The sequence below is a fragment of the Streptomyces sp. SM11 genome (genome assembly GCF_002910905.1).
In the GTDB taxonomy this organism is placed as follows: domain Bacteria; phylum Actinomycetota; class Actinomycetes; order Streptomycetales; family Streptomycetaceae; genus Streptomyces.
In genome coordinates this window covers 1-46,073 of record NZ_NEUE01000212.1, presented here as the reverse complement: position 1 = coordinate 46,073, position 46,073 = coordinate 1, and the positions used below count along the sequence as shown (strand labels likewise).

Sequence of the window (46,073 nt, the reverse complement as noted above, 5' to 3'; positions counted from 1 at the left end):
CCCGCCTCTTTCAGGTCACTTTTCGCGTCACTTCTCGGCGGTCTTCGCGGCCTCCGCGGCCTCCGCCCCGCCGAAGCGGCGGTCGCGCTGGGCATACTCCAGGCAGGCCCGCCACAGGTCCCGGCGGTCGAAGTCCGGCCAGAGAACGTCCTGGAAGACCATCTCGGCGTACGCGCTCTGCCAGATCAGGTAGTTCGAGGTGCGCTGCTCGCCGCTGGGGCGCACGAAGAGGTCCACGTCCGGCATGTCCGGGTAGTACGTGTACTTCGCGAAGGTCTTCTCGTTGACCTTGGACGGGTCGAGCTTCCCGGCCGCCACGTCCTGGGCGATGCGCTGCGCGGCGTCCGCGATCTCGGCGCGGCCGCCGTAGTTGACGCAGAAGTACAGCGTCATCCTGTCGTTGTCCTTGGTCTGCTCCTGGGCGACCTGGAGCTCCTGGACGACGGACTTCCACAGCTTGGGCATGCGGCCCACCCAGCGGATGCGGATGCCGAGCTCGTCCATCTCGTCGCGGCGGCGGCGGATCACGTCGCGGTTGAAGTTCATCAGGAACTTCACCTCGTCCGGCGAGCGCTTCCAGTTCTCCGTGGAGAAGGCGTACAGCGAGAGGTTCTTCACGCCCATCTCGATACAGCCCTTGAGAACGTCCATGACGACGCCCTCACCGACCTTGTGGCCCTCGGTGCGGGGCAGACCCCGCTCCTTGGCCCAGCGGCCGTTGCCGTCCATCACGACGGCGACGTGCTGGGGCACCAGCTCGCCGGGGATCTTCGGAGGCGTCGCGCCCGTGGGGTGCGGCTCGGGGGTCTTGTACGTGCGCCGGTTACGGCCGCCGAGGATCCCGCGTACTGCCATGAGCTTCTCAGTCTCCCTGTGTCACTTGGACCCACCCCCCAATTGCCGGTGGGTCCCATCCACGCACCGCGTCGTCTGCCCGACGCACGGCGTCACTTCTCCACGTACCGCAGCGAGCGCAGTCCGCGCTCCAGATGCCAGTGCAGATAGGCGGACACCAGCCCGCTCCCCTCCCTGACATGACGCGCCTCGCACGCGTCCGCCGTCGCCCAGTCGCCGCTGAGCAGCGCGCTCAGCAGGGCCAGGGCCTGTGCCGAGGGTACGACGCTGCCGGGGACCCGGCAGTCACCGCATATGACGCCCCCCGCCGCGACGGAGAAGAACCGGTTCGGACCGGGCATTCCACACTTGGCGCAGTCCTCGAAGCTGGGCGCGTACCCGTTGACCGCGAGCGAGCGCAGCAGGAACGCGTCCAGGATCAGGTGGGGGGCGTGCTCGCCCCGGGCGAGGGTGCGCAGACCGCCGACGAGCAGCAGATACTGCTGGACGGCCGGTTCGCCCTCGTGGTCGGTGAACCGCTCGGCGGTCTCCAGCATCGCGGTGCCCGCGGTGTAGCGGGCGTAGTCGGCGACGATCCCGCCGCCGTAGGGGGCGATCGTCTCGCTCTGGGTGCAGAGCGGCAGCCCGCGGCCGACCAGCTCGCTGCCGCGCGCGAAGAACTGCACGTCGACGTGGGAGAAGGGCTCCAGCCGGGCGCCGAACTTGGACTTGGTGCGGCGCACCCCGCGGGCGACGGCCCGCACCCGGCCGTGGCCGCGGGTCAGGATCGTGATGATCCGGTCGGCCTCGCCCAGTTTCTGCGTACGCAGCACGATGCCGTCGTCCCGGAACAAGCTCATGGGCCCATTGTCGCCCACCTGGGGCCCGTGGCGGGGGCCCGTCGACCGTTACGGCGTCACGAGGGCGTACGGGCGGCCGCCGCCAGCAGGCGGGCGGTGTCGTCGGCGGGGAGCTGGAGGGCGCTGCCGACCGTGGTCAGCACCTGGCGCTCCGCGGCGCAGTAGGGCCCGTCGGCCAGCGCGATCCTGGCGCCCTGGAGGAGGACGGACTCGCGGCCGGCGACGGCCAGGTGCGGGGCGAGCGGGGCCAGCACCTCGTGCAGCTCGATGGCGAGGGTCGGGCCGCAGGCCCCGGCGGCCGGGTCGGAGCCGGAGCCCCGTCCGGTGTCGGCGGCCAGCACCTCGACGACGGTGAACAGCTGCTCCTGGGTGCAGTCGTCGAGCCCGGCGTCGCGCACGGTGGCGACGGCGGCCTCCAGGACCGTGCGGGAGGTGGTGCCCCCGGCGGCGAGGACGGCCAGGGTGACGGTGTGGACGGCCTCGCGGAGCATCGCGGAGAACCGGGTGGTGGTGGGGTGGTCCAGGGCCTCAGGGGCGTAGCGGACGAGGCAGGCGGCGCACTCGACGACGGGCTCGGTCTCGCCCCGGCGGACCAGGGGAACGCCGAGGACGGTGAGGCGGCGCCGGCCGGTGAGCCGGCGGTAGTTGCGGTCTCCCCCGCAGCCGGGGCAGAAGAAGGCGCCGTCACCGACGGCGTCCCAGATGGTGCGAACGCCGCAGAGGACCGGCCTCAGAGCGCGTTGTCCTTTGGCTGACCGCACGTCGCACACCTCCGTAACGCTCCGGCAACATTGCCGTGTGTTGGACGTGATGTTAGCCACATGCGTGATGCGACGTCAGCCTCTGGGACGTCACAACCCTCGGAATGTGGCCGAACCCCGACCACCCGGAGCGGGTGGTCGGGGTCCGTAAATGCTGCCGTACGGGGTCGAACCGGACGTCCGTACGGAGAGGGAGCGCGATGGCCCGGAAGACCGAGGAGGTCCCGGACGGGTCAGCGGGCCGCGCGGTTGACCGCGGAGACGACCGCCTTGAGCGAGGCGCGGGTGGTGTTGGCGTCGATGCCGATGCCCCACAGGACCTTGCCGTCGATCGCGCACTCGATGTACGAGGCGGCCTGGGCGCTGGCACCCTCGCTCATCGTGTGCTCGGTGTAGTCCAGCAGCCGGGCGTCGATGCCGATGGCCTGCAGCGCTTCGAAGAACGCGGAGATCGGGCCGTTGCCGGTGCCGCTCAGCACGGTGTCCGCGCCGTCGACGGTGGCCTCGACGGTCAGGGTGTCCTTGCCGTCGGTGTCGGTGGTGGTCTGGCCGGAGCGGAGCTGGACGCGCCCCCAGGCGTTCCCGGAGTTCGGCAGGTACTCGTCCTGGAAGGTGGTCCAGATCTGGGCCGGGGTGACCTCGCCGCCCTCGGCGTCGGTCTTGGCCTGAATGATCCGGGAGAACTCGACCTGCATCCGGCGGGGCAGGTCCAGCTTGTGGTCGTTCTTCAGGACATACGCGATACCGCCCTTGCCGGACTGCGAGTTGACGCGGATGACGGCCTCGTAGGAGCGGCCGACGTCCTTCGGGTCGATCGGCAGGTACGGCACGGCCCACTCGATGTCGTCGACCGTCTTCCCCTGGGCGGCGGCGTCGCGCTCCAGGGCGTCGAAGCCCTTCTTGATGGCGTCCTGGTGGGAGCCGGAGAAGGCGGTGTAGACCAGATCGCCCGCGTACGGGTGGCGCGGGTGGATCTCCATCTGGTTGCAGTACTCGCTGGTGCGGCGGATCTCGTCGATCTGCGAGAAGTCGATCTGCGGGTCGACGCCCTGGGAGAACAGGTTCATGCCCAGGGTGACCAGGTCGACGTTGCCGGTGCGCTCGCCCTGGCCAAACAGGCAGCCCTCGATACGGTCGGCGCCGGCCATGATGGCCAGCTCGGCGGCGGCGACGGCGGTGCCCCGGTCGTTGTGCGGGTGGACCGACAGGCAGACGAACTCGCGGCGGGTCAGGTTGCGGGACATCCACTCGAAGCGGTCCGCGTGGGTGGAGGGCGTCGAACGCTCCACGGTGGCGGGCAGGTTGAGGATGATCTCGCGGCCCTCCTCCGGCTGCCAGACGTCGCAGACGGCCTCACAGACCTCCAGGGCGAAGTCCAGCTCGGTGTCGGTGAAGATCTCCGGGCTGTACTGGTAGCCGAAGGTCGTCTCCGGGCCCAGGATCTTCTCGGCGTACTCCATGACCAGTCGGGTGCCGTCCACCGCGATCTGCTTGACCTCGTCGCGCGAGCCGCGGAAGACGACGCGGCGGAAGGTGGGGGCGGTGGCGTTGTACAGGTGGACGGTGGCCCGGTGCGCGCCGGCCAGCGACTCCACGGTGCGCTCGATCAGCTCCTCGCGGGCCTGCGTCAGGACGGAGATCGTCACGTCCTCGGGGATCGCGCCCTCTTCGATGATGGAGCGGACGAAGTTGAAGTCGGTCTCGCCGGAGGAGGGGAAGCCGACCTCGATCTCCTTGTACCCCATCTTGACCAGCAGGTCGAACATCTCGCGCTTGCGGGCCGGGGACATCGGGTCGATCAGGGCCTGGTTGCCGTCGCGCAGATCGGTGGACAGCCAGCGGGGCGCCACGGCGATCCGGTTGTCGGGCCAGGTGCGGTCGGCGATGTCGACGGCCTCGTAGCCGGCGTACTTGTGGACCGGCATCCCGGACGGCTTCTGCAGCTGCGTCGCGTTGGTGATCGGGGTGGGGCGGCCGACAGAATTAACGGCAGGGTTCACGGTGGTCATGGCGTTGGGCTCCTCGGTCCAGCGGGGGTCGGCCGACTGTGCCGCTGCAGCACCAAACTCCGCGGGGAGGGGGTCGGCCTACGACTACAGGCCCTCGCCGCGGCAGCTAAGGAGAAGCAGCCCGAAACGCATGATGCGACGAGCGTAACCGAGTGTGGCCCGTGGCGTCGGTCCGTATCAGTATGCGGGACCGGGCATCGGCGAGGGGTAAACAGTGACTCATCACTCCATTTCGTCAATCATCGTCGCAACCAGTGACAGCACGGTGACGGAATGCCACAGTCGTTTCATGCACCTTCGAACCGACGGCGAGCTCCACCCCGTCTTCTGCACCATCGTTCCGCCCCATGTCCTCGATCACCTGTCCCGGTCGGCCGACGCCCGGCTCGCGGGCCCGGCCCGCCGCACCCTGGTGGCCGACGGGCTGCGCCGCGACCGCCGCCGGCTGACGGCGCTCGCCGCCGCCCCGGCCGCCCCCGGAGCGGGCGCGGTCCCCACCAAGCCCCACCGCGCCCTCTACGACTGCGAGAACGGGACCACACTGCCCGGCCGCCAGGTCCGCGACGAGGGCGACAAACCCACCTCCGACGCCAGCGTCAACCGCGCGTACGCCGGCCTCGGCGCCACGTTCGAGCTACTGCTCTCGGCGTACGGGCGCAGCTCGATCGACGGCAAGGGCCTGCCGCTGACCGGCTCCGTGCACTACGGCGAGGAGTACAACAACGCGTTCTTCGACGGCGAGCAGATGGTCTTCGGGGACGGCGACGGCGAGATCTTCCTCGACTTCACCGTCGCGGTCGACGTGATCGCCCACGAGCTGGCCCACGGCCTGACGCAGCACACCGCCAACCTCCGGTACGAGGGCCAGTCCGGTGCGCTCAACGAGTCCGTGTCCGACGTCATCGGCTCGCTGGTCAAGCAGTACTCGCTGGGCCAGAGCGCGGAGCAGGCCGACTGGCTGATCGGGGCCGGGCTGCTGGCACCCCGGGTCAGCGGGGACGCGCTGCGCTCGATGAAGGCCCCGGGCACGGCGTACGACGACGACGTCCTCGGCAAGGACCCGCAGCCGGGTTCCATGGACGACTACATCGAGACGGACCAGGACAACGGCGGGGTCCACCTCAACTCAGGCATCCCCAACCGCGCGTTCTACCTCCTAGCCACCGCGCTGGGCGGCAACTCCTGGGAGCGCGCCGGGCAGATCTGGTTCGACGTGCTGACCGGCGGCGAGCTGACGGCCGACGCGGACTTCGCGGAGTTCGCCCGGCTGACGGTCGCGGCGGCGGGGAGTCGCTTCGGCGAGCGCGACGAGCGGGAGGCGGTTCTCAAGGCCTGGTCGGAGGTGGGCGTTCCGACCCGGACGTGACCCGGCCATGACCCGGCCGTTCGCGGAGGCGGGGATGAGCGGGCGGCATCGGACCGGTGGGGTCGAGCCGGTGGGGTTGAGTGCCCGTACGGCCCCCGATAGACAGGACCCCATGCGTATTCAGGTCAGCCGGACCGGCGGCTTCGCCGGCATCGCCCGCCGCCGTGAGATCGACACCGAGGGCCGGGCCGACGCCGCGGCGTGGCACGCGCTCGCCGAGGAGGCGCTCCGCTCCGCCGGGGACGCCCCGCCGACGGGAGTGCCGGACGGCTTCCGGTACGCGATCACCGTCGGGAACCGCACCGTGTACTGCGCTGACCCCGATCTGACCGGGGCGCAGCGCACGCTGATCTCACGCGTCCTCAAGGAGGGCGCGTGAGATCGGCACCCGTGCCGTACGAACGTCAGAAGCCCAGCTTCCGCAGCTGCTTCGGGTCGCGCTGCCAGTCCTTGGCGACCTTCACGTGCAGGTCCAGGAAGACCGGCGTGCCGAGCAGGGCCTCGATGTGCTTGCGGGACTTGGTGCCGACGTCCTTCAGCCGCTGGCCCTTCGGGCCGATGATGATGCCCTTCTGGCTGGGGCGCTCGATGTAGACGTTGGCGTGGATGTCCAGCAGCGGCTTGTCCGCCGGGCGGTCCGTGCGCGGCAGCATCTCCTCGACGACGACCGCGATGGAGTGCGGCAGCTCGTCGCGTACGCCCTCCAGTGCGGCCTCCCGGATCAGCTCCGCGACCATGACCATCTCCGGCTCGTCGGTGAGGTCGCCCTCCGGGTAGAGCGGCGGGCTCACGGGGAGCAGCGGGGCGATGAGGTCGGCGAGCAGGGCCACCTGGCCTGCCCCTCGCCCGTCATCACTCCTGCCCCTGCCCTTGCCCTTGCCCGAGGGGCCGCTGCCGGCCCCCTGCTCCTCCTTGACCGCCGAGACCGGGATGATCTCGGCCCACTCGAAGCCGAGCTCGTCGGCGAGCGCGGAGACGGCGAGGAGCTGTTCGGCCAGCGCCTTGGACTCCACCAGGTCGGTCTTGGTGATGATGGCGATCTTGGGGGTCTTCTTGATCCCCGCGAGCTCCTTGACGATGTACTTGTCGCCGGGGCCGAGCTTCTGGTCGGCGGGCAGGCAGAAGCCGATGACGTCGACCTCGGCCCAGGTCGTCCGCACGACGTCGTTGAGCCGCTCGCCCAGCAGCGTGCGCGGCTTGTGGAGGCCGGGGGTGTCGACCAGGATCAGCTGCGCGTCGTCACGGTGCACGATGCCGCGCACCGTGTGCCGGGTGGTCTGGGGGCGGTTGGAGGTGATCGCCACCTTCTGACCGACGAGAGCGTTCGTGAGGGTGGACTTGCCTGCGTTGGGGCGGCCCACGAAGCAGGCGAAGCCGGCCCGGTGGGGGGAGGTGGTCTCCGCTTGCGGGGCAGCGGATTCTTGGTTCGGTCGAGCGCTCATGGCGACCATTCTCCCCGATCCCGGCGGCGGCGCCGCACAGTGGGCCGGACGGGGCAGCACTCGGGCCCGTCACGGATACCTCAGGCCGTACGCGAACGGCGTCGGCGGGCCCGTGCCCACAGGGCCCCTCCGGCCGCGACGAGCACGGCGAGCAGCCCGGCCATGAGCCACGGCACCGCCAGGAACGTGACGGCCGCCGACTCCCGGGTGCCCTTCGCGGTGGCGGTGAGCTCGACCTCGGCCCGGTCCAGCTGCGGTGCGCCGTCCCAGGTCTCGGTGAGCCGGACCTGCTGGCGGGGCAGCAGCTCGGCGGGGAGCTTCGTCAGGCCGCGCTCCAGCAGGGTCCGGCCGAAGAGGCCCTCGGCGCGCAGGGTGACGGCGGGGGCGAGGGTGACGTTGCCCCGGTTGTGCAGGGTGTACGAGATGACGGCGCGGCTCCTGCCGGTGCCCGGGACCAGCGGACGGCCCTGCTCGATCCGGATGTCCTCGACGGAGAGCGCGGGCACAGTGGGCCCGTTCACCCGCAGGTGGATCCGGGTGCCGACGGCCCTGCGAACCCCGACGGCCAGGGCGCCGCGCCGGGTGGCCTCGACGCGTTCGTCCAGGGCGATCAGGGCGCCGGGGTGGTCGCCCGGCTCGGCGTTCTCCGGGACGGTGATGGTCAGGGGCACGGTGACCGAGGCCCTGGGTCCCACGGTGACGGTGTCCCGGTCGGTGCGGGCCCAGGCGCCGACGGAGCGCTGCTTCTCGTTCCGGTCGCGGACCGCGAAGCCGCCGTCGCGCGGGGTGTTGTAGGCGTCGGCCGCGTACAGCCGCAGGGTCAGCGGTTCGGCGGTCTTGTTGGTGACGGTGACCCGGTCGGTGAGCGTGGTGCCGGGGGCGGCGGAGAGGTAGAGGGAGGGGCGTTCGCCGGACGGGCCGGAGGCGGGCCGGACGGACCAGCTGCCGTTGTCGGCCGGGTGGGCGGCGGGCGCGCCGGGGAACAGCAGGAGGGCCCCCGTCAGGAGGAGTACGGAGAGCTTGCGCACGGTGCGGGACCCCCAGGACGTGTCCGGGTGGAGTGGGCCGGCCGGGTGCGCGCCCGGCCCACGGTGGATCAGGAGCGGGACCTCACGACAGGGTGGGGGCCCGTGCTCCCGGGCAGGAGCGGGACCTCACGTGAGGGTGAGGGTCAGCACTCCCGCGTAGGAACCGGCCCCGGTGAAGGCCGGCACATCCAGGGAGAGGCCCGCGTCCACGCTGAACTCCCCTCCGGTGGCCGTCCCGTCGGGCGTGGACGCCAGGGTGGCCCCGGCGCTGCCGACCGTTCCGGCGCTGCCCGCCGCGCAGGTGCTCGGGCTGCCGGGCTTCGTGGCGCAGGACGGGGTCCAGCCGAGGGCGTCGGCGCTGATCCGCGCCCCGCCCGGACCCTTGAAGTCGGTGACCTTGCCGGTCAGGGACCAGCCCGCGGGGCCGCCCCGGAAGTCCTCGACGGTCACGGTGCGCAGGTCGCCGGTGGAGGCGCCGCCCCGGCCGAAGTCGACCCCCGACAGCTGGACGCTGTCGCCGGCCTGGGTCATGGACAGGGTGCCCGCCCGGACGGTCGTGGTGAGCTGCTGACCGCCGTCGGGGATCTCACCGCCTCCGGTGACGGTGTACGCCTGGGGGCCCGCGCCCTTCCCGGCGTCCCAGGCGCCGCCCTCGTAGGCGACGATGCCGGTGCTGTCCGGGTCGCTGACGGTGAGCCGGGCGGTGAAGGCCCCGGATCCGTCGGCGGTGGCCGAGGCGGTGTCGCCGGTCTGCGCGTCGCCGTCGCGGCCCGCCACGGTGATGCCCGCGCCCGGAGTGAACTTCGTGCCGGTGACGGTGACCTCGTCGCCCGGCTGCCCGGAGGCCGCGGAGAGCTGGATGGCGCGCTCGTTGACCTGGCCGCCGCCATCGGTGGCGACGACGGTCTCCGACACGGGGGCGGGCGGGTCCGTCACCGTGCAGGGGGTGTCCAGCTCCATGATGTAGCTGGTGTGGATGTTGTAGTCGCCGGGCGACAGGGTGATCTCACCGGGCTCGGTGACGGTGAACGTGCCCGTCATGGAGAACGACGGGAAGGCGCCCTTCCCGGGGACCGGGTCGTTTTTCTTCGGCCCCGCGACGGTGATGTCTCCGCTCTGCGCGCCGCCCAGGGTGACCTTCCCGGTGGGCGTCATGATGTCGGCGGGCAGCGCCAGGTCGACGGGGTTGCTGGCGGCGGGCTCGACCACGGTGTAGGTCACGGCGACGGTGTCGCCGACCTGCGGGGTCGCGTTGTCGACGGTGATCTCCGCGGTCGTGGTGCCGTCGATGGGCGGGATGCCCGCGATGGGCGGCGGGATGCAGTGGGTGGGGAAGTCCACCGCGACGGAGGCCGTCGCGGCGGCCTGCGCCGGTCCCCCGAGCAGTCCTCCCCCGGTGACGACGAGTGCGGTGATGCCCAGGGCGGCGGCCCAGCGGCGCCGCGGTTCGGTGGATCTTCGCGTGGTCGGTCGCATGAATTCGATGCCCTCCTGCGGAAAGCGGCACGGCGGCTCTTCCGTACCGGCAGGGGGCCATTGATGACCCGGGCGAAAAAGAAGTCAATGCAGACGAAACGCGACGACTGATGGCCCATCAGATGATGTCAAGATCGACGTCCCGTGCGACTCGACGGCCCGGTGCGGCGCGACGCGCCGCACCGGGCGGGGTGCGGGGCGTCGCTCCGGGCCCTGGCTCCGGTGGCCGGGCGCAACCGGGAGGGGTTCCGTTTCGGCAGGCCGTCACGCGGCCCCGCTCAGCCCGCCGTGACGCGGACCCGCAGCGTGCCGTCCGGGCCCGCGAGCAGCACCGGGGTGTCCGGTCCGCCCAGGTCCCGCACGGCGGCCCGGTCGTCGTCGGAGGGGGCCCCGGCGGCGGAGACGACCGCCGCCGCCTCCAGCGAGGTGGCGCCGCTGGCCACCGCCATGGCGACGGCGGTCTGCAGGGCGCTGAGCTTCAGCGACTCCAGCGCCACCGTGCCCGCGACATACGTACGTCCTGTCTCGTCGCGTACGGCCGCGCCCTCGGGCACCCCGTTGCGGGCACGGGCGCTGCGCGCCAGGGTGACGATCTTGCGGTCCTCGGCGTCGAGCTCCGTGGTGTCGGTCATGGCACGAGCATACGAAGCGGGCGGGGGCCGGTGCAGGTCACCCCGGCACCGGGAGCGTCCGGCCGTCCCGGGCCGCTCACGCCGGCACCGGGTACATCGAGCCACGCCGCCCCTCGGGCGAGGCGAGCCACTGGAGTCTGGCCTCGCAGCCGGTGTCGGGCAGCGGGGTGTGCAGCACGATCGCCAGATCCGGCCGGGCCGGCACCCGCAGCTGGGTGGCCTCCAGGACCAGGCGGCCGACGAGCGGGTGCTCCACCTCCTTGCGGTTCTGGCCGGCGGGGGCGATGTCGCGCCGCTCCCACAGCTCGGAGAACACGGAGCTGGCCGCTTTCGTCTCCTCGACCACGGCCCGGAATCCGTCGTCCTCCGGAGAGTCCGAGCAGGCCGCCCGGAACTGTGCCACCACCTGCGGGGCGAGCGCCGCCCAGCTCTGCCCGGTCCGCGCGCGGTAGACCGGGTCGGTGAAGAAGGCGACCAGGCAGTTCTGCCGGATGTCCGGGCGCATGCCGAGCACCGCGGCGGCCGCGTCGTTGTACAGGACGGTGTTCCAGTAACGGTCCATGATGTGGGCCGGGTAGGGCATCCAGGCGTCGATGAGCCGGATCAGCCCCTCGCACATGTCGGCGTCGGCCGGATCGACCTCGGCCGGTGGCGGGTTCAGCCCGGCCAGCACGTACAGATGGCGGCGCTCGGCGCTCCTGAGCCGCAGTACACGGGCGACGGAGTCCAGCACCTGCGGCGAGACGGTGATGTCGCGGCCCTGCTCCAGCCACTGGTACCAGGAGACGCCCACCCCGGCGAGGACGGCGACCTCCTCGCGGCGCAGGCCCGGGGTGCGGCGGCGGGCTCCCCCCGGCAGGCCCGCCTCGTCCGGGGTGACGCGAGCCCGGCGGCTCCTGAGGAACTCCCGCAGTTCGGCGAGGCGGTGGGCTTTCGTGCCGTCCGTCGCCTGCTGGGCCGGTGTGGCCACGTACTCCCCCTGCTGTCCGTGCGTGCGCCTGCCTGGTGGTGCGGACAACAGGATAAGTTCCCGCTCCCCACGGATATTCCGGCCGCCGCAGGGTGGGACCCATGGCGATCGAAACCCCTTCCACCTCCGCTGCTTCCCCTGCTTCCCCTGCTCCCCCGCCGACCCCCGCGCTCCCCGGGGCCGCCCCGCCCAGGCTCTCGGGCCGGGCCCGGCTGGTCCTCTTCGTGCTGTGCGCCGCCCAGTTCATGGTGGCCCTGGACTTCTCCGTACTGAACGTGGCACTGCCGGTGCTCGGCCGGGACCTGGGGCTGAGCACCACGGGGCTCCAGTGGGCGATCACCGCGTTCGCGCTGCCGTCGGGGGGCTTCCTGCTGCTCTTCGGGAGGATCGCCGATCTGTACGGGCGGCGCAGGCTGTTCCTCATCGGGCTCACCGTCTTCGGCGCCTCGTCCCTGCTGGCGACGCTGGCCTGGGACCCGGCCTCCTTCCTCGCCGGACGGGCCCTCCAGGGCCTGGGGGCCGCGGTCATCGTGCCTACCGGGATGTCCCTGCTGACGACCACGTTCCCGGAGGGTCCGCTGCGCGACCGGGCGCTCGGGATCAGCGGGACCCTGCTGTCACTCGGCTTCACGGTGGGCATGGTCGCGGGCGGGGTGCTGACCGAGACGCTGGGCTGGCGCTCCACGATGGGCCTGCTGGCGCTGGCCTCGGTCGTGGTGCTGGTACCGGCCCCGAAGGTCCTGGAGGAGTCGCGTACGAAGGACCGGCCCCGGCTGGACGTACCGGGCGCGGTGAGCGTCACCGGCGGTCTGCTGGCACTGATCTACTCGCTGTCGACGGCGGCGGAACGCGGCTTCGGCGGCGCGGACGTCCTGGTCACGCTGGTCCTCGGCGTCGTTCTGCTGTCGGCGTTCGTCGTGGTGGAGTCCCGCTCGGCGGCCCCGCTGGTGTCGCTGCCGATGCTGCGGCGGCGGACGGTGGCGTTCGGCAACCTCGGCGGTCTGGTGACCTTCTCGATGATGAGCACGGTCGTCTTCGTCCTGACGCTGTACCTCCAGGAGGTCCTGGACCTCTCACCGTTCTCCACCGGTCTGGTCTTCGGGGTGCAGGGCGTGCTGTCGGTGGTGGCCGGGATGTTCGCGCCGAAGCTGATCGGCCGGGTCGGCGCCCGCCGGACCCTGGAGCTGTCGCTGCTCGGCCAGGGCCTGTTCATCGGCGCGCTGCTGGGTCTGGGCACGGGGTCGGGCGTGTGGCTGGCCACGGCGGCGGTGTCGCTGGCGAGCATGTGCCACCTGGGCGCGATCATCGCGTACGGGCTGACCGTGACGTCCGGCATCCCGAACGAGCAGCAGGGCCTGGCGACCGGGCTGGTCACCACGACCCAGCAGGTGGGCCTCACGGTCGGCATCCCGCTGCTGGGGGTGCTGGCCACGACGCAGGACACCCTGTTCGACGGCGTACGGACGGTGGTGGCGGTCGCCGCGGCGATCCTGCTGGCGGCGGGCGCGGCGGTGGCGGCCGGTCTGCGGCGGAGCTGAGCGCCCGGACGGTACGCGGCCGGGCCCGCTCCCCACGGGGAAGGAGCGGGCCCGGTCCCGTACGCGTACGTCCTACGGGCGGTCCAGGCGCAGCCGCTCCGCCTTCGGGAGTCCGGCGACCACCAGGTCGTAGGAGTCCTCGACCAGCTCGCGCAGCAGCCGGTCCGGGACGCCGGAGACGGTCACCGTGTTCCAGTGCCGCTTGTTCATGTGCCAGCCGGGCACGATCGCGGGGTGCGTCCCGCGCAGCCGGATCGCCTCGTCGGGATCGCACTTGAGATTGACCGTGAGCGGCCGCCCGTCCAGCGCGGTGAGCGCGAACATCTTGCCGAGCACCTTGAAGACGGAGGTCTCGGGGCCGAACGGGAACTCCTCCACGCTCGCGTTGAACTCCAGGCAGAAGGCCCGCAGCCGCTCCGGCGTCATTCCGCTTCCTTCTCCTCGGTGTGCTTGTGCTCCGGCTCCACCAGCACCGTGACGATCTTGTTCCGGCGGCCGGCCGGGGACTCGGCGGTCAGCCGGAGCCCGCGGCCGTCGGGCAGCTCGACCGTCGCCGAAGCGCCGGCGATCGGGACTCGGCCGAGCGCCTTGGCGAGCAGGCCGCCGACGGTCTCCACGTCCTCGTCGTCGTACTCGTCGAGGCCGAAGAGGCCGCCGAGGTCCCCGATGTCGAGCCGGGCGGTGACCCGGTAGCAGCCGTTCTCCAGCTCCTGGACGGGCGGCAGCTCCCGGTCGTACTCGTCGGTGATCTCGCCGACGATCTCCTCCAGGATGTCCTCGATGGTGACGATGCCCGCGGTGCCGCCGTACTCGTCGATGACGACCGCGACATGGCTGCGGTCCTGCTGCATCTCGCGCAGCAGGTCCCCGGCGTTCTTGGTGTCGGGGACGAAGGCGGCGGGACGCATCGCGGTGGAGACGGGGTCGGCCTCGGACTCGCGGTTGATGTGCGTCTTGCGGACCAGGTCCTTGAGGTAGACGATCCCGACGACGTCGTCCTCGTTCTCGCCGGTGACCGGGATCCGGGAGAAGCCGGAGCGCAGGGCGAGGGTGAGGGCCTGCCGGATCGTCTTGTAGCGCTCGATGGAGACGAGGTCGGTGCGCGGCACCATGACCTCGCGGACCAGGGTGTCGCCCAGCTCGAAGACGGAGTGCACCATGCGGCGCTCGTCGTCCTCGATGAGCGACTCCGCCTCGGCGAGGTCGACCATGGCGCGCAGCTCGGCCTCGCTGGCGAACGGCCCCTTGCGGAACCCCTTGCCCGGGGTCAGCGCGTTGCCGACGAGGATCAGCAGCTGCGGGATCGGCCCCATGATCCTGGCCAGCGGCAGCAGGACGTACGCCGAGGCCGTGGCCGTGTTCAGCGGGTGCTGGCGGCCGATGGTGCGCGGGGAGACGCCGATGGCGACGTAGGAGACGAGCACCATCACGCCCATCGCGACCGCCAGCGCCTCCCAGGTCTCGGGAAGCTCCTGGAGGCAGACGTAGGTGACGAGGACCCCTGCCGACATCTCGCAGGCGACCCGCACCAGCAGGGCGACGTTGAGATAGCGGGTGGGGTCGGCCGCGATCTGCGCCAGCTTCGCGCTGCCGCGCCGCCCGGAGCGGACCGCTTCGTCCGCCCGGAAGCTGGAGGTGCGGGCGATGCCGGCCTCCGCGCAGGCGGCGAGCCAGCCGACGACGACCAGCAGGACGGCGCCGACGATCAGGGGCGCGCTCACGAGACGGTGGGGGCGGGGGACGCGCCGGTGAGCCCGTGCTCCCCGCGCCAGCCGTCCACGATGGCGGCCTGGAGGCCGAACATCTCGGCCTTCTCGTCCGGCTCCTCGTGGTCGTACCCCAGCAGGTGCAGCACTCCGTGGACGGTCAGGAGTTGGAGCTCCTCGTCCATGGAGTGCTGCGTCGGGGCCTCTTCGCCCTGCTTCTTCGCGACCTCCGGGCAGAGCACGATGTCACCGAGGAGCCCCTGTGGGGGCTCCTCGTCGTCCTTGGCCGGCGGACGCAGCTCGTCCATCGGGAAGGACATGACATCGGTCGGGCCGGGGAGGTCCATCCACTGGATGTGCAGCTGCTCCATGGCGTCGGTGTCCACGACGATCACCGAGAGCTCGGACAGCGGGTGGATCCGCATCCGGGCCAGTGCGTAGCGGGCGATGTCGAGGATCGCCTGCTCGTCGACCTCGGTTCCGGACTCGTTGTTGACGTCGATCGACATGGTGCGCTGCGACTACTTCCTTTGACGACGGTCGGGTCGGCCGTCTGCGCGGCCTTCCGCCTGACCGTCCTGCTGACCGTTTCGGCTGTCGTACTTCTCGTACGCGTCGACGATACGGCCGACGAGCTTGTGCCGGACGACATCCTGGGAGGTGAGCCGGGAGAAGTACACGTCGTCCAGCCCTTCCAGGATGTCCTGGACCTGCCGCAGCCCGCTCTTGGTGCCGCTCGGCAGGTCGACCTGGGTGACGTCACCGGTGACGACGATCTTGGAGTCGAAGCCGAGGCGGGTGAGGAACATCTTCATCTGCTCGGCGCTGGTGTTCTGCGCCTCGTCGAGGATGATGAACGCGTCATTGAGCGTGTTGTGCGTCAGCAGGTAGTCCTGGGTGACGTACAGCGAGTCCTCGGCCGCCACCTGGATGCAGACCGCCTCTTCGCGTCCGGCCGGCTCGATGCTGTCGATGAACCGCATGGGGCGTCCGCCGCCTCCGGCCGCGTGGTATTTCTCGGCCTTGCGGGCGAGACGGAAGGGCTCGATTCCTTCCGGGAGGCGGATGTCGACGACATGGGCGTCGTAGCGGTGGTGGACCGGCCGGCCCTTGGCGAGTCCCGGCGCACGTCCTGCTGCGGGCCGACGGCGGGTGTACGCCACTCCTCCGAGCGACTGGACCAGAGCGATGACGTCGTCTCGGAGAGCGATCGACGCGGTCGTGTACTGAACGCGACAGGTTCGGTCCGACTGCGTGACCGGACCGCCGTCGGCATCGAGGAGACCTTGGAGCACTCCGAGACGAATCTCGGCGGAGTTGTGCAGATAGTCGTCCGGAACGAACTTCGAGTGGGACCGGGTTCCCAGAAGGTCCAGCTGCCGCAGGACGCCGGTGACCGGGTTCTCCAGTGTCACCACGTCGCCCGGTGCCTTGGTGCGGTTCAGCACGTAGTCCGGCCCGCCCTTGTGCCGCAGGGTGACGCCTGTGAGCGCTCCTTGCAGCGCTTCGGCAAGGTCCTGGTCAGCGGTGGCGAAGGACGGTGTGGTGGATCCGGTGAGGCAGCCGTCGCCCAGCAGCAGTCCGAGCGCGTACGGGTCCATCGGGACCTCGCGCACGGGGAAGCTGACGGGTGCGGTCAGCATCGGCAGCTCGTAGCGGCGGGCGTGCGCCGCGCGGAGGTTGCCGATCATCTCCTTGGTCTCCAGGACCCGCCACGGCTTGTCCCGGCGGCGGTCGGAGGCGGTCCGGACCGTCCACAGGTGCTCACCGCAACACAGAGTCCAGGAGCCGTCCTGGGCGCTGACGCGGTAGATGTCCTTCTCGCCCTGCGGATACACGCCGAGGACGGGGGTCGGCTCGCCGTTGGAACCGATGACCAAGTCTCCGACCTGAAGGTCACCGATGGGCCGCCATCCGTCCGGCGTCAGGACCTTCGTGAATCGCGGCTGGGCTCGACCCCTCATGTATGCCAGCGGCGCCACCTCGATCGTGCCCGCCGCCATCAGCCGCGGGATCGAGTCGGGGTCGAGCATGTCGTGCAGGGCGTCGTAGAGCGGGCGCAGATACGGGTCGATCTTGTCGAACAAGGTGCCCGGCAGGAAGCCGAGCCGCTCCCCCGCCTCTACCGCGGGTCGGGTCAGGATGATCCGGCTGACCTGCTTGGACTGCAGGGCCTGAACGGCCTTGGCCATGGCCAGGTAGGTCTTGCCCGTGCCCGCCGGGCCGATCCCGAAGACGATGGTGTGCTGGTCGATCGCGTCGACGTACCGCTTCTGGTTGAGCGTCTTGGGGCGGATGGTGCGGCCGCGGTTGGAGAGGATGTTCTGTGTGAGCACCTCTGCGGGCGTCTCGCCCCCGGGCTCTCCCCCGCCGCTGCCGGCCGCCCTGAGCATGGCGATCGACCGTTCCACTGCGTCCTCCGTCATCGGCGCTCCGGTGCGGAGCACGAGCATCATCTCGTCGAACAGGCGTTGGATGAGAGCGACCTCGGCGGCCTCGCCCGTGGCACTGATCTCGTTGCCCCGGACATGGATGTCGGCCGCCGGGAAAGCCTCTTCGATCACGCGCAACAGCGAGTCACCCGATCCGAGGAGCATCACCATGGGGTGTGCGGCCGGGATCCTGATCTGGGCACGCGCCTGCGGCTGTGTGGGTGTCTGAGTCATGGGCCAGCCCTCGGGCCTGCGCATACCTCCCGTTGCAGGGTTCTCGCTGCTCGACAACCTCTGGATTACCAAGCCTACGACCTGGCGGTGACAACGCCGAGAGGTTTTACCGGCCGCTCCGCGGGCGCTTCCGGGCCGGGCCACCGGGCCCGGTCACTGGCGGAAGCCGATCGTGGGCACCGCGCGCCGCAGCGGCCAGGCGCGGGCCGTGGTGGGCAGCAGGTCGTCCAGGAAGGCGTAGCGCTCCAGCGCGGCGGGGTCCTGGTCCGCGCAGCTGCGGATCAGCTGCCACCAGGCGGCGACCTCGGCCCAGCCGGGGGCGGAGAGCGAGCCGCCGAACTCCTGGACCGAGAGGGCGGCGGTGAGCCCGGCGAAGGCGAGCCGGTCGGCGAGCGGCCAGTCGGCGAGGGTGCCGGTCACGAAGCCGGCGACGAAGACGTCCCCGGCGCCGGTGGGGTCGAGGGCCGCCACATCGATGGCGGGTACCGAGGCGGCGGCGCCGGTGCGGCCGTCGACGGCGTACGCTCCCTCGGCGCCCAGGGTGACCACGGCGAGCGGGACGCGTTCGGCGAGCGCGTGGGCGGCGGCGCGCGGGCAGTCGGTGCGGGTGTAGCGCATCGCCTCCTCGGCGTTGGGCAGGAACGCCTCGCAGTGCGCCAGGCCGGGCAGGGCGTCCAGGTCCCAGCGGCCGGTCTCGTCCCAGCCGACGTCGGCGAAGATCAGCGCGCCGTTCCGGGCGGCGGCGGCCACCCAGGGTTCGCCCCGGCCCGGGGCGAGCGAGGCGACGGCGGCACGGGCGCGTGGCGGGCAGCGCGGGAAGGCCGGGCCGGGTGCGGGGGGCCCGGGGGCTCCGGTGGGGGCGGGCGCCTCGTGGCCGTGGGAGACCATCGTGCGCTCTCCCTCGTACGCCATGGAGACGGTGACCGGGGAGTGCCAGCCGGGGACGGTGTGCGACATCGACAAATCGATTCCCTCGCCCTGTTCGAGGGCGTCCCAGCAGTACTCCCCGTAGTGGTCGTCACCGAAGGCGGCTGCGAGGGAGGTGCGCAGACCGAGGCGGGCGAGGGCGGTGGCCATGTTGGCGACGCCGCCGGGGCTGGATCCCATCCCCCGGGCCCAGGACTCGGTGCCGCGCACCGGGGCGCTGTCCAGGCCGGTGAAGATGATGTCGAGGAAGACCGGGCCGGTCAGGAAGACATCGCAGGCGGGGTCGCGGGGGGCGCGCAGCGCCAGCAGCGGGTCAATGCCCGGAGTGTCTGTGCTCACCGTGCGCTCCCGGGGTCGTGCGGCGGATCTCGGCGGGATCCGGACCGTGTCAGATGCGGCCAGTCTGCCCGATCCGACCGATCCGCCCGGGAGGAACACCGTGGCCGCACCCATGTGTTCGCAGCAGCCCCGACCTGCATAAACATGCGCTGCTACCCCGGGTTTCCCTGCATAAACGCATAAGTGACCCAGATCACATCAGGGTAGCTTTCGGGGAGCCTGGAGCGCTTGATACAAATTGCCCCGCGAGCACCTTCGGGGGCCTTCTCCGACGAGAGCCGCATATCTCAGCATCTCGCTGCACACCACTGCAATACCTCCATGCCTTCGCATGCCCCCGCTCGCTTCGCCGTGCCCCGCTCCACCCCCTCCCCTCCCCCTGCCTGCTCAGGCATGTCTTCAGGAACGCCCATGTCCTCGCGCCCCGGTGCCGCGTGGCCCCTGGTTGCCGTGTTCACCGCCGGTTACCTCGCCGCCTATCTGCTCCCCACCGTCGTCGGCCGGCTCAGCGCCCATCTCGGGCTGAGTCCCGCCCAGGCGGGACTGGTCGGCAGCGCCCTGCTCCTCAGCTCGGCCGGTGCCGGCTTCTCGCTGGCGGGCCGGGTCGAGCGGTACGGGGCACGCGCCCCCGCCCGCGTCGGCCTGCTGCTGGCCGCCGTCGGTTACGGCTGTGCCGCGCTCGCCGGGTCCGTGCCGCTGGTGGTGCTCGGCGTGGTGGTCGGCGGCTTCGGCTCGGGCACGGCGACGGCGGTCGCGGCGGCCGGGATCGCCGCCCGGCGCGACCCGCACCGGACGTCCGCGCTCGGGCTGCTCACCGTGTCCGCCACGGCGGGCGTCCTCTATCTGACGATCCCCCACCTCGGCGGCGGCCACCGGCTTCCGTTCACCGCGATCGCCCTGGTCGCCCTGCTCGTCTGGCCCGCGACCGCCCGGCTCGGCGGTGCGGCGACGGCGGCGGAGGAAACCACCTCGCAGATCACCGGACGGCTCCCGCACCGCCGCTCCGGGCTCGTCCTGGCGGGCGGCATGCTCGTCTGGTCCATGGCGCAGAACGCGCTGTGGGGCGTGAGCAGCCGTATCGGCGCCGTCCAGGCGGGGCTGTCCGAGGTCACCGTCGGCGCGGTGTTCGCCGCCGCGCTCGGCGCGGGTCTGCTCGGGGTGACAGGCGCCGGGCTGCTCGGCGCGCGGCTCGGCCGGGCGGTGCCGATCGGGCTGGGGACCGTGGTCATCGCGGCGAGCATCGTGCTCTGCTCATCGGCCCGGGACCTCGGATCGTTCGCGACCGGCGAGGTGCTGTGGAACACCTGCTACCCGGTGGTCCTCTCCTACCTCATCGGGCTGGCCGCCTCCCTGGATGTACGCGGGCGGTGGGCGGTGCTGGCGGGCTCGGCCTCCTCCGTGGGGGTGGCCTGCGGCCCGCTGCTGGGCAGTGTGCTCTCCGAGAAGGCCGGCTATCCGGCCATGGGGCTGATCCTGGGGGCGGCCACCCTGCTGGTCGCCGCCCCGGTGACCGCCGTGGCCCTGCACACCGGCGGCCGTCCGCTGGTGCCCGGTTCGGTGCGCCGCCGCGGTGGCGCACCGGCCGCCCTGCTCGCCGCCACCACCGGGGGCCTGCCCGGCGCGGTGCCGAAGCTCGGTTCACCGGAGCAGGCCGTCACGGAGCTGCGCGTACCGGCGCTGCGGCGCAGGCGGCTGGTGCGCAGCGCGATCCGGACGGCCGGTCCGGACGGCGGCCCGGGTCAGTCGAACGCGTACGCCTCGACCTCGGACAGGTAGCGCGCCCGGCGCTCCTCGTCGTGGTCGAGGAAAGCCGCCTCGAAGGAGTTGCGGGCCAGGGTGCGCAGCTGTTCCCGGTCCAGGTCGAGCGCGTCGCGGACGGCGTCGAAGTTGTCCCCGGCGTACCCGCCGAAGTAGGCGGGGTCGTCGGAGTTCACCGTGCAGAGGAGCCCCGCGGCCATCATCTGCGGCAGCGGGTGGTCCCCCAGCGTGTCGACCGTGCGCAGCCGTACGTTGGAGAGCGGGCAGAGCGTGAGCGGCACCCGGTCGGCGACCAGCCGTGCCACCAGCTCCGGGTCCTCCAGACAGCGCAGCCCGTGGTCGACGCGCTCGACGCCGAGGACGTCCAGGGCCTCCCGGATGTACTCCGGCGGGCCCTCCTCCCCCGCGTGGGCGACCTTGCGCAGGCCGAGGGCGGTGGCTTCCTCGTACACCGCGCGGAACTTGGCCGGCGGGTGGCCGACCTCGGCGGAGTCCAGGCCGATCGCGCTGATCCGGTGCAGATAGGGCTTGGCCGCGTCCAGGGTGCCGAGGGCCGATTCAGCGGACAGGTCGCGCAGGAAGCACATGATCAGCTGGGTGGAGACGCCGTGCCTCTCCTCGCTGCGCTCCAGGGCCCGGCCGATCCCTTCGATGACCGTGCCGATCGGGACGCCGCGGGCGGTGTGGGCCTGCGGGTCGAAGAAGATCTCGGCGTGCCGGACGCCCTGGGCGGCGGCGCGGGTGAGGTAGGCATCGACGAGTTCGGCGAAGTCCTCCTCCGTACGCAGCACGGCCATCAGCGCGTAGTAGAGGTCCAGGAAGGACTGGAGGTCCTCGAACTCGTAGGCGGCGCGCAGTTCGTCGGTGGTGGCGTACGGCAGGGCCACCCCGTTGCGCTCCGCGAGAGCGAAGGCCAGCTCGGGTTCGAGGGTGCCTTCGATGTGGAGGTGGAGTTCGGCCTTGGGGAGGTGCACGGTGTCTCGCAAACGGTGGTGCGGTTGTTGACGGTGGAGTGGTTGTCGGCGGTGGTGCGGTTGTCGGCGGTGGTGCGGATGTTTCAGTGGTGGTGGCGGGTGGGGACCGGGACGCGGATCAGGTCCTGGGCGACGGTGAGTTCGCCGTCGAACCCGGCGGCTCGGGCCTGGGTCTCGAAGAGTTCCGGGTCGCTGTAGCGCTGGGAGAAGTGGGTCAGCACGAGGTGGCGCACGCCCGACTCCTTCGCCACCCGGGCGGCCTGTCCGGCGGTCAGGTGCCCGTGGTCGACAGCCAGCTTCTCGTCCTCGTCGAGGAAGGTCGACTCGATGACGAGCATGTCGCAGCCCTCGGCGAGCGCGTACACCCCGTCGCAGAGCCGGGTGTCCATGACGAACGCGAACCGCTGCCCGCGCCGGTGCTCGGAGACCTGCTCCAGGGTGACGCCGCCGAGGGAGCCCGCCCGCTGGAGGCGGCCGACGTCCGGTCCGGCGATGCCGTGCTCCTTGAGGAGGGCGGGCAGCATGCGGCGGCTGTCGGGCTCGGTGAGGCGGTAGCCGTACGACTCGACGGGGTGCGAGAGCTTCCTGCTGTCCAGGGTGTACGCGGGCATGGCGGCGAGGACGCCGCCGGCTCCGGCGACCGGGGCCCGGTTCAGCTCGACGGTCTCACGGTAGGCGGTGGCGTACCGCAGCCGGTCGAAGAAGTGCTGCCCGCTCGCCGGGTAGTGCGCGGTCACCGGGTGCGGCACCTGGTCGAGGTTGATCCGCTGGATCACCCCGGCGAGCCCGAGGGAGTGGTCACCGTGGAAGTGGGTGATACAGATCCGGTGGATGTCGTGCGCGGCGACCCCGGCCCGCAGCATCTGGCGCTGGGTGCCCTCGCCGGGATCGAAGAGGATGCCCTCGCCGTCCCAGCGCAGCAGATAGCCGTTGTGGTTGCGGTGCCGGGTGGGGACCTGGCTGGCGGTGCCGAGCACCACCAGCTCGCGTACGGACATGGTGGAGGCTTTCGTTATCCGGGAGGCCACTGGAGGCCGCGGCCGCCCAGGACGTGGGCGTGCGCGTGGAAGACGGTCTGTCCGGCGCCGGAGCCCGTGTTGAGGATGATCCGGTAGCCGCTGTCGTCGATCTTCTCGTCGACGGCGACCGCTCCGGCCTCGCGCAGCACGTCCGCGGCGATCTGCGGTTCGGCGGCGGCGAGGGAGGCGGCGTCCGGGTAGTGGACCTTGGGGATGACCAGGACGTGGGTCGGGGCCTGCGGGTTGATGTCGCGGAAGGCGACGGTGTTCTCGCTCTCGCGGACGATGGTCGCCGGGATGTCTCCCGAGACGATCTTGCAGAACAGGCAGTCGGACTGCGGCTCTCCCGCCATGGCCGGGCCTCCTCGTCGCTGGTGGTCGGTTCGCTTCTCCGAAGATCAGTACACGGGCATGCTATCGCCGGGCAGCCTCCTGACGGGGTGCCTCCGCGTTTCAGCCCCAGCGTCCCGTGCGTCCCAGCAGCAGCGCGGTCGCGGCCGTACCGGCGGTGGAGGTGCGCAGCACGCTCCGGCCGAGGCGGTAGGGGCGGGCGCCCGCCTCGGCGAAGGCGGCCAGCTCCTGCGGACAGACGCCGCCCTCCGGTCCGACGACGAGGACGATCGAACCGGTCGCGGGCAGTTCGGCGTTGGCGAGGGGCGTGCTGTCGTGGTCGCGGTCCTCGTGGAGGACCCCGGCGAGGTCGGCGGCGGCGAGCAGTGCGGCGACCTGCTTGGTCGTCATGGCGTCGGTCACCTCGGGGAAGCGCACCCGGCGGGACTGCTTGCCCGCCTCCCGCGCCGTACTGCGCCACTTCGTCAGGGCCTTGGCGCCCCGCTCGCCCTTCCACTGGGTGATGCAGCGGGCCGCCTGCCAGGGCACGATCGCGTCGACGCCGGTCTCGGTCATCGTCTCGACCGCCAGCTCGCCCCGGTCACCCTTGGGGAGTGCCTGGACGACGGTGATCCGGGGTTCGGGTACGGGCTCCTCCTGGACGGTTGCGCGGACGGTGACCGTGAGGCGGTCCTTGCCCTCGGCGGCCCGCACGACGCCGTCCGCCCAGTGGCCGAGGCCGTCGGTGAGGACGAGTTCCTCGCCGGGCTTGAGCCGCTTGACGGAGACGGCGTGCCGTCCTTCGGGGCCGTCCAGGACGAACTCCGGCCCGGTGGGCATCCGTTCGACGACGAAAACCGGTGCGGTCACCGGGGGCTCCTCATGCTCAGGGAGGACCGGGCGGCCTCCAGTTCGGCGGCGAGCAGCTCGATCAGCTCGCCCGCGGGCAGTTCGCGGGCCATCCGGTGGCCCTGTCCGGCCCACAGGGCCATGCCCTGAGCGTCCCCGGCCTTGGCGGCGGCCCGGCGCAGCCCGCTGGTGACGTAGTGGACCTGGGGGTAGGCGGCGGGGGCGTACGGGCCGTGTTCGCGGACGAAGCGGTTGACCAGACCGCGGGCGGGCCGCCCGGAGAAGGCGCGGGTCAGCTCGGTGCGGACGAACAGCGGGTTGGTCAGGGCCTGCTTGTGCAGCGGGTGCGCCCCGGACTCGGGGCAGATCAGGAAGGCGGTGCCGAGCTGGGCGGCGTCCGCGCCCGCCGCGAGGACGGCGGCGATCTGTGCGCCGCGCATCAGGCCGCCGGTGGCGACGACCGGGATCTGCACGGTCTCGCGGACCTGCGTGATGAGGGAGAGCAGCCCGGTGCCGGCCTGGTCGGCCTGCGGGTCGTCGCGGTGGGTGGACTGGTGGCCGCCCGCCTCGACGCCCTGGACGCAGACGGTGTCGGCGCCCGCCCACTGGGCGCTCTGGGCCTCCTCGGCCGAGGTGACCGTGACGATGGTGTGCGTCCGAACCCTGGCGAAGGCGTCGAGGGTGTCGCGGGTGGGGCAGCCGAAGGTGAAGGAGACCACCGGGACCGGGTCCTCCAGCAGGATCGCGACCTTCGCCTCGTAGCCGTCGTCGCCGCTGCTGTCCGGGTCTCCGAGCGGGGTCTCGTACCAGGTGGCCTCGCCGGCGAGCTGGTGGCGGTAGACCTCGACGGCGCTGGGGTCGGCGAGCGCGGGCTGCGGCATGAAGAGGTTGACGCCGAACGGCCCGCCGGTGAGCCGGCGCAGCTGTTTGATCTCGTTGTACATCCCGTCCGCCGTCTTGTACCCGGCGGCCAGGAATCCGAGCCCGCCGGCATCGGCGACGGCCCCGGCGAGCTGAGGTCCGGACGCGCCGCCCGCCATGGGTGCCTGCACGATCGGATACCGGCAGAGATCGGTCAACTCGGAGGACATGAGCGCATCGTGCCACGTGCCCGTGCACGGGGCCGAATCAGCCAGCCGACGGCCTGACCGGTTCTCCCGCCGTACGCCGCACCGCCCGCCGGTACGGAACCGGCGGGCGGTGCGGTGAAAGGGGAGAAGTGGTTCAGCGACCGTTGAACGCGTCCTTCAGCCGGGAGAAGAGCCCCTGCTGACCTGGCTGAAACTGACCCAGAGGTCGCTCCTCGCCGCGCAGCTTGGAGAACTCCCGCAGGAGCCGCTCCTGTTCCGCGTCGAGCTTGGAGGGGGTCGTCACCTCGACGTGCACGATCAGGTCGCCCCGGCCGCCGCCGCGCAGATGCGTGATCCCGCGCCCGTGCAGGGGCACGGACTGGCCGGACTGGGTGCCGGGCCGGATGTCGATCTCCTCCAGGCCGTCCAGCGTCTCCAGCGGACACTTGGTGCCGAGGGCCGCGGCCGTCATGGGGATGGTGACCGTGCAGTGCAGATCGTCGCCGCGCCGCTGGAAGACGGCGTGCGGCAGCTCGTGGATCTCCACGTACAGATCGCCGGGCGGGCCGCCGCCGGGGCCGACCTCGCCCTCACCGGCGAGCTGGATGCGGGTGCCGTTGTCGACGCCCGCGGGGATCTTGACCGTGAGGGTGCGCCGCGAGCGGATGCGGCCGTCGCCGGCGCACTCCGGGCAGGGGGTGGGCACGACCGTGCCGAAACCCTGGCACTGCGGGCAGGGCCGCGAGGTCATGACCTGGCCCAGGAAGGACCGGGTGACCTGCGAGACCTCGCCGCGGCCGCGGCACATGTCACAGGTCTGGGCGGAGGTGCCGGGGGCCGCGCCCTCGCCGCTGCAGGTGGTGCAGACGACGGCCGTGTCGACCTGGATGTCCTTGGTGGTGCCGAAGGCCGCCTCGTTGAGGTCGATCTCCAGCCGGATCATGGCGTCCTGGCCGCGCCGGGTCCGCGAGCGGGGCCCGCGCTGCGCGGCGTTGCCGAAGAACGCGTCCATGATGTCGGAGAAGTTGCCGAAGCCGCCGGCCCCGAAACCGCCCGCGCCACCGCCACCGCCACCGCCGGCGGCGGAGAACGGGTCGCCGCCGAGGTCGTAGACCTGCTTCTTCTGCGGGTCCGAGAGCACCTCGTAAGCGGCGTTGATCTCCTTGAACCGCTCCTGGGTCTTCGGGTCCGGGTTGACATCCGGGTGCAGCTCGCGGGCGAGCCGACGGAATGCCTTCTTGATCTCGTCCTGAGATGCGTCGCGGCGCACGCCTAGTACGGCGTAGTAGTCCGTGGCCACTTACGAATCCGCCAGGATCTGTCCGACGTAACGTGCCACTGCGCGTACCGCTCCCATCGTTCCGGGGTAGTCCATGCGGGTCGGTCCGACCACGCCGAGTTTGGCGACTGCCTCGTCGCCCGAACCGTAGCCGACCGCGACGACGGACGTGGAGTTGAGCCCCTCGTGGGCGTTCTCGTGCCCGATTCGTACGGTCATGCCGGAGTCCGTTGCCTCACCGAGCAGCTTCAGCAGGACGACTTGTTCCTCCAGTGCTTCCAGCACCGGCCGGATCATCACCGGGAAGTCGTGTCCGAAGCGGGTGAGGTTGGAGGTGCCGCCGATCATCAGCCGCTCCTCCGTCTCCTCGACCAGTGTTTCGAGGAGGGTGGAAAGAACCGTGGAAACCGTCCCCCGGTCCTCGCTGTCGAAAGATTCCGGCAGCTCCTGCACCAGCCGCGGGACATCCGCGAAGCGGCGTCCGACGACCCGGCTGTTGAGCCGGGCCCGCAGATCCGCGAGCGATGTCTCACCGAACGGTGCAGGACAGTCGATCATACGCTGTTCGACCCGGCCGGTGTCCGTGATCAGGACGAGCATCAGCCGAGCTGGGGCGAGCGCCAGCAGTTCCACGTGCCGCACCGTCGAGCGGGTCAGCGAGGGGTACTGCACGACGGCGACCTGCCGGGTCAGCTGCGCGAGCAGCCGCACCGTCCGGCCGACCACGTCGTCGAGGTCGACCGCGCCGTCCAGGAAGTTCTGGATGGCCCGGCGCTCGGGCGAGGACAGCGGCTTGACGCCCGCGAGCCTGTCGACGAAGAGGCGGTACCCCTTGTCGGTGGGGATGCGGCCCGCGCTCGTGTGCGGCTGGGCGATGAAGCCCTCGTCCTCCAGCACCGCCATGTCGTTGCGGACGGTGGCCGGGGAGACCCCCAGCCGGTGCCGTTCGGTCAGGGCCTTGGAGCCGACGGGCTCCTCGGTGCCGACATAGTCCTGGACGATGGCGCGCAGCACTTCGAGTCTGCGTTCGCTGAGCATCGCGCACACCTCCAGCTGTGTCTCTCCGGATCTCTCCGGTGTCCGGCTGGCACTCGGCGCGTTCGAGTGCCAGCAATCCCCGCAGTCAGTGTACGGGGGTGGGGTGGGGCCGGGGCAAGGGCGACCGGCCACGCTCCCACGAGACCGCAGGGCGTTGCCGATAGCGTCGTGGTATGGACGTCGCTTGGGAAGACTTCGGCTGGGAGCGGTTGGGCAACGGTATCGGCAGGCGGCGGCTCCCGGGCTGGGACGCCACCGTCGCGCTGGTCGCCGGGCCGGACGGCGTATTGCTGTACGACACGGGCGCCACGCTGCGCGAGGGCGTCGAGCTGCGGCTGCAGGCCGAGGCGCTGCTCGGACGGAGGGTGACGCATATCGCACTGAGCCACCCGCATTTCGATCATGTGCTGGGCACGGCGGCGTTCGCCGGGGCTCAGGTGTACGGGGCGGTGGGCGTCGGGGCCCTGCTGCGGGACGAGACGGAACAGCTGTGCGTGGCGTCGGTGCGCCACGGGGTCCCGGAGGACGAGGCGGCCCGGTCGGTGGACACGCTGGTGGTCCCGCAGCACGAGGTGTGCGGCGACTGGACGCTCGATCTGGGCGGCGGCCGGCAGGTGCTGCTGGCGAACGTGGGCCCGGGCCACAGCGGCCATGACCTGGCGGCGCTGGTACCGGGCGCGGACGGCGGGCCTCCGGTGGTGTTCTGCGGGGATCTGGTCGAGGAGTCGGGCGAGCCGCAGGCGGGGCCGGACGCGATCACCTCGCGCTGGCCGGCCGCGCTGGAGAGGCTGCTGGCGCTGGGCGGCGAGGACGCGGTCTACGTTCCGGGGCACGGGGCCGTGGTGGACGCGGCGTTCGTCCGGGCGCAGCGGGCGTCGCTCGCGGAGCGGTTCGACGTGGTGTGACGTCGGCGGGCCCGGGCGCGGCGAACGACGAGGCGTGACACCGGCCGTCCCGGGCACGGCGAAGAAGGCGGTGTGACACCGCCCGGCGCGGGTACGGCGAATATCGTCGTGCCATGCGCAGCTACCAGCCGGACCTGACCCCGCCGTGGAAGCGGTCCGTCCCCGTGCCCGACGTGCCCGCCGATCCCGATCTGGTCGTGGAGGAGGTCTCCACCGGTTTCTGCGGGGCGGTGATCCGCTGCGAGAAGACGGCGCAGGGGCCGACCGTGACCCTGGAGGACCGGTTCGGCAAGCACCGGGTGTTCCCGATGGAGCCGCGTGGCTTCCTGCTGGAGGGCAAGGTCGTCACGCTGGTGCGCCCGGGCCCCGGTGGTCCCGTGCGTCCCACCCGTACGGCCTCCGGTTCGGTGGCGGTGCCCGGGGCGCGGGCCCGGGTGGCGCGGGCCGGACGGATCTATGTGGAGGGCCGGCACGACGCGGAGCTGGTGGAGCGGGTGTGGGGCGACGACCTGCGGATCGAGGGCGTGGTCGTGGAGTACCTGGAGGGGGTGGACGACCTTCCGGCGATCGTCGGGGAGTTCGCACCGGGGCCGGACGCCCGGCTGGGGGTGCTGGTGGACCATCTGGTGCCCGGCTCCAAGGAGTCCCGGATCGCCGAGCGGGTGACGGATGCGCATGTGCTGGTGGTGGGGCACCCGTACATCGATGTGTGGGAGGCGGTGAAGCCGTCGTCGGTGGGGATCGACGCCTGGCCGGTGGTGCCGAGGGGGCAGGACTGGAAGACGGGCGTGTGCCGGGCGCTGGGGTGGCCTCAGAACACCGGGGCGGCCTGGCAGCACATCCTGTCCAAGGTGCGCAGCTACAAGGACCTTGAGCCCCAACTCCTGGGCAGGGTAGAGGAATTGATCGACTTCGTCACCCTTCCGGACTGATGTCCCGGACCTGAAGGCACCCCGTTGAGGAGGATCACGTACCGATCCCTGTGAATGCCTGCGTCCCACACGTGCCGTCGGTTGTTGAGGTGGGAGAACGGGCAGGCGGTCCATGGGCCGAAAGGGGCACCCGGTGGGACTCGCTGCGGGAGTCGGTACGGCCCGAGACGTTCGTCGGCGCGCTCTTCATCGCCCTGCTCAGCGTGCTGCTCGGGGAGGTCGACTGGCTGCTGACGGCCCTGGTGTCGGCCCTCGCGCTGATCGGGCTCGCCGTGGCGGGCCTGGCGAGCCGGGCCGCGCCGCCGCTGCTGTGGCTGCGCCGGGCCAGCCGGTGGTTCGCCACCACCTCGTCCCTGGCCGCGTCCAGCACCGGCCACCCGTCGGACGGCTGGTCGTGGTTCTCGCCGAGCGGTTCGTGGCGGGTGATCGGGGCGCGGGCACGGGCGGTCGCGGAGCGGGTGGCGGAAGCGGGGGCGGGCGACGAGCACGCGCGCCAGTTCCATCTGGAACTGCGGGTGCAGGCACTGCTGGAGGACCTGCGGCACAACTACCGCCCGCACTCCCTGGACTGGCGGCGCAGCAAGCGCACGGTCCCGCCGGTGGTGTTCCTGCCCCGGGCCACGCAGGACAACGGCGGCATCCTGCTCATCAACGCGATCAACAACGTACGGTCGCGGCGCAGCGAGGTGGCTCCGTTGCTGCTGCTCGCCTCACTGCCGGCCTCCGAGATCATGCGGCACACCCCGCCGCTGCCTCCTGAGCGGCCGGGTTCCGGTCCGCGGACCGGTGGCTCCGGGGCCCAGGACCGCTACGAGCGCTGGGTCAAGGATCTGAGTCTGGGCCAGTCACCGGTGGCGGCCGCGACCCTGGCGTGGGTGCTGCTGCCGCTGTCCACGGAGAAGCTGACCGATGAGCACGCGCACGCGCAGCTCGTCACCCACCGGGTGCGGCGGACCTGGGCGTGGTGGGTGATGTCGCGGGCGAGCATCGCCGTGCTCGTCGTGGGCAGTCTGCTGGGGGCGTTCCTGTGGGCCGGGCACTGGCGCGACACGTACTGCCACGGGCCGCTGACCGACCGCAACACGGACGCGATCTGGAAAGGCCGGGCCGGCGACCGGGAGTGCGTGGGGGTGGCGACCGCGCCCGAGGTGCTCTTCGCCGGGGGCAACGGCCTGGAGCTGAACGGGGCCGGGAAGGGCATCACGTTCGAGCGGATCGAGCGGGCGATCCGTGAGGAGAACGACGACATCGAGCCGGGCGCCGCGTATGTGACGGTCGTGTACGCCGGTCCGCTGACCGCCAGGGGCAAGGACCGGACTGCCGCTGGTGAACACGACGAACTCCAGCGGCGATCTGCCCCGCAAGTTCCCCAACTACTTCGGGCTCGCGGCGACGGACGAGGAGCAGACGTACGCGCTCGGGCTGGTCGCCCGGCAGGTCGCGAAGGGGCTGGACCGGCCGCACGCGATCGTGCTGTCGCGCGAGGACGGCAACGGGGACCTGGACATGTACACCGCCGAGCAGCGGGCCGCGGGCAAGGAGATGCTGCGGACGTCGGGCTTTTCGCTCGGCCGTGACGTGGCGTACGACCTCGCGGGCGGGGCGAGCCTGAACGCCCCGCTGACCAGCATCTGCCAGGCCGAGCGGGTCCCGGACGCGCTGTACTTCGCGGGGCGCGTCGAGGACGTGCCGACGCTGATGGCGGGTCTGTCGGGCACCACCGGATGCTCGGACCGGCGGATGACGGTGTTCACCGGGGACGACCTGACGAAGGGCACCTTCGGCGACAGCACGTCGATCGCGGCCAACGTCACGCTCTACCACAGCTCCCTCGCCCCGCTGAGCCGGGAAAGAACCTCGGGTTCTACGCGGACGCGTACCGCACACTGCGGGCTCTGCACCCCGACGGGGAGGTCACCGCGCTGGCCTCGGGGCGTCCGGCGTACGAGGACGAGCTGTTCGCCAGCGGGCAGACCGTCATCTCCTACAGCACGACGGCGGCCCTGTACGACGCCGCGGCGCGCGGCGACAAGCGCCGGAGCGCGGCGAAGACATGGGCGACGCTGCACACCGTGGACCTCAACAGCATGCCCACGGGGACGATCTCGTTCAGCCGGGCGAAGTCCTCGGTCTCCGACAACGTGCACGGTCTCAATATCGTCAAGATGATCCGCCCCGGGCCGAGCGCCGAGCGGACCATCGTCTGCGGCAAGCCCGCCGGGTCCGCTCCGCCGCTGACGGCCAAGGACTGCGAGCCGTGAGGCCGCCCGTCCGGATCAGTCGACCAGGTCGCGGACGACGGCGTCGGCCAGCAGCCGCCCGCGCAGGGTGAGGACCGCGCGGTCCTTCCCGTACGGTTCCGGGTCCAGCAGCCCGTCGCTCAGGGCACGGCGGGAGGCGGCGAGGCCGTCGGGCTTCAGGAGGTCCAGCGGGCAGCCCTCGCGCAGCCTCAGCTCCAGCAGGATCCGCTCGACCCGGCGGTCCTCGCCGGCGAGGACCTCGCGGCCGGCGCCGGGTGAGCGGCCCTCGGAGAGGGCCTGGGCGTACGCGCCGGGGTGCTTCACGTTCCACCAGCGGACCCCGCCGACGTGGCTGTGGGCGCCGGGGCCCGCGCCCCACCAGTCGGCGCCGCGCCAGTACAGCTCGTTGTGGAGGCAGCGGCCGGCCTCGGTGGTGGCCCAGTTGGACACCTCGTACCAGTCGAAGCCGGCGGCGGCGAAGGCCTCGTCCGCGATGAGATAGCGGTCGGCGTGCGCGTCGTCGTCGGTCATCGGGATCTCGCCGCGCCGGATGCGCCGGGCGAGCTGGGTGCCCTCCTCGACGATCAGGGCGTACGCGGAGACGTGGTCGGGGCCCGCGCCGATCGCGGCGTCCAGGGTGGCGCGCCAGTCGTCGTCGGACTCACCGGGGGTGCCGTAGATCAGGTCGAGGTTGACGTGGTCGAAGCCCGCCGCGCGCGCCTCGGCGACACAGGCCTCGGGGCGGCCGGGGGTGTGCGTGCGGTCCAGGATCTTCAGGACGTGCTGCTTGGCGCTCTGCATGCCGAAGGAGACCCGGTTGAAGCCGCCCTCGCGCAGCGCGGCGAGATAGGCGGGGTCGACGGACTCCGGATTGGCCTCGGTGGTGATCTCCGCATCGTCCGCGAGCCCGAACTCCTCGCGGATCGCCGCCAGCATCCGCACGAGGTCGGCGGCGGGCAGCAGCGTCGGCGTGCCACCGCCGACGAAGACCGTGCGGACCGGGCGCGGGTCGTCGCCGAGGACCTTGCGGGCCTGGCGGACCTCCTCGATCAGGTGGGCGGCGTAGTTGTCGCGGGAGGCCAGTGCCCCTCCGGAGCCGCGCAGCTCGGTGGCGGTGTACGTGTTGAAGTCGCAGTAGCCGCAGCGGGTGGCGCAGTACGGGACGTGCAGGTAGAAGCCGAGCGGCCGGCCGGCTGCGCCTTCCAGGGCGTGGCGGGGCAGCGCCCCGTCGTCGGGCACGGGCTCACCATCAGGCAGTACGGAAGGCATACCGTCCATTGTCGCTCGCCCGCGAGGTGCTTCAGTCCGCGTGCAGCACCAGTAGGGCCACATCGTCGTCCGGGGGCTGCTCGGCGAATTCGTGCACGGCCCGCCGGATCCGCTCGGCCGTCACCTCGGCGGGCAGCCCGGCGCACCCGGCCAGCACCCGGGCCAGCCCGTCCCCGTCGTCGAACATCAGCGGACCCGACCGCCGCTCGGTCACCCCGTCCGTGACGCAGAGCAGGGTGTCCCCGGGCGCGAGGTCGAAGACCTGGCTCTCGTAGGCCACGTCCTCGACGACCCCGAGCAGCACCTGGGGCTCGGCGGCCGGGCGTACGGAGCCGTCGGGGCGCAGCAGCAGCGGCAGCGGGTGTCCGGCGCTGGCCACCGTGCAGCGGACCCCGCCGTCGGGAAGCGTGACGACCTCCCCGTACAGCATGGAGAGGAACCGTGACTGGGTGCCGTCGTGGAGCTGCTGGCCCCCGGCGGCGGCGACCATCAGAGCGGCGGCCTCAGCGGCCTCCATGGCGTCGTCGAGGAGCAGCCGGTTCAGCCGGTCCAGGACCTCCCCGACGCCGAACCCCTCGCGGGAGAGCAGCCGCAGCCAGGGGCGGGCGAGGCCGGTGACGACGGCGGCCTCGGGGCCGGAACCCTGGACGTCGCCGAGGACGAAGCACCAGCGGTCGCCGGGGCACGGGAAGATGTCGTAGAAGTCACCGCCGACCACCCCGTCGTCGCTCGGTTCGTAGACGAGGGCGCTGGTGACGCCGGGGATCTCGGCGACCTTGCTGGGGAGCAGGCCGCGCTGGAGGATCCGGCTGATGGTGGCCTGCCGGGTGTAGGCGCGGGCCGCGCCGACCGCGAGGCCGAGGCGGCGGACGAAGTCCTCGATGAGCGAGGCGACGGCCTCCGGCACCTGGGTGACGCCCTCACGGCCGACGAGGACGGTCCCGAGGGCCCGGCCGCCCGCGGTGATCCGGAACGCCAGCGCGGCCCCGTCCCGGCCGCCGGGGTGCGGGGGCGCGGGGGCGCCTTCCCGGTCCTCGCCGGCGGCGCCCTCCTGGTCCTCCTCGGCGGGGCGTGCGGGCCAGGGGACGGGCACGGGGCCGGAGCCGACGCCGGCCGGAAGGCGGAGGGGCTCCCTCTCCAGGGCGGTGCGCAGGGGCTCGGTGCCGGTCTCGTCGCTGTGCCAGACGCGGGCGAGCCGTGGGTCGGCGGCCGGTCCCCCGCCCTCGGTCTCCAGCCAGATCGCGCACCAGTCCGCCAGCCGGGGCACCAGCAGCTGGCCCGCTATGGCGGCCACCAGGTCCTCGTCGAGCTGCCCGGCGAGCAGGTCGGAGGCCTCGGCGAGGAAGGCCGGGGCGCCGCGGCTGTCCCAGGCCGCGTCGTCGCGCTCGGTGCGCCGGGCGGCAGGGGCGAGGATCTCGGCGGCGCGCAGGCCGCGTCCGAGGGCCTCCCGGTCGGGCGGGGCGGACGGGGCGCTCCAGTCGTCGACGGGGAGGCGGGCCCAGACGGTCTTGAGGCCGGTGCGATAGGTGATGCCCCAGGAGTCGGCGAGGGTGGCGACGAGCTGGAGGCCGCGGCCGCACTCGGCGGGGTCGGGCAGCTCCCCCGCGGCCGTACCGAGGGGTTCGGGGTCCTTCCCGGGCCCGTCGCCGCTCACCGGGCGGGCGGGGTGATGGTCGGTGACCTCCAGGACGAGGGCGGCCGTCGGCTCGTCGCCGCCGCCCTCCTCCTCCAGCCTGAGGACCAGGTCGACCGTGGTCCCGGCGTGCACGACGGCGTTGGTGACCAGCTCGTTGGTGACGGTAACGGCGTCATCGGCCAGCCGGTCGCTGAAGCCCACGGCGGCGGGCACCCCGAGCCCGGTCCACTCGGCGAGCGCGGCCCGCACGAACCGGCGGGCGGCGGACGGGGCGAGGGGTATGCCGGGCAGGCTGGTGCGGCTGGCCAGGCGCGGGCCGTGCGCGTACCCGGCACGGGTGGTGCCGGGGCGCTGCACGGTGTCCCGCTGCAAGGGAATGGGCGCCACGGTGCGGCTCCTACGGTCCGACGACACCGACAGAGTGACAGACCGGCCGCATCCATAAGCACCGAGTTACCGAAGTGGGCGGAAAATCGAGCAGCTTCGAACGCAAGGCTTCGGGAAGTACAACGGGGCGTGCACGACGGGCGGGTGGTGACTGAGCGCCGCAGGTGGCCGCACGAGCTCCCGGCGTCAGCCGAGGAAGTTCTCGGTGCACGCCGGATTCCGGCCCGGGGCGCCCATGTCCCCGCCGAGCTCGCTCCGCCTACCGCGCACCGAGGTTTTCCAGCATTCTCTGCTGGTGACGGTGGCCGATCGTCTCGTAGCCGACCACGGTGACGAACGGCGCGAGCATGACGACGAGCAGGCACGCAGCGATGGCTACGCCGGCCGCCGCCATGAGTACCGCGGCGAGCAGTACGACGATGGTGAGGGTGATCAGAACGATGTGGAAGCGGTCGGCCGCGGACAGCAGGAGGGTGTGCAGAAGGTAGATCATGAGCATGTAGAGGCCGACCGGGACAGCGAGTGCGAGCACGACGGCGACGCCGGAGACCTCGGCGTGGTGTTCCATGTACAGACCCGCCACGTGCAGCCCGGCTCCTGCTCCGGCGACGCCGATGAACAGGGGGATGTGGCCGTAGCCGAAGAGGTATCCGCGCTTGCGTCGGTGTACCAGGATGTCGCCGAACGGCGTTAGGAAGTACATCCACCACATACCGAAGGTCAGCCCGACACCGGCGACGACGACAGCGATCGCGTTCCACGTCCAGTGCGTACCGTCTCCGCCGCCCAGGAGGTCGCCGGAGGAGGCGACCGTGCCGACGACGCCTTCACCGAGAACGATGATCGCGAAGAGGCCGTACCGTTCGGCCACATGGTGTGGGTGCCACGGGGTACCGCCGGCGGAGCCCTGCGTGAGCACTGGCAGAACGAGTTCGAGGGTTCCCAGGACGGCGAACGCAACGAATACGACGGCGATCGGCATGGGAGTGAAGGCCACGACGATCCAGCCGGCCTGAGCGATCAGCGTCCAGCGGATGTTGGCCATGCCGACTTCGTGGAACGACGGGGCCTGCCGGGCGGCGCGCCACCACTGGAGCACCATCGCGATCCGCATGACGACGTATCCGATGACCATGGCCCGCAGTTCGAGGTGGCTGCCCTCCTCCACGGAATGGAACATCGCCGGCAGGCCCAGTGAGAACACGACGACGCCGATCATCTGGATCATCGTCAGAGCCCGGTAGAGCCAGTCGTCAGTGGCAAAGGCGGAGGCGAACCAGCTGAAGCTGATCCAGGCGACGCTGATCGCGAACATGGCCAGAACGAGCGCGGTGATCGCCTGGGCGGCGTGGCCCTCGGCGAGCATCTCCGCGAACTGGGACGACGCGGTGCCGACAGCGACGACAAAGGTCAGGTCGAACAAGAGCTCCAGCGGCGAGGCGGTCCGGCCGTGCTCTTCCGGGTCACGACCGGTCATGGGGACCAGCCGTCGCGACAGACCGGACCGGCCGGGCTTGCTGATGGATCGGGGATCATTCATGCACAGCAGTATTTCTGGCGTGCACACCGCTGCCCTGTCGCCCTGCCGAGAGTGTCGGGCGCTGTCCCGATCGTTCGCGTACGCATCGCGTCGCACCGTGCAGGGGCTCCAGTAGGTCCGCTCGGAGCTGATACAGATTCCGCTGGGGCCGGTACAGACATGGTGACCGAGCGCCGTACCCGGCACGCGTGGCCGGACACCGCGCTCAGTCACAGCGGGGCGGCCGGACACATCGGTGTCCGAACGCCCCGCCCGCGCTTCCCGGGACGACGCCCCCGGCACCGCCCGTGCTACGCCTCGCGCGAGCCCGCGTACATCTCGTCGATGAGCCTCTGGTACTCACGCTCGACGACCGGCCGCTTCAGCTTGAGGCTGGGGGTCAGCTCGCCGTGCTCGACGTCCAGGTCGCGCGGCAGGAGACGGAACTTCTTGATGGTCTGCCAGCGCTGAAGGCCCTCGTTGAGGCGCTTGACGTACCCCTCGATCAGCTCGACGGTCTGCGGGGCGGCGACGGCCTCCGCGTACGACTTGCCCTCCAGGCCGTTCTCGGCGGCCCAGCCGAGGAGGGTGGGCTCGTCGAGGGCGATGAGCGCGGTGCAGAAGTTACGGTCCGCGCCGTGCACCAGGATGTTGGAGACGAACGGGCAGACCGCCTTGAACTGGCCCTCGACCTCCGCCGGGGCGACGTACTTCCCGCCGGACGTCTTGATCAGGTCCTTCTTGCGGTCGGTGATGCGGAGGTAGCCGTCGACCGACAGCTCACCGATGTCCCCGGTGTGGATCCAGCCGTCCGACTCCAGGACCTCCTCGGTCTTGTCGGGCAGCTTGTGGTAGCCCTCCATGACGCCGGGGCCGCGCAGCAGGATCTCGCCGTCGTCCGCGATGCGCACCTCGGTGCCGGGGAGCGGCTTGCCGACGGTGCCGGTGCGGTAGGACTCTCCCGGGTTCACGAAGGACGCGGCGCTGGTCTCGGTGAGGCCGTAGCCCTCCAGGATGTGGACGCCGGCGCCCGCGAAGAAGTAGCCGATGTCCGGGGCGAGCGCGGCGGAGCCGGAGACGCAGGCGCGCAGCCGGCCGCCGAAGGCCTCGCGGATCTTGGAGTAGACGAGCGCGTCGGCGACCTTGTGCTTGGCGCCGAGCGCGAAGGGGACGGACGCCTTGCCGGTGCGGCGGAAGTTGTCCTGGGAGACCTTGGCGTACTCGCGGGCGACCCCGGCCGCCCACTGGAAGATCTTGTACTTGGCGCCGCCGCCCGCGCGGGCCTTGGAGGCGACACCGTTGTAGACCTTCTCGAAGATCCGGGGCACGGCGGCCATGTAGGTCGGCTGGACGACCGGCAGGTTCTCGATGATCTTGTCGATACGGCCGTCGACGGCGGTGACGTGGCCGACCTCGATCTGGCCGGAGGTGAGGACCTTGCCGAAGACGTGAGCGAGCGGCAGCCAGAGGTACTGCACGTCGTCGGCGTTGATCAGGCCGGTCGCCACGGTGGCCTTGGCCATGTACGACCAGTTGTCGTGCGGCAGCCGTACGCCCTTGGGGCGGCCGGTGGTGCCCGAGGTGTAGATGAGGGTGGCGAGCTGGTCTGCGGTGATCGTGGAGACCCGCTCGGTGACCGCGTCAGGGGTCTTGGCGAGGAGCTCGGCGCCCTTGGCCTCCAGCTCCGCGAGGGTGATGAGCCAGCCCTCGGGGTCGCCCTCGGCGGGCTCGACGCCGACCGGGTCGATGACCACGACATGGGCGAGGTCCGGCAGGCCCTCACGGGTCTCCCGGGCCTTGGCCAGCTGCTCGGCGTCCTCCGCGATGAGGATCCGGCTCTCGGAGTCGGACAGGATGAACGCGGACTCCTCGGCGTTCGTGGAGGGGTAGATCGTGGTGGTCGCGGCGCCCGCGCACATCACCCCGAGGTCGATGAGGATCCACTCCACCCGGGTGGCCGAGGAGAGGGCGACCCGCTCCTCCGGCCGCACGCCGAGCGCGATCAGCCCCGCGGCGATCGCGTAGACCCGCTCCGCGGCCTGGCCCCAGCTCAGCGACTTCCAGTCGTCGGGGCCCCCGCCCGAGGCCGACGGCACCGGATAGCGGTACGCCTCCCCGTCCGGGGTCGCCGCCACGCGGTCGATGAAGAGGGCCGCCACGGAGGGCGGCCGGCTATCGATCAAGGTCTGTGTGTCGCTCACGACGTCCTCCGGGCCTGCGGCATTGCTACGACCGGCTTCTTTGATACGGGCGACCTACTGCTGTCGTCCTGAGTGCTCGTTCTGCTGCGCGTACTGCTGCTTTCGTCCCGCTGCTCTCGTGCTGCGCTCTCGTCTGCGGCGCAACCTGCTTGCTCGGCTTGTTAACTAGCCAGTAACCATCAAGTCGTGATCAGAGTAGAGCGCACTTGTCCGCCACGTAAGAGGCAACGGGCCGCTGCTTTCATAACGAAAGGGCCCCCATACCGATGCTGCGGCATGGGGGCCCTCCGGACTGCTCATCGGCAGGCGTCGGCGCGGGGCTACTTCTTGCCCTTGCTCTCTCCCGCGGACTCGTCGGTCGACAGGACGGAGATGAAGGCGTCCTGCGGAACCTCGACGTTGCCGACCATCTTCATCCGCTTCTTGCCCTCCTTCTGCTTCTCCAGCAGCTTCCGCTTACGGGAGATGTCACCGCCGTAGCACTTGGCGAGGACATCCTTGCGGATGGCGCGGACGGTCTCACGGGCGATGACCCGGGCGCCGATGGCCGCCTGGATCGGCACCTCGAAGTTCTGCCGGGGGATGAGCTTCTGCAGCTTGGCGACGAGCCGTACGCCGTACGCGTACGCCTTGTCCTTGTGGGTGACCGCGGAGAACGCGTCCACCTTGTCGCCGTGCAGCAGGATGTCGACCTTGACGAGGTGCGCCGACTGCTCGCCGGTGGGCTCATAGTCGAGGGAGGCGTAACCCCGGGTCTTGGACTTCAGCTGGTCGAAGAAGTCGAAGACGATCTCCGCGAGCGGCAGGGTGTAGCGGATCTCGACCCGGTCCTCGGAGAGGTAGTCCATGCCGAGCAGGGTGCCGCGCCGGCCCTGGCACAGCTCCATGATCGCGCCGATGAACTCGCTCGGGGCGAGCACCGTGGCCCGGACGACCGGCTCGTGCACCTTGTCGATCTTGCCCTCGGGGAACTCGCTCGGGTTGGTGACGACGTGCTCGGTGCCGTCCTCCATCTCGACGCGGTAGACCACGTTGGGGGCGGTGGCGATCAGGTCGAGGCCGAACTCGCGCTCCAGCCGCTCGCGGACCACGTCCAGGTGGAGCAGGCCGAGGAAGCCGACGCGGAAGCCGAAGCCGAGCGCGGCGGAGGTCTCCGGCTCGTAGACCAGGGCGGCGTCGTTGAGCTGGAGCTTGTCCAGCGCCTCGCGCAGGTCCGGGTAGTCCGAGCCGTCCAGCGGGTACAGCCCCGAGAACACCATCGGCTTCGGGTCCTTGTAGCCGCCCAGCGCCTCGGTCGCTCCGTTGTGCAGGGAGGTGATCGTGTCACCGACCTTGGACTGCCGGACGTCCTTCACTCCGGTGATGATGTAGCCGACCTCGCCCACGCCGATGCCGTCGGCCGGGGTCATCTCCGGGGACGACACCCCGATCTCCAGCAGCTCGTGGGTGGCGCCGGTCGACATCATCCGGATCCGCTCGCGCTTGTTGAGCTGGCCGTCGATGACACGGACGTAGGTGACGACACCGCGGTACGCGTCGTAGACCGAGTCGAAGATCATCGCGCGGGCGGGGGCGTCCGCGACGCCGACCGGGGGCGGCACGTCCCGCACGACCCGGTCGAGCAGCGCGTCCACGCCGACACCGGTCTTGGCGGAGACCTTGAGCACGTCCTCGGGCTGGCAGCCGATGAGGTTGGCCAGCTCCTCGGAGAACTTCTCCGGCTGCGCGGCGGGAAGGTCGATCTTGTTGAGCACCGGGACGATGGTGAGGTCGTTCTCCATCGCGAGATAGAGGTTGGCCAGCGTCTGGGCCTCGATGCCCTGCGCGGCGTCGACCAGCAGGACCGTGCCCTCGCAGGCGGCGAGCGAACGGGAGACCTCGTAGGTGAAGTCCACGTGGCCCGGGGTGTCGATCATGTTGAGGACATGGGTGGTGCCCGTGTCCTCGCCCGTGTCGGGCGCCCAGGGCAGCCGGACCGCCTGGGACTTGATGGTGATGCCGCGCTCGCGCTCGATGTCCATCCGGTCGAGGTACTGAGCACGCATCTGCCGCTGGTCGACCACGCCGGTCAGCTGAAGCATCCGGTCGGCGAGGGTCGACTTGCCGTGGTCGATGTGCGCGATGATGCAGAAATTGCGGATCAGCGCCGGGTCGGTACGGCTCGGATCGGGCACGTTGGAAGGAGTCGCGGGCACGCAGGGTCCTGATTCTTGAGACGCCGAACGCCGTGTCTCGGGTCGATGTCGGGTCGGTCGGATCGATACGTAGGCTCCATCGTCCCACGCCTGCGGGACCGCGACCGGTTTGGGCCGGTCGGAGGGTGACTGCTACCGTGGACAGCTGTGCCTCGTGGCTCTCATCAGCGGCGTGGCGCACATAGAAGATCCAACGAACCTGAAAAGGCTCTTTCGTGGCGAACATCAAGTCCCAGATCAAGCGGAACAAGACCAACGAGAAGGCGCGCCTGCGCAACAAGGCCGTCAAGTCGTCGCTCAAGACCGCGATCCGCAAGGCCCGCGAGGCCGCCGCTGCCGGTGACGTCGAGAAGGCCACCACGGCCGTCCGCGACGCCTCCCGTCAGCTCGACAAGGCTGTCTCGAAGGGTGTCATCCACAAGAACTCCGCCGCCAACAAGAAGTCGGCGCTGGCGTCCAAGGTTGCCGCCCTGCAGGCCTGAGCTTCTTCCCGAAGCTCACTGATGTGACCGCCGGAACGGACTAACGGGCCCTCTCTCCCGCCCCGGACCGGCACCCCGCGCCGCACACCGAACCTGCGTTCGCCACGCGGGTGCGGCGCACCAAGAGTGTGACCCGGAAGCCTCGGTCCTCCGATCTCCCCAGATCGAGGCCCGGGGCTTCCGTGCGTGCGCTTCCGGCCCGTCGGGGCACGTTGCGGCCCGTCCGGGGGCACACCCAGCCCGTCCGGCGCTTGAGGACGGTACCGGTACTCGCACGAGGCCCCGCGCGCCGCGCCGAACCCGCACCATCGCTCTGCGTCGAACCCGCACCACTCAGCCCGTCCGGCTCTTGCGGACGGAACCAGTGTCCGCAGGGCCCCACACCAGGCGGCGGCCCCCGGAGGGAAGCGCCTACCGACCCGCCCGACCCGCCCGCGCGGCCCGGGCGACCACGACGACGGCCTTCTCCAGAGCGTACTCAGGATCGTCCCCCCCGCCCTTCACCCCCGCATCCGCCGCCGCCACGGCCCGCAGGGCCACCGCGACCCCGTCCGGCGTCCACCCCCGCATCTGCTGCCGCACCCGGTCGATCTTCCACGGCGGCATCCCCAGCTCCCGGGCCAGGTCGGCCGGCCGGCCGCCCCGCGCGGAGGACAGCTTCCCGATCGCCCGCACCCCCTGCGCCAGCGCACTGGTGATCAGGACGGGCGCGACCCCGGTCGACAGCGACCACCGCAGCGCCTCCAGCGCCTCCGCCGCACGCCCCTCGACCGCCCGGTCGGCGACGGTGAACGACGAGGCTTCCGCCCGCCCGGTGTAGTAGCGCCCGACGACCGCCTCGTCGATCGTGCCCTCGACGTCCGCGATCAGCTGGGACACCGCACTCGCCAGCTCCCGCAGATCGCTGCCGATGGAGTCGACCAGGGCCTGGCAGGCCTCCGGCGTCGCGGACCGCCCGTGCGTCCGGAACTCCGACCGTACGAAGGAGAGCCGCTCCGCGGGCTTGGTGGTCTTCGGGCAGGCGACCTCCCGCGCTCCCGCCTTGCGCGCCGCGTCCAGCAGCCCCTTGCCCCTGGCTCCGCCCGCGTGCAGCAGGACGAGGGTGATCTCCTCGACCGGCGCGCCGAGATACGCCTTGACGTCCTTGACCGTGTCGGCCGAGAGGTCCTGCGCGTTGCGCACGATCACGACCTTGCGCTCGGCGAAGAGCGAGGGGCTGGTGAGCTCGGCGAGCGTGCCGGGCTGCAACTGGTCGGACGCCAGATCACGTACGTCCGTGTCGGCGTCGGCGGCACGCGCGGCCGCCACCACCTGCTGCACCGCACGGTCCAGGAGGAGGTCCTCCTGGCCCACGGCGAGGGTGAGGGGGGCGAGCGGATCGTCGGTGGAATTCTTCCTGGTGGCCATCGCGTTCCAGCATCCCACGCCCCACTGACAGCCCGGACAGCACTGACGGGCGGGCCGCCCCGGGGCGCGGGGCACGGACGCCCGTACCGGAGAATGACCGGGTGAGCGATGTGAGACATGTGCTGGTACTGCCCGACCGCGACTCCGCGGAGGAGGTGGCCGGGGAGCTGGCGGACCGCTTCGGGGTCGCCGAGGAGCCCCAGCTCGTACGGGACGCGCTGGCCGGCGAGGACGACGCCGAGGACGCCCAGTGGCTGGTGGTCGTGGAGGACGCGGCCGGGCGCCTGGACCCGGCCGCGCTCGACGCGTTCGCAGCGGAGTACGAAGGCTGGCTGGAGAAGCCGTAGCGCCCGGCCGGCTCAGCCCTCGGGCACGACCGGGACGGCTTCAGCCCTTGGGCACGATCTGGATGTCCAGGTCGATGACGATGCTCGGCCCCACCGCGGCGATCCCGCGCGCCAGCATGGTCTGCCAGGTGAGGGTGAAGTCCTCGCGGTGCAGTTCTGTGGTGGCCCGGCAGGCGGCACGCGTCTCGCCCTCAAGACCATTGCCGATACCGAGGTACTGGGTGTCCAGCGTCACGGTACGGCTGACGCCGTGCAGGGTCAGCGCACCGGTGACGCCCCAGCGGCTGCCGCCCCGGTGGACGAAACGCTCGCTGTAGAACTCCAGCGTCGGGTAGCGGCCGACGTCGAGGAAGTCGCCGGAGCGCAGGTGGTCGTCGCGCATCTGCACATTGGTGTCGATCGACGCCGCGTCGATGATCACGTGCATGGCGGAGTCCTCCATGCGGTCGGCGATCCGGACCGCCCCGGCGAAGGTGTTGAACCTGCCGTGGATGCGGGCCAGCCCGATGTGCCGGGCGGTGAAGCCGATCTGCGAGTGGTTCGGCTCGATGTCCCAGTCGCCGGGGTCGGGCAGCTGCGGGGGCTGCGCCACCTGGAGGGTCAGGTCGCCCAGGGTGGCGTGCGCGCCCTCGGTCACCGTCGCCGCCCCGTGGAACGGGGTGAAGCCCTCGGCCGTGATCGCCAGCCGGTAGTCGCCCGCCGGGACCGTGGCGAGAGCACTGCCGAAGGGGTCCGTCTCGCCGCCTGTCACCTTGCGGCCCATGCTGTCGGTCACGACGAACTCGGCCTGCTGGACCGGTTCGTTGACCGGGTCCAGCACCCGGCAGCTGAGCACGCCCGCGGTACGGGGTACCTGGAATCCGGCGAGGGCCCCACCGCGCCCACCCGCCTGGCCTCTGTTTCCCAGCCAACGGCCGAACATCTCTTACGTACCCCCAGGGGCGCTTCACACTTCGGGCCCTGACAGGTGGACGTCATTGTCGGATCAGCAGCCCGCCGACGAGCATGCATTCGATCACTTTTGCGGTGTTCGAGGCAAACGGAGGTTCTCAGAAGGGCTTGTACGGAGCTGTGACCAGGTGTACCGAGGTGTGACCAGGTGTACCGAGGTGTGCCGACGTATAGCGAGGTGTGATGAGCTGTGCCCAGGTGTTACCGAAGGTCCGAATTACCTGTTCCGCTTGTGTGGATCAATCGTCCTGGCCGTTCGCGGGGTCACCACCGTGGGCCGCTCCCCGGAACGGCGACTGCCTCCGGACCTCGGGAACCCGGGAGAGCCGCACCCCGAAGTGGTCCCGGTAGGCGGCGAGCACCTCCTCGTCCGTGACCAGTTCCGTACGGTGCCGCTCCCCGCCGACCGTGGTGACCAGAGATCGTCCGCTCAGCGTCACCCGCCCGGCCTCCGTGTACCGGGAGCACACCAGGGACCGGGTGAAATGCGAGTCCGGCGAGGTGCGGTGGTACCAGGCCCCGACCTGGAACTCCGGCAGCGTCCGCGCCCTCGGATCGAGCCGGAACTGCCGCGAGCCGCCACGCAGCAGATCCAGGTCCCCCTGCGGCGCCTCACGGAACCGGAACACACCTCGGAGGTCCTCCTGCTCCGTCCGGTCGTCGAGCGCCAGCGGCCGCAGCGCGTTGTCGCCGAACCCGACGTCCGCCAGCCAGGGCCCCGTGCCGTCCTCGGTCTCCACCCGCAGCGCCATGTGGTCGTACGGAATGCCCAGCCGGCCGCCGTCGCCGAAGACCCGGGCCTGGAGCAGGGCCACCCGGAAGCCGAGGGCCCGCAGCAACGCCCCGAACGCGCCGTTCAGTTCGTAGCAGAAGCCGCCGCGCCCACCGGTCACCTTGTCCATGAGCGCCCGTTCCTCCAGCACGATGTCCTCGCCCAGGTGGACCGAGAGGTTCTCGAAGGGAACGGCGAGCAGATGCCGGTGCTGCAGTTCGCGCAGCGCTTCGCTATCGGCCCGCACCGGCCGGTCCGCGCCGATCCGGGTGAGATAGGCGTCGACGGCGGCATCGGTGACGCCACCGTCGCCCCTGTCGGGTTCCGGGACGGAGGCTCCGGACGTCACAGGTGGCTGCGAGATCATGGGCCCAGTCTGCGCCTGCTCCCGCCACGAGAGCGACCGGTCCTAGGACTCCTGCCCGAGGCCCCTGGTCCCGCTGTCATTCCTCTGGGAGGGCGACACCGGCACTCTGGTGATGGCCACCCGGCGGACCAATCCGACGGCCGTCAACGTGACTCCCGGCGGTCCCATCCGGGTCACCCTCGGCCCCACCCGCGATGTGGTGCTGATCGAGGGCGAGGCGAGGACCCTGGAGGGAACGGACCTTCCCGCCACGACGAGGGACGCCTTCGCCGCGAAGCTCCGCTGGAACCCGCGCGACTCCCACTGGGTTTTCCTGCGCATCGCCCCCCCCGTTATGTTTTTCGCGGTCCTGCAATGGGGCCGCTGGCCTCCGGGGCCGGTATGACTGTGTCCCCTCTGTCGATCGGATGACCTGGGGGGTGGTGTCGCCGGGCCCGGCAGGTGCCGTCGGAGACGCTGATGAGAGACCCGGCTACCGCCCGATCCGGCGCAATGCCGGGCAGTTCGCGGGCGGCAGGTCTGCATAACGTGGATGCGCGAGCACGGTGCCACCGCCGAGGCCGGCACGGTCAACGACCTGGAGAGGGTGCGATGTTCGACATCGAAGGCGTGGGCGTCTTCCTCGGGATGGACGTCGGCAAGACCGCCCACCACGGCCACGGGCTCACCCCGGCCGGGAAGAAGGTCTTCGACAAGCCGATGCCCAACAGCGAGCCGAAGCTGCGGGCGGTCTTCGACAAGCTCAAGGCCAAGTTCGGCACGGTCCTGGTCATCGTGGACCAGCCAGCGTCCATCGGCGCTCTGCCCCTGACCGTGGCCCGCGACGCGGGCTGCGAGGTCGCCTACCTGCCCGGGCTTGCCATGCGACGGATCGCTGATCTGTATCCGGGCGAGGCGAAAACGGACGCGAAGGACGCGGCGGTGATCGCGGACGCCGCCCGGACGATGCCCCACACTCTGCGTTCGCTGGAGCTGACCGACGAGATCACCGCCGAGCTCACGGTGTTGACTGGCTTCGACCAGGACCTCGCGGCCGAGGCGACCCGCACCAGCAACCGGATACGCGGGCTCCTCACCCAGTTTCACCCGTCGCTGGAGCGCGTGCTCGGGCCCCGGCTGGACCACCCTGCGGTCACCTGGCTCCTCGAGCGCCACGGATCCCCGGCCGCTCTGCGGAAAGCCGGCCGCCGCAGACTCGTCGAACTCATCCGCCCGAAAGCCCCGCGGATGGCCGCGCGGCTGATCGACGATGTCTTCGACGCTCTCGACGAACAGACCGTCATCGTTCCCGGCACGGGCACCCTCGACATCGTGATCCCGTCCCTGGCCGCCTCCCTCGCAGCCGTCCACGACCAGCGCCGGGCACTCGAAGCGCAGATCAACAGCCTGCTGGAGGCCCACCCTCTTCACCCGGTCCTGACCTCGATGCCGGGAGTCGGAGTCAGGACCGCCGCAGTCCTGCTGGTCACCGTCGGAGACGGCACCGGTTTCCCCAGCGCCGCCCACCTCGCCTCCTACGCCGGCCTCGCCCCGACAACCAGATCCTCGGGGACCTCGATCCACGGCGAACACGCACCACGAGGCGGAAACCG

Annotated in this window: 38 protein-coding genes and 2 pseudogenes; 11 read left to right on the top strand and 29 right to left on the bottom strand. The window is 71.3% G+C overall.

Annotation, left to right across the window (positions count from 1 at the left end):
- Nucleotides 1–27: 27 nt before the first annotated feature.
- The 4 genes from B9S58_RS20760 to leuA all read right to left on the bottom strand — a co-directional run bounded on the left by B9S58_RS20760 (nt 28) and on the right by leuA (nt 4,464).
- Nucleotides 28–855, bottom strand: a complete 828-nt coding sequence (locus B9S58_RS20760; protein WP_103533611.1) for an isoprenyl transferase — start codon at nt 853–855, stop codon at nt 28–30.
- A gap of 92 nt (nt 856–947) precedes the next feature.
- Complete coding sequence (recO, locus tag B9S58_RS20755; protein WP_026237355.1) at nt 948–1,694, bottom strand: DNA repair protein RecO; 747 nt, start codon at nt 1,692–1,694, stop codon at nt 948–950.
- Between the two features lie 56 nt (nt 1,695–1,750).
- Nucleotides 1,751–2,455, bottom strand: coding sequence for a TerB family tellurite resistance protein (locus B9S58_RS20750; protein WP_103533690.1), 705 nt, complete (start codon nt 2,453–2,455; stop codon nt 1,751–1,753).
- Nucleotides 2,456–2,688: 233 nt separating this feature from the next.
- Nucleotides 2,689–4,464 (bottom strand): 2-isopropylmalate synthase, encoded by a 1,776-nt coding sequence (leuA, locus tag B9S58_RS20745; RefSeq protein ID WP_103533610.1) that lies wholly within the window; start codon nt 4,462–4,464, stop codon nt 2,689–2,691.
- Nucleotides 4,465–4,753: 289 nt separating this feature from the next.
- On the opposite strand from leuA, the gene B9S58_RS20740 reads away from it, so the two are divergent.
- Both B9S58_RS20740 and B9S58_RS20735 read left to right on the top strand, forming a co-directional pair.
- Nucleotides 4,754–5,830 carry a M4 family metallopeptidase gene (locus tag B9S58_RS20740; protein WP_103533609.1) on the top strand — a complete coding sequence of 359 codons (1,077 nt, stop codon included), beginning with the start codon at nt 4,754–4,756 and terminating at the stop codon, nt 5,828–5,830.
- A gap of 112 nt (nt 5,831–5,942) precedes the next feature.
- Nucleotides 5,943–6,209, top strand: coding sequence for a protealysin inhibitor emfourin (locus B9S58_RS20735; RefSeq protein WP_103533608.1), 267 nt, complete (start codon nt 5,943–5,945; stop codon nt 6,207–6,209).
- A gap of 25 nt (nt 6,210–6,234) precedes the next feature.
- Here the strand turns inward: B9S58_RS20735 and B9S58_RS20730 are convergent, their stop codons facing one another.
- The 5 genes from B9S58_RS20730 to B9S58_RS20710 form a co-directional block, all read right to left on the bottom strand.
- Nucleotides 6,235–7,281 carry a GTPase Era gene (locus tag B9S58_RS20730; protein ID WP_374935697.1) on the bottom strand — a complete coding sequence of 349 codons (1,047 nt, stop codon included), beginning with the start codon at nt 7,279–7,281 and terminating at the stop codon, nt 6,235–6,237.
- Between the two features lie 71 nt (nt 7,282–7,352).
- Nucleotides 7,353–8,300, bottom strand: coding sequence for a WxL protein peptidoglycan domain-containing protein (locus tag B9S58_RS20725; protein WP_103533607.1), 948 nt, complete (start codon nt 8,298–8,300; stop codon nt 7,353–7,355).
- A gap of 126 nt (nt 8,301–8,426) precedes the next feature.
- Entirely contained in the window at nt 8,427–9,776 is a 1,350-nt protein-coding gene (locus tag B9S58_RS20720; protein WP_103533606.1) for a beta-xylosidase, read from the bottom strand.
- A gap of 278 nt (nt 9,777–10,054) precedes the next feature.
- Complete coding sequence (locus B9S58_RS20715) at nt 10,055–10,408, bottom strand: cytidine deaminase (protein ID WP_103533605.1); 354 nt, start codon at nt 10,406–10,408, stop codon at nt 10,055–10,057.
- Nucleotides 10,409–10,484: 76 nt separating this feature from the next.
- Nucleotides 10,485–11,378, bottom strand: a complete 894-nt coding sequence (locus B9S58_RS20710) for a helix-turn-helix transcriptional regulator (RefSeq protein WP_103533604.1) — start codon at nt 11,376–11,378, stop codon at nt 10,485–10,487.
- A gap of 101 nt (nt 11,379–11,479) precedes the next feature.
- Here B9S58_RS20710 and B9S58_RS20705 point away from each other — a divergent pair, with 101 nt between their 5' ends.
- A complete protein-coding gene (locus B9S58_RS20705) occupies nt 11,480–12,916 on the top strand; it encodes an MFS transporter (protein ID WP_103533603.1) in 1,437 nt (478 codons plus the stop codon).
- Nucleotides 12,917–12,988: 72 nt separating this feature from the next.
- Here B9S58_RS20705 and B9S58_RS20700 read toward each other — a convergent pair whose 3' ends face one another.
- The 5 genes from B9S58_RS20700 to B9S58_RS20680 all read right to left on the bottom strand — a co-directional run bounded on the left by B9S58_RS20700 (nt 12,989) and on the right by B9S58_RS20680 (nt 18,554).
- A complete protein-coding gene (locus tag B9S58_RS20700; protein WP_103533602.1) occupies nt 12,989–13,342 on the bottom strand; it encodes an MmcQ/YjbR family DNA-binding protein in 354 nt (117 codons plus the stop codon).
- Complete coding sequence (locus B9S58_RS20695; protein WP_103533601.1) at nt 13,339–14,637, bottom strand: hemolysin family protein; 1,299 nt, start codon at nt 14,635–14,637, stop codon at nt 13,339–13,341. Before B9S58_RS20695 ends, B9S58_RS20700 begins: the two co-directional genes overlap by 4 nt.
- A complete protein-coding gene (ybeY, locus tag B9S58_RS20690; RefSeq protein WP_003969265.1) occupies nt 14,634–15,131 on the bottom strand; it encodes an rRNA maturation RNase YbeY in 498 nt (165 codons plus the stop codon). Before ybeY ends, B9S58_RS20695 begins: the two co-directional genes overlap by 4 nt.
- Before the next feature lie 12 nt (nt 15,132–15,143).
- The gene (locus tag B9S58_RS20685; RefSeq protein WP_103533600.1) at nt 15,144–17,288 is read right to left on the bottom strand and encodes a PhoH family protein; all 2,145 of its coding nucleotides are present in this window, start codon (nt 17,286–17,288) and stop codon (nt 15,144–15,146) included.
- Between the two features lie 153 nt (nt 17,289–17,441).
- Nucleotides 17,442–18,554, bottom strand: a complete 1,113-nt coding sequence (locus tag B9S58_RS20680) for a carbohydrate kinase family protein (RefSeq protein ID WP_103533599.1) — start codon at nt 18,552–18,554, stop codon at nt 17,442–17,444.
- A gap of 411 nt (nt 18,555–18,965) precedes the next feature.
- Here B9S58_RS20680 and B9S58_RS20675 point away from each other — a divergent pair, with 411 nt between their 5' ends.
- Nucleotides 18,966–20,330, top strand: a complete 1,365-nt coding sequence (locus tag B9S58_RS20675) for an MFS transporter (protein WP_103533598.1) — start codon at nt 18,966–18,968, stop codon at nt 20,328–20,330.
- Here the strand turns inward: B9S58_RS20675 and B9S58_RS20670 are convergent.
- From B9S58_RS20670 to hrcA, 7 genes are all read right to left on the bottom strand, one after another.
- A complete protein-coding gene (locus B9S58_RS20670; RefSeq protein WP_103533597.1) occupies nt 20,294–21,286 on the bottom strand; it encodes an adenosine deaminase in 993 nt (330 codons plus the stop codon). The genes B9S58_RS20675 and B9S58_RS20670 overlap by 37 nt on opposite strands.
- Nucleotides 21,287–21,369: 83 nt before the next feature.
- A complete protein-coding gene (locus B9S58_RS20665; protein ID WP_103533596.1) occupies nt 21,370–22,284 on the bottom strand; it encodes a ribonuclease Z in 915 nt (304 codons plus the stop codon).
- Between the two features lie 14 nt (nt 22,285–22,298).
- Nucleotides 22,299–22,658, bottom strand: coding sequence for a histidine triad nucleotide-binding protein (locus B9S58_RS20660; protein WP_103533595.1), 360 nt, complete (start codon nt 22,656–22,658; stop codon nt 22,299–22,301).
- Between the two features lie 100 nt (nt 22,659–22,758).
- Nucleotides 22,759–23,505: a 16S rRNA (uracil(1498)-N(3))-methyltransferase gene (locus tag B9S58_RS20655; RefSeq protein WP_103533594.1), complete on the bottom strand. Its 747-nt coding sequence runs from the start codon at nt 23,503–23,505 to the stop codon at nt 22,759–22,761.
- Nucleotides 23,502–24,575, bottom strand: a complete 1,074-nt coding sequence (locus B9S58_RS20650; protein ID WP_103533593.1) for a nitronate monooxygenase — start codon at nt 24,573–24,575, stop codon at nt 23,502–23,504. The genes B9S58_RS20655 and B9S58_RS20650 overlap by 4 nt, the downstream gene beginning before the upstream one ends.
- Nucleotides 24,576–24,708: 133 nt before the next feature.
- Nucleotides 24,709–25,854: a molecular chaperone DnaJ gene (gene dnaJ, locus B9S58_RS20645; RefSeq protein WP_103533592.1), complete on the bottom strand. Its 1,146-nt coding sequence runs from the start codon at nt 25,852–25,854 to the stop codon at nt 24,709–24,711.
- Nucleotides 25,855–26,871: a heat-inducible transcriptional repressor HrcA gene (gene hrcA / locus B9S58_RS20640; RefSeq protein WP_103533591.1), complete on the bottom strand. Its 1,017-nt coding sequence runs from the start codon at nt 26,869–26,871 to the stop codon at nt 25,855–25,857.
- Nucleotides 26,872–27,044: 173 nt separating this feature from the next.
- Between hrcA and B9S58_RS20635 the strand changes: the two genes are divergently transcribed.
- From B9S58_RS20635 to B9S58_RS20625, 3 genes and pseudogenes are all read left to right on the top strand, one after another.
- Nucleotides 27,045–27,776: an MBL fold metallo-hydrolase gene (locus B9S58_RS20635; RefSeq protein WP_103533590.1), complete on the top strand. Its 732-nt coding sequence runs from the start codon at nt 27,045–27,047 to the stop codon at nt 27,774–27,776.
- A gap of 113 nt (nt 27,777–27,889) precedes the next feature.
- A complete protein-coding gene (locus tag B9S58_RS20630; protein WP_103533589.1) occupies nt 27,890–28,708 on the top strand; it encodes a DUF3097 domain-containing protein in 819 nt (272 codons plus the stop codon).
- A 119-nt stretch (nt 28,709–28,827) separates the two neighbouring features.
- Nucleotides 28,828–30,969 (top strand): annotated as a pseudogene (locus B9S58_RS20625) (hypothetical protein); the annotation flags it as partial.
- A gap of 15 nt (nt 30,970–30,984) precedes the next feature.
- Here B9S58_RS20625 and hemW read toward each other — a convergent pair.
- From hemW to lepA, 5 genes are all read right to left on the bottom strand, one after another.
- Nucleotides 30,985–32,226: a radical SAM family heme chaperone HemW gene (gene hemW / locus B9S58_RS20620; protein ID WP_103533588.1), complete on the bottom strand. Its 1,242-nt coding sequence runs from the start codon at nt 32,224–32,226 to the stop codon at nt 30,985–30,987.
- A gap of 22 nt (nt 32,227–32,248) precedes the next feature.
- Nucleotides 32,249–34,240, bottom strand: a complete 1,992-nt coding sequence (locus B9S58_RS20615; RefSeq protein ID WP_103533587.1) for an ATP-binding SpoIIE family protein phosphatase — start codon at nt 34,238–34,240, stop codon at nt 32,249–32,251.
- A 259-nt stretch (nt 34,241–34,499) separates the two neighbouring features.
- On the bottom strand, nt 34,500–35,780 hold the full coding sequence (locus tag B9S58_RS20610; RefSeq protein ID WP_258044792.1) for a low temperature requirement protein A: 1,281 nt from the start codon (nt 35,778–35,780) through the stop codon (nt 34,500–34,502).
- 290 nt (nt 35,781–36,070) lie between these two features.
- Nucleotides 36,071–37,960, bottom strand: a complete 1,890-nt coding sequence (locus B9S58_RS20605) for a long-chain fatty acid--CoA ligase (protein WP_103533586.1) — start codon at nt 37,958–37,960, stop codon at nt 36,071–36,073.
- 320 nt (nt 37,961–38,280) lie between these two features.
- Nucleotides 38,281–40,155, bottom strand: a complete 1,875-nt coding sequence (lepA, locus tag B9S58_RS20600) for a translation elongation factor 4 (protein ID WP_103533585.1) — start codon at nt 40,153–40,155, stop codon at nt 38,281–38,283.
- Nucleotides 40,156–40,370: 215 nt separating this feature from the next.
- Between lepA and rpsT the strand changes: the two genes are divergently transcribed.
- Nucleotides 40,371–40,637, top strand: a complete 267-nt coding sequence (gene rpsT / locus B9S58_RS20595; protein ID WP_103533584.1) for a 30S ribosomal protein S20 — start codon at nt 40,371–40,373, stop codon at nt 40,635–40,637.
- 411 nt (nt 40,638–41,048) lie between these two features.
- On the opposite strand, the gene holA is transcribed toward rpsT, so the two are convergent.
- The gene (holA, locus tag B9S58_RS20590; RefSeq protein WP_103533583.1) at nt 41,049–42,044 is read right to left on the bottom strand and encodes a DNA polymerase III subunit delta; all 996 of its coding nucleotides are present in this window, start codon (nt 42,042–42,044) and stop codon (nt 41,049–41,051) included.
- A 101-nt stretch (nt 42,045–42,145) separates the two neighbouring features.
- Here holA and B9S58_RS20585 point away from each other — a divergent pair, with 101 nt between their 5' ends.
- A complete protein-coding gene (locus tag B9S58_RS20585; RefSeq protein ID WP_103533582.1) occupies nt 42,146–42,391 on the top strand; it encodes a hypothetical protein in 246 nt (81 codons plus the stop codon).
- Between the two features lie 40 nt (nt 42,392–42,431).
- Here the strand turns inward: B9S58_RS20585 and B9S58_RS20580 are convergent, their stop codons facing one another.
- Both B9S58_RS20580 and B9S58_RS20575 read right to left on the bottom strand, forming a co-directional pair.
- Nucleotides 42,432–43,313 carry a YceI family protein gene (locus tag B9S58_RS20580; protein WP_103533581.1) on the bottom strand — a complete coding sequence of 294 codons (882 nt, stop codon included), beginning with the start codon at nt 43,311–43,313 and terminating at the stop codon, nt 42,432–42,434.
- Between the two features lie 268 nt (nt 43,314–43,581).
- On the bottom strand, nt 43,582–44,481 hold the full coding sequence (locus B9S58_RS20575; RefSeq protein WP_258044791.1) for an arylamine N-acetyltransferase: 900 nt from the start codon (nt 44,479–44,481) through the stop codon (nt 43,582–43,584).
- A 64-nt stretch (nt 44,482–44,545) separates the two neighbouring features.
- Here B9S58_RS20575 and B9S58_RS20570 point away from each other — a divergent pair.
- Both B9S58_RS20570 and B9S58_RS20565 read left to right on the top strand, forming a co-directional pair.
- Nucleotides 44,546–44,809, top strand: a pseudogene (locus tag B9S58_RS20570) (pyridoxamine 5'-phosphate oxidase); the annotation flags it as partial.
- A gap of 263 nt (nt 44,810–45,072) precedes the next feature.
- The coding region (locus tag B9S58_RS20565) for an IS110 family transposase (RefSeq protein WP_103533580.1) at nt 45,073–46,073 on the top strand (1,001 nt) is incomplete at its 3' end.

What these genes read in the sequence shown, in the direction of transcription:
- B9S58_RS20760 (WP_103533611.1), bottom strand. Translation starts at nt 855, where the DNA reads ATGGCAGTACGCGGGATCCTCGGCGGCCGTAACCGGCGCACGTACAAG.
- recO (WP_026237355.1), bottom strand. Translation starts at nt 1,694, where the DNA reads ATGAGCTTGTTCCGGGACGACGGCATCGTGCTGCGTACGCAGAAACTG.
- leuA (WP_103533610.1), bottom strand. Translation starts at nt 4,464, where the DNA reads ATGACCACCGTGAACCCTGCCGTTAATTCTGTCGGCCGCCCCACCCCG.
- B9S58_RS20740 (WP_103533609.1), top strand. Translation starts at nt 4,754, where the DNA reads ATGCACCTTCGAACCGACGGCGAGCTCCACCCCGTCTTCTGCACCATC.
- B9S58_RS20735 (WP_103533608.1), top strand. Translation starts at nt 5,943, where the DNA reads ATGCGTATTCAGGTCAGCCGGACCGGCGGCTTCGCCGGCATCGCCCGC.
- B9S58_RS20730 (WP_374935697.1), bottom strand. Translation starts at nt 7,281, where the DNA reads ATGGTCGCCATGAGCGCTCGACCGAACCAAGAATCCGCTGCCCCGCAA.
- B9S58_RS20720 (WP_103533606.1), bottom strand. Translation starts at nt 9,776, where the DNA reads ATGCGACCGACCACGCGAAGATCCACCGAACCGCGGCGCCGCTGGGCC.
- B9S58_RS20715 (WP_103533605.1), bottom strand. Translation starts at nt 10,408, where the DNA reads ATGACCGACACCACGGAGCTCGACGCCGAGGACCGCAAGATCGTCACC.
- B9S58_RS20705 (WP_103533603.1), top strand. Translation starts at nt 11,480, where the DNA reads ATGGCGATCGAAACCCCTTCCACCTCCGCTGCTTCCCCTGCTTCCCCT.
- B9S58_RS20700 (WP_103533602.1), bottom strand. Translation starts at nt 13,342, where the DNA reads ATGACGCCGGAGCGGCTGCGGGCCTTCTGCCTGGAGTTCAACGCGAGC.
- ybeY (WP_003969265.1), bottom strand. Translation starts at nt 15,131, where the DNA reads ATGTCGATCGACGTCAACAACGAGTCCGGAACCGAGGTCGACGAGCAG.
- B9S58_RS20685 (WP_103533600.1), bottom strand. Translation starts at nt 17,288, where the DNA reads ATGACTCAGACACCCACACAGCCGCAGGCGCGTGCCCAGATCAGGATC.
- B9S58_RS20675 (WP_103533598.1), top strand. Translation starts at nt 18,966, where the DNA reads ATGTCCTCGCGCCCCGGTGCCGCGTGGCCCCTGGTTGCCGTGTTCACC.
- B9S58_RS20665 (WP_103533596.1), bottom strand. Translation starts at nt 22,284, where the DNA reads ATGTCCGTACGCGAGCTGGTGGTGCTCGGCACCGCCAGCCAGGTCCCC.
- B9S58_RS20660 (WP_103533595.1), bottom strand. Translation starts at nt 22,658, where the DNA reads ATGGCGGGAGAGCCGCAGTCCGACTGCCTGTTCTGCAAGATCGTCTCG.
- B9S58_RS20650 (WP_103533593.1), bottom strand. Translation starts at nt 24,575, where the DNA reads ATGTCCTCCGAGTTGACCGATCTCTGCCGGTATCCGATCGTGCAGGCA.
- hrcA (WP_103533591.1), bottom strand. Translation starts at nt 26,871, where the DNA reads ATGCTCAGCGAACGCAGACTCGAAGTGCTGCGCGCCATCGTCCAGGAC.
- B9S58_RS20635 (WP_103533590.1), top strand. Translation starts at nt 27,045, where the DNA reads ATGGACGTCGCTTGGGAAGACTTCGGCTGGGAGCGGTTGGGCAACGGT.
- B9S58_RS20630 (WP_103533589.1), top strand. Translation starts at nt 27,890, where the DNA reads ATGCGCAGCTACCAGCCGGACCTGACCCCGCCGTGGAAGCGGTCCGTC.
- hemW (WP_103533588.1), bottom strand. Translation starts at nt 32,226, where the DNA reads ATGGACGGTATGCCTTCCGTACTGCCTGATGGTGAGCCCGTGCCCGAC.
- B9S58_RS20610 (WP_258044792.1), bottom strand. Translation starts at nt 35,780, where the DNA reads ATGAATGATCCCCGATCCATCAGCAAGCCCGGCCGGTCCGGTCTGTCG.
- holA (WP_103533583.1), bottom strand. Translation starts at nt 42,044, where the DNA reads ATGGCCACCAGGAAGAATTCCACCGACGATCCGCTCGCCCCCCTCACC.
- B9S58_RS20580 (WP_103533581.1), bottom strand. Translation starts at nt 43,313, where the DNA reads ATGTTCGGCCGTTGGCTGGGAAACAGAGGCCAGGCGGGTGGGCGCGGT.
- B9S58_RS20575 (WP_258044791.1), bottom strand. Translation starts at nt 44,481, where the DNA reads ATGATCTCGCAGCCACCTGTGACGTCCGGAGCCTCCGTCCCGGAACCC.